The organism is Pseudomonas indica NBRC 103045 (assembly GCF_002091635.1).
Taxonomy (GTDB): Bacteria; Pseudomonadota; Gammaproteobacteria; order Pseudomonadales; family Pseudomonadaceae; genus Pseudomonas_M; species Pseudomonas_M indica.
This window is the reverse complement of sequence record NZ_BDAC01000010.1, coordinates 55,572-111,740: the sequence shown is the minus strand read 5'-3', so window position 1 is coordinate 111,740 and position 56,169 is coordinate 55,572. Positions and strand designations below refer to the sequence as shown.

General features: G+C 65.4%; 57 protein-coding genes (1 of these 57 cut by a window edge). 42 read left to right on the top strand and 15 right to left on the bottom strand.

Translation table 11 applies throughout. The features are described from left to right. A protein-coding gene (mnmC, locus tag PIN01S_RS13685) for a bifunctional tRNA (5-methylaminomethyl-2-thiouridine)(34)-methyltransferase MnmC2/FAD-dependent 5-carboxymethylaminomethyl-2-thiouridine(34) oxidoreductase MnmC1 (protein WP_084336231.1) crosses the window boundary here: on the bottom strand, positions 1-1,661 show its 5' portion. Its footprint begins 301 nt before the window's first position; only the first 1,661 of its 1,962 coding nucleotides appear in the window; its start codon is at positions 1,659-1,661; the stop codon falls past the left edge of the window. A 161-nt stretch (positions 1,662-1,822) separates the two neighbouring features. Between mnmC and pap the strand changes: the two genes are divergently transcribed. Both pap and PIN01S_RS13675 read left to right on the top strand, forming a co-directional pair. Then, positions 1,823-3,310, top strand: a complete 1,488-nt coding sequence (pap, locus tag PIN01S_RS13680) for a polyphosphate:AMP phosphotransferase (RefSeq protein WP_084336230.1) — start codon at positions 1,823-1,825, stop codon at positions 3,308-3,310. Between the two features lie 108 nt (positions 3,311-3,418). Further along, positions 3,419-4,603, top strand: a complete 1,185-nt coding sequence (locus PIN01S_RS13675; RefSeq protein WP_084336229.1) for a thiolase family protein — start codon at positions 3,419-3,421, stop codon at positions 4,601-4,603. A gap of 64 nt (positions 4,604-4,667) precedes the next feature. On the opposite strand, the gene PIN01S_RS13670 is transcribed toward PIN01S_RS13675, so the two are convergent. After that, positions 4,668-4,886: a DUF6316 family protein gene (locus PIN01S_RS13670; protein WP_084336228.1), complete on the bottom strand. Its 219-nt coding sequence runs from the start codon at positions 4,884-4,886 to the stop codon at positions 4,668-4,670. Positions 4,887-5,159: 273 nt separating this feature from the next. Between PIN01S_RS13670 and PIN01S_RS13665 the strand changes: the two genes are divergently transcribed. Next, on the top strand, positions 5,160-6,128 hold the full coding sequence (locus PIN01S_RS13665; protein ID WP_084336227.1) for a DMT family transporter: 969 nt from the start codon (positions 5,160-5,162) through the stop codon (positions 6,126-6,128). Between the two features lie 98 nt (positions 6,129-6,226). Here PIN01S_RS13665 and PIN01S_RS13660 read toward each other — a convergent pair whose 3' ends face one another. The 12 genes from PIN01S_RS13660 to PIN01S_RS13605 all read right to left on the bottom strand — a co-directional run bounded on the left by PIN01S_RS13660 (position 6,227) and on the right by PIN01S_RS13605 (position 16,854). Continuing rightward, positions 6,227-6,757 (bottom strand): hypothetical protein, encoded by a 531-nt coding sequence (locus tag PIN01S_RS13660; protein ID WP_084336226.1) that lies wholly within the window; start codon positions 6,755-6,757, stop codon positions 6,227-6,229. A 78-nt stretch (positions 6,758-6,835) separates the two neighbouring features. Then, a complete protein-coding gene (locus PIN01S_RS13655; protein WP_084336225.1) occupies positions 6,836-7,045 on the bottom strand; it encodes a hypothetical protein in 210 nt (69 codons plus the stop codon). Positions 7,046-7,069: 24 nt separating this feature from the next. Beyond that, the gene (locus PIN01S_RS13650; protein ID WP_084336224.1) at positions 7,070-7,249 is read right to left on the bottom strand and encodes a hypothetical protein; all 180 of its coding nucleotides are present in this window, start codon (positions 7,247-7,249) and stop codon (positions 7,070-7,072) included. Positions 7,250-7,260: 11 nt separating this feature from the next. Beyond that, a complete protein-coding gene (locus PIN01S_RS13645) occupies positions 7,261-9,450 on the bottom strand; it encodes a hypothetical protein (RefSeq protein WP_084336223.1) in 2,190 nt (729 codons plus the stop codon). Between the two features lie 18 nt (positions 9,451-9,468). Continuing rightward, positions 9,469-10,119: a hypothetical protein gene (locus PIN01S_RS13640; protein WP_084336222.1), complete on the bottom strand. Its 651-nt coding sequence runs from the start codon at positions 10,117-10,119 to the stop codon at positions 9,469-9,471. 29 nt (positions 10,120-10,148) lie between these two features. Further along, the gene (locus PIN01S_RS13635; protein WP_084336221.1) at positions 10,149-10,388 is read right to left on the bottom strand and encodes a RebB family R body protein; all 240 of its coding nucleotides are present in this window, start codon (positions 10,386-10,388) and stop codon (positions 10,149-10,151) included. 95 nt (positions 10,389-10,483) lie between these two features. Further along, positions 10,484-11,077 (bottom strand): RNA polymerase sigma factor, encoded by a 594-nt coding sequence (locus PIN01S_RS13630; RefSeq protein WP_084336220.1) that lies wholly within the window; start codon positions 11,075-11,077, stop codon positions 10,484-10,486. A gap of 68 nt (positions 11,078-11,145) precedes the next feature. Continuing rightward, a complete protein-coding gene (locus PIN01S_RS13625; RefSeq protein ID WP_084336219.1) occupies positions 11,146-11,880 on the bottom strand; it encodes a Crp/Fnr family transcriptional regulator in 735 nt (244 codons plus the stop codon). A gap of 216 nt (positions 11,881-12,096) precedes the next feature. Beyond that, complete coding sequence (locus PIN01S_RS13620) at positions 12,097-13,281, bottom strand: RICIN domain-containing protein (RefSeq protein WP_212633071.1); 1,185 nt, start codon at positions 13,279-13,281, stop codon at positions 12,097-12,099. 48 nt (positions 13,282-13,329) lie between these two features. Further along, positions 13,330-14,127, bottom strand: coding sequence for a protease inhibitor BamI-like protein (locus PIN01S_RS13615; RefSeq protein WP_084336218.1), 798 nt, complete (start codon positions 14,125-14,127; stop codon positions 13,330-13,332). A 207-nt stretch (positions 14,128-14,334) separates the two neighbouring features. Further along, positions 14,335-14,634: a hypothetical protein gene (locus PIN01S_RS13610; protein WP_084336217.1), complete on the bottom strand. Its 300-nt coding sequence runs from the start codon at positions 14,632-14,634 to the stop codon at positions 14,335-14,337. Between the two features lie 36 nt (positions 14,635-14,670). Next, a complete protein-coding gene (locus PIN01S_RS13605) occupies positions 14,671-16,854 on the bottom strand; it encodes a zinc metalloprotease (RefSeq protein WP_174604939.1) in 2,184 nt (727 codons plus the stop codon). 530 nt (positions 16,855-17,384) lie between these two features. Between PIN01S_RS13605 and PIN01S_RS13600 the strand changes: the two genes are divergently transcribed. The 27 genes from PIN01S_RS13600 (at position 17,385) to flhB (ending at position 41,679) form a co-directional block, all read left to right on the top strand. After that, positions 17,385-18,575, top strand: a complete 1,191-nt coding sequence (locus PIN01S_RS13600; RefSeq protein ID WP_084336216.1) for a flagellin — start codon at positions 17,385-17,387, stop codon at positions 18,573-18,575. Positions 18,576-18,649: 74 nt separating this feature from the next. Continuing rightward, a complete protein-coding gene (locus PIN01S_RS13595; protein WP_084336215.1) occupies positions 18,650-19,033 on the top strand; it encodes a flagellar protein FlaG in 384 nt (127 codons plus the stop codon). 71 nt (positions 19,034-19,104) lie between these two features. Then, complete coding sequence (gene fliD, locus PIN01S_RS13590; RefSeq protein ID WP_084336214.1) at positions 19,105-20,484, top strand: flagellar filament capping protein FliD; 1,380 nt, start codon at positions 19,105-19,107, stop codon at positions 20,482-20,484. Between the two features lie 2 nt (positions 20,485-20,486). Beyond that, positions 20,487-20,879, top strand: a complete 393-nt coding sequence (gene fliS, locus PIN01S_RS13585; RefSeq protein ID WP_084336213.1) for a flagellar export chaperone FliS — start codon at positions 20,487-20,489, stop codon at positions 20,877-20,879. Between the two features lie 65 nt (positions 20,880-20,944). Then, positions 20,945-21,325 carry a flagellar export chaperone FliS gene (gene fliS, locus PIN01S_RS13580; protein WP_084336212.1) on the top strand — a complete coding sequence of 127 codons (381 nt, stop codon included), beginning with the start codon at positions 20,945-20,947 and terminating at the stop codon, positions 21,323-21,325. A 25-nt stretch (positions 21,326-21,350) separates the two neighbouring features. Continuing rightward, entirely contained in the window at positions 21,351-21,647 is a 297-nt protein-coding gene (fliT, locus tag PIN01S_RS13575; protein WP_084336211.1) for a flagellar protein FliT, read from the top strand. Positions 21,648-21,864: 217 nt separating this feature from the next. Then, positions 21,865-23,340 (top strand): sigma-54 dependent transcriptional regulator, encoded by a 1,476-nt coding sequence (locus PIN01S_RS13570; RefSeq protein ID WP_084336210.1) that lies wholly within the window; start codon positions 21,865-21,867, stop codon positions 23,338-23,340. A gap of 122 nt (positions 23,341-23,462) precedes the next feature. Continuing rightward, entirely contained in the window at positions 23,463-24,677 is a 1,215-nt protein-coding gene (locus PIN01S_RS13565) for a sensor histidine kinase (RefSeq protein WP_084336209.1), read from the top strand. Between the two features lie 8 nt (positions 24,678-24,685). Continuing rightward, positions 24,686-26,104, top strand: a complete 1,419-nt coding sequence (fleR, locus tag PIN01S_RS13560; RefSeq protein ID WP_084336208.1) for a sigma-54-dependent response regulator transcription factor FleR — start codon at positions 24,686-24,688, stop codon at positions 26,102-26,104. A 189-nt stretch (positions 26,105-26,293) separates the two neighbouring features. After that, positions 26,294-26,623, top strand: coding sequence for a flagellar hook-basal body complex protein FliE (fliE, locus tag PIN01S_RS13555; RefSeq protein WP_084336207.1), 330 nt, complete (start codon positions 26,294-26,296; stop codon positions 26,621-26,623). A 14-nt stretch (positions 26,624-26,637) separates the two neighbouring features. Further along, on the top strand, positions 26,638-28,425 hold the full coding sequence (gene fliF, locus PIN01S_RS13550; RefSeq protein ID WP_084336206.1) for a flagellar basal-body MS-ring/collar protein FliF: 1,788 nt from the start codon (positions 26,638-26,640) through the stop codon (positions 28,423-28,425). Further along, positions 28,418-29,434 (top strand): flagellar motor switch protein FliG, encoded by a 1,017-nt coding sequence (gene fliG / locus PIN01S_RS13545; protein ID WP_084336319.1) that lies wholly within the window; start codon positions 28,418-28,420, stop codon positions 29,432-29,434. The genes fliF and fliG overlap by 8 nt, the downstream gene beginning before the upstream one ends. Next, positions 29,435-30,217: a flagellar assembly protein FliH gene (gene fliH, locus PIN01S_RS13540; protein ID WP_084336205.1), complete on the top strand. Its 783-nt coding sequence runs from the start codon at positions 29,435-29,437 to the stop codon at positions 30,215-30,217. Continuing rightward, positions 30,207-31,568 carry a flagellar protein export ATPase FliI gene (gene fliI, locus PIN01S_RS13535; protein WP_084336204.1) on the top strand — a complete coding sequence of 454 codons (1,362 nt, stop codon included), beginning with the start codon at positions 30,207-30,209 and terminating at the stop codon, positions 31,566-31,568. The genes fliH and fliI overlap by 11 nt, the downstream gene beginning before the upstream one ends. 3 nt (positions 31,569-31,571) lie before the next feature. Continuing rightward, complete coding sequence (gene fliJ, locus PIN01S_RS13530) at positions 31,572-32,021, top strand: flagellar export protein FliJ (protein WP_084336203.1); 450 nt, start codon at positions 31,572-31,574, stop codon at positions 32,019-32,021. Positions 32,022-32,213: 192 nt separating this feature from the next. After that, positions 32,214-32,519, top strand: a complete 306-nt coding sequence (locus PIN01S_RS13525; protein ID WP_084336202.1) for an STAS domain-containing protein — start codon at positions 32,214-32,216, stop codon at positions 32,517-32,519. Between the two features lie 13 nt (positions 32,520-32,532). Continuing rightward, complete coding sequence (locus PIN01S_RS13520) at positions 32,533-34,230, top strand: fused response regulator/phosphatase (RefSeq protein WP_084336201.1); 1,698 nt, start codon at positions 32,533-32,535, stop codon at positions 34,228-34,230. A gap of 28 nt (positions 34,231-34,258) precedes the next feature. Then, complete coding sequence (locus PIN01S_RS13515; RefSeq protein ID WP_084336200.1) at positions 34,259-34,615, top strand: Hpt domain-containing protein; 357 nt, start codon at positions 34,259-34,261, stop codon at positions 34,613-34,615. 74 nt (positions 34,616-34,689) lie between these two features. Beyond that, the gene (locus PIN01S_RS13510) at positions 34,690-35,973 is read left to right on the top strand and encodes a flagellar hook-length control protein FliK (protein WP_084336199.1); all 1,284 of its coding nucleotides are present in this window, start codon (positions 34,690-34,692) and stop codon (positions 35,971-35,973) included. Between the two features lie 211 nt (positions 35,974-36,184). After that, a complete protein-coding gene (gene fliL / locus PIN01S_RS13505; RefSeq protein ID WP_084336198.1) occupies positions 36,185-36,712 on the top strand; it encodes a flagellar basal body-associated protein FliL in 528 nt (175 codons plus the stop codon). 8 nt (positions 36,713-36,720) lie between these two features. Then, positions 36,721-37,692, top strand: coding sequence for a flagellar motor switch protein FliM (fliM, locus tag PIN01S_RS13500; protein WP_084336197.1), 972 nt, complete (start codon positions 36,721-36,723; stop codon positions 37,690-37,692). A gap of 42 nt (positions 37,693-37,734) precedes the next feature. Beyond that, positions 37,735-38,205, top strand: a complete 471-nt coding sequence (fliN, locus tag PIN01S_RS13495) for a flagellar motor switch protein FliN (protein ID WP_084336196.1) — start codon at positions 37,735-37,737, stop codon at positions 38,203-38,205. A gap of 2 nt (positions 38,206-38,207) precedes the next feature. Further along, the gene (fliO, locus tag PIN01S_RS13490; protein ID WP_084336195.1) at positions 38,208-38,642 is read left to right on the top strand and encodes a flagellar biosynthetic protein FliO; all 435 of its coding nucleotides are present in this window, start codon (positions 38,208-38,210) and stop codon (positions 38,640-38,642) included. Continuing rightward, entirely contained in the window at positions 38,642-39,418 is a 777-nt protein-coding gene (gene fliP, locus PIN01S_RS13485; RefSeq protein ID WP_084336194.1) for a flagellar type III secretion system pore protein FliP, read from the top strand. Before fliO ends, fliP begins: the two co-directional genes overlap by 1 nt. 16 nt (positions 39,419-39,434) lie before the next feature. Further along, a complete protein-coding gene (gene fliQ, locus PIN01S_RS13480) occupies positions 39,435-39,704 on the top strand; it encodes a flagellar biosynthesis protein FliQ (protein ID WP_084336193.1) in 270 nt (89 codons plus the stop codon). A 58-nt stretch (positions 39,705-39,762) separates the two neighbouring features. Continuing rightward, positions 39,763-40,539, top strand: a complete 777-nt coding sequence (fliR, locus tag PIN01S_RS13475; protein ID WP_084336192.1) for a flagellar biosynthetic protein FliR — start codon at positions 39,763-39,765, stop codon at positions 40,537-40,539. A 3-nt stretch (positions 40,540-40,542) separates the two neighbouring features. Beyond that, on the top strand, positions 40,543-41,679 hold the full coding sequence (flhB, locus tag PIN01S_RS13470; protein WP_084336191.1) for a flagellar biosynthesis protein FlhB: 1,137 nt from the start codon (positions 40,543-40,545) through the stop codon (positions 41,677-41,679). Positions 41,680-41,931: 252 nt separating this feature from the next. On the opposite strand, the gene sodC is transcribed toward flhB, so the two are convergent. After that, positions 41,932-42,453 carry a superoxide dismutase family protein gene (sodC, locus tag PIN01S_RS13465; protein ID WP_084336190.1) on the bottom strand — a complete coding sequence of 174 codons (522 nt, stop codon included), beginning with the start codon at positions 42,451-42,453 and terminating at the stop codon, positions 41,932-41,934. Between the two features lie 231 nt (positions 42,454-42,684). On the opposite strand from sodC, the gene flhA reads away from it, so the two are divergent. From flhA to PIN01S_RS13405, 12 genes are all read left to right on the top strand, one after another. Continuing rightward, entirely contained in the window at positions 42,685-44,811 is a 2,127-nt protein-coding gene (flhA, locus tag PIN01S_RS13460; RefSeq protein ID WP_084336189.1) for a flagellar biosynthesis protein FlhA, read from the top strand. Between the two features lie 11 nt (positions 44,812-44,822). After that, positions 44,823-46,127: a flagellar biosynthesis GTPase FlhF gene (gene flhF / locus PIN01S_RS13455; protein WP_084336188.1), complete on the top strand. Its 1,305-nt coding sequence runs from the start codon at positions 44,823-44,825 to the stop codon at positions 46,125-46,127. A 244-nt stretch (positions 46,128-46,371) separates the two neighbouring features. Further along, the gene (gene fleN / locus PIN01S_RS13450) at positions 46,372-47,211 is read left to right on the top strand and encodes a flagellar synthesis regulator FleN (protein ID WP_170837200.1); all 840 of its coding nucleotides are present in this window, start codon (positions 46,372-46,374) and stop codon (positions 47,209-47,211) included. Continuing rightward, positions 47,208-47,954: an RNA polymerase sigma factor FliA gene (gene fliA, locus PIN01S_RS13445; protein WP_084336186.1), complete on the top strand. Its 747-nt coding sequence runs from the start codon at positions 47,208-47,210 to the stop codon at positions 47,952-47,954. The genes fleN and fliA overlap by 4 nt, the downstream gene beginning before the upstream one ends. Before the next feature lie 79 nt (positions 47,955-48,033). Beyond that, positions 48,034-48,408, top strand: a complete 375-nt coding sequence (locus PIN01S_RS13440) for a chemotaxis response regulator CheY (protein WP_170837201.1) — start codon at positions 48,034-48,036, stop codon at positions 48,406-48,408. A gap of 20 nt (positions 48,409-48,428) precedes the next feature. Then, positions 48,429-49,217: a protein phosphatase CheZ gene (locus PIN01S_RS13435; RefSeq protein ID WP_084336184.1), complete on the top strand. Its 789-nt coding sequence runs from the start codon at positions 48,429-48,431 to the stop codon at positions 49,215-49,217. Positions 49,218-49,280: 63 nt separating this feature from the next. Beyond that, a complete protein-coding gene (locus PIN01S_RS13430; RefSeq protein WP_084336183.1) occupies positions 49,281-51,518 on the top strand; it encodes a chemotaxis protein CheA in 2,238 nt (745 codons plus the stop codon). 45 nt (positions 51,519-51,563) lie between these two features. After that, a complete protein-coding gene (locus PIN01S_RS13425; RefSeq protein WP_084336182.1) occupies positions 51,564-52,658 on the top strand; it encodes a protein-glutamate methylesterase/protein-glutamine glutaminase in 1,095 nt (364 codons plus the stop codon). 16 nt (positions 52,659-52,674) lie between these two features. After that, entirely contained in the window at positions 52,675-53,415 is a 741-nt protein-coding gene (locus PIN01S_RS13420; protein WP_084336181.1) for a flagellar motor protein, read from the top strand. Positions 53,416-53,442: 27 nt separating this feature from the next. Beyond that, entirely contained in the window at positions 53,443-54,330 is an 888-nt protein-coding gene (motD, locus tag PIN01S_RS13415; protein ID WP_084336180.1) for a flagellar motor protein MotD, read from the top strand. Between the two features lie 50 nt (positions 54,331-54,380). After that, positions 54,381-55,169, top strand: coding sequence for a ParA family protein (locus tag PIN01S_RS13410; protein ID WP_084336179.1), 789 nt, complete (start codon positions 54,381-54,383; stop codon positions 55,167-55,169). A gap of 87 nt (positions 55,170-55,256) precedes the next feature. After that, positions 55,257-56,102, top strand: a complete 846-nt coding sequence (locus tag PIN01S_RS13405) for a CheW domain-containing protein (protein ID WP_084336178.1) — start codon at positions 55,257-55,259, stop codon at positions 56,100-56,102. The last annotated feature ends 67 nt before the right edge of the window (positions 56,103-56,169 follow it).

Sequence of the window (56,169 nt, the reverse complement as noted above, 5' to 3'; positions counted from 1 at the left end):
AATGCGGCGCGCCCTTGCAGGTTGGCCGGGTCGAGGCGGTCGGCCTGCAGGCGGTCGCCGAGGTCCGTGGAAATCTCCCGCAGCAAATCCAGGTTGCTGGCGTGCTCGGCCGTCGTCGGGGCGCAGTCCTGACTGTGAAAATCGAAGCTGGCGCCCAGGGTGTGTTCGTCACCACGGGCCGGTGCGACATAGCCCTCGGCACAGACCACGGTACGCAGCGCCCGGCTTTCCGGGGTCGCCGGCAGACGGGTGATCTGCCCGCGGATGCGCTTGAGCGGCAGGTCGGCGGCGTAGGGGAAGCGCTGGATATCGGCGGCGCCGGCCAGCACCGCGACTGGTGCCTCGGCCAACAGCGTATCGCCGGCACGGGCCTGCCAGCGTTCACCGACCCGCTCCAGCGACAGCGCCTCGCGGTGCGTCAGCAGACGAATGTTCGGGTGCTCCAACAGCCTGCGGCACAGCGCCGGCGGATGCGCCCAGCCGGCTTCCGGGAAGAACAGCCCGCCTGCCGGCAGCGCCACGCCGGCCAGATCTTCGGCCTGCTGGCGATCCAGGCGCTGCAACAGGCCATCCGTGAAGGCGTCGGCCAGTTGCGCCTGGCGTTCGGCTTCCTTCTCGTCGAACGCCAGTTGCAGCACGCCGCAGGCATCCCACTCGGCACCGCGCTCCAGCCGTTCCAGCAGGCGGCGGCTATGGCCGAAGCCGCTGACGATCAGACGCGACAGCGGCGTGCCGTGGGCGGACAGCTTGAGATAAAGCACGCCCTGCGGATTGCCGGACGCTTCCTGTGCCGGCCCGGCGTGGCGCTCCAGTACCGTCACCTGCCAACCGCGCGCGGCCAGGCTGGCGGCGGTGGCGCAACCGGCCATGCCGGCGCCGATCACCAGGGCGCTGCGCTCCGTGGGACGCCAGTCGGGGCGGGCGAACCAGGGTTTGGCGGTTGCCTGCGGGGTGCCGACGAAGCGGCCGCGCAGCATCTGCCACTTCTGGCCGAAGCCCTTGACCTTGCTCATCTCGAAGCCGGCCTCGTTCAATCCGCGACGAACGAAACCGGCGCAGGTGAAGGTGGCCAGGGTTGCACCGGGGGCGGACAGCCGGGCCATTTGGGCGAACAGCTCCGGCGTCCACATCTCCGGGTTCTTCGAGGGCGCGAAACCGTCGAGGAACCAGGCGTCGATGTGTGCATCCAGTTCCGGCAGACACTCCAGCACATCGCCCACCAGCAGGGTGAGCACCACCCTCCCGCCAGCGAACACCAGGCGCTGGAAGCCCGGATGAATGGCCACGTATTGCACCAGCAACTGCCCGGCGTAGTCGGCCAGCTCCGGCCACAGCGCCAGGGCGCGCTGCAGGTCGTCGCGGTGCAGCGGGAATTTCTCCACGCTGACGAAATGCAGCCGCGCATCGGCCGGCGCCGTCTGCTCGAACAGTTGCCAGGCGCAGAGGAAGTTCAGCCCGGTGCCGAATCCGGTTTCGCCGATCGTCAGCCGTCCGCCGGCCGGCAGGGCGGCGAAGCGCTGCGGTAAGTCGTTGTGACCGAGGAACACGTAGCGGCTTTCCTCCAGGCCCGAGGCGCGGGAGAAGTAGACATCGCCGAACACGCTGGACAGCGGTTGGCCTTGTTCGTCCCAGTCGAGCTGGGCGTGGGGAGTGTCGGACATCGCAAGGACACCATGGCGCGGAGGCGCGCATTGTAGCGCGCAAGCACGGCAGCGGCGTGCGGCATTCCGGCGCCCACACGGGCCTGTGCCAATCCGCTAGGCTGTGCGGAATCGGGCCGGTGCGCCCATTGAGTTGACGCCATTCAGGAGGGAGAGCCTGCATGTTCGAATCCGCCGAGATCGGTCACGCCATCGACAAGGACACCTACGACGCCGAAGTGCCGGTGTTGCGCGAGGCGTTGCTGGAGGCCCAGTACGAGTTGCAGCAACAGGCGCGTTTCCCGGTGATCGTGCTGATCAACGGCATCGAGGGTGCCGGCAAGGGCGAAACGGTCAAGTTGCTCAACGAGTGGATGGACCCCCGGCTGATCCAGGTGGAAACCTTCGACCAGCAGACCGACGAGGAACTGGCCCGCCCGCCGGCCTGGCGCTACTGGCGGCGGCTGCCGCCGAAGGGGCGGATGGGCATCTTCTTCGGCAACTGGTACAGCCAGATGCTCCAGGGGCGGGTCCACGGCAACTTCAAGGACCCGGTGCTGGACCAGGCCATCGAGGGCGCGGAGCGACTGGAGCGCATGCTCTGCGACGAGGGTGCGCTGATCTTCAAGTTCTGGTTCCACCTGTCCAAGCAGCAGATGAAGGCGCGCCTGAAGACGCTCAAGGACGACCCGCTGCACAGCTGGCGGCTCAGCCCGCTGGACTGGCAGCAGTCGAAGACCTACGACAAGTTCGTGCGCTACGGCGAGCGGGTCCTGCGCCGCACCAGCCGCGACTACGCGCCCTGGTACGTGGTGGAAGGCTTCGACGAGCACTACCGCAGCCTGACTGTCGGCCGCATCCTGCTGGAGGGCATGCAGGCGGCCCTGGCCAACAAGCATCGGCCGGTCCGTCAGCCGCACGCCGCGCCGCTGGTTTCCAGCCTGGACAACCTCGGCCTGCTGGACAGCCTGGACATGAGCCAGAGCCTGGACAAGGACCGCTACAAAGAACAGTTGGCCACCGAGCAGGCGCGCCTGGCCGGGCTGATGCGCGACAAGCGCATGCGCAAGCACGCGCTGGTGGCGGTGTTCGAGGGTAACGACGCGGCCGGCAAGGGTGGTGCCATCCGCCGTGTCGCGGGGGCGCTGGACCCGCGCCAGTACCGCATCGTGCCGATCGCCGCGCCCACCGAGGAGGAGCGCGCGCAACCCTATCTCTGGCGCTTCTGGCGACACATTCCGGGGCGCGGCATGTTCACCCTGTTCGACCGTTCCTGGTACGGCCGCGTGCTGGTGGAGCGGGTCGAGGGCTTCTGCAGCGAGGCGGACTGGCTGCGTGCCTACGGCGAGATCAACGACTTCGAGGAGCAGCTCACCCGCGCCGGCGTGGTGCTGGTGAAGTTCTGGCTGGCCATCGACAAGGACACCCAGTTGCAGCGCTTCAAGGAGCGCGAGCAGACCGCCTTCAAGCGCTTCAAGATCACCGAGGACGACTGGCGCAACCGCGAGAAGTGGGACAGGTACAGCGATGCGGTAGGCGATATGGTCGACCGCACCAGCAGCGAGATCGCACCCTGGACGCTGGTCGAGGCCAACGACAAGCGCTTCGCCCGGGTCAAGGTGCTGCGCACCCTCAACGATGCGCTGGAGGCGGCCTTCGCGCGGGATTGAAACGCTCGCCATGGCGCCGCATACGGCCGATGAATGATCGTCGCCGCGGGCGACGTGGCGGTTCTATGCTCGGCTGATCGTCAACCTGAGAACAACAAGAGGTGTGCCATGCGTGAAGTGGTGATCGTCGACAGCGTGCGGACCGGCCTGGCCAAGTCCTTCCGCGGCAAGTTCAACCAGACCCGGCCGGACGACATGGCGGCCCACTGCGTCAACGCGCTGCTGGCGCGCAACGATCTCGACCCGGCGCTGGTGGACGACTGCATCGTCGGCGCCGGTTCCAACGAAGGCGCCCAGGGCTACAACATCGGCCGCAATGTGGCAGTGCTGTCCGGCCTGGGCATCCAGGTCGCCGGCATGACCCTCAACCGTTACTGCTCCTCCGGCCTGCAGGCTATCGCCATCGCCGCCAACCAGGTGGCGTCCGGTTGCAGCGACATCATCGTCGCCGGCGGGGTGGAGTCCATCAGCCTGACCCTGAAGAGCGTCAATACCGATCACCTGTACAACCCGCTCATCCAGGAGCGCTTCCCCGGTATCTACTTCCCTATGGGCCAGACCGCCGAGATCGTCGCCCGCCGCTATGGCGTGACCCGCGAGCAGCAGGACCTCTATGCCCTGCAAAGCCAGCAGCGCACCGCCCGAGCCCAGGCCGAGGGTCTGTTCGCCGACGAGATCGTGCCGATGAGCGTGAAGTACCTGGTGGAGGACAAGGCCAGCGGCGAGAAGAAAATCCTCGACGGCGTGGTCGACCGCGACGACTGCAACCGTCCCGACACCACCCTGGAAAGCCTCGCCGGTCTGAAGCCGGCCTTCGCCGAGGACGGTTCGGTGACCGCCGGCAACGCCTCGCAGCTCTCCGATGGGGCATCCATGACCCTGGTGATGAGCCTGGACAAGGCCCTGGAACTCGGCTTCAAGCCGAAGGCATTCTTCCGCGGCTTCATCGCCGCCGGCTGCGAGCCGGACGAGATGGGCATCGGCCCGGTGTTCTCGGTGCCCAAGCTGCTCAAGGCCAAGGGCCTGAGCGTCGCCGACATCGATCTCTGGGAACTGAACGAAGCCTTCGCCTCGCAGTGCCTGTATTGCCGCGACCGGCTGGAAATCGACAACGAGAAGTACAACGTCAACGGCGGTTCCATCTCCATCGGCCATCCCTTCGGCATGACCGGCTCACGCCAGGTCGGCCATCTGGTGCGCGAACTGCAGCGGCGCAAACTGCGCTACGGCGTGGTGACCATGTGCGTGGGCGGCGGGATGGGCGCGACCGGGCTGTTCGAAGCGGTACGCTGAGGCGGCAACAGGCAGGCTCCGCCTCGCGCGGAGCCTGCCGTATCAAAGAGAGGGGATGGCGCGATCAACTGCGGCTGGGGACCGCTCGGCCGTAGAGGGCGCTGGATTGCTGCATGCGCTGGATGTAACGGCCGATCTCGTGTTCGGCGTCCACCCGGGTGAAGAAGGGGCCTTCGAGCGTACCTTCGCGGGTGGCGAAGAAATATTGGCCGTTCACCGAACTGATGCGATCACTCCGGTAATGCGTACCAGGCAGTGCATCGACTGCGCGTTTTCCATACATGGTCGAATCTCCCGAGACAGACTGGCTGATTTCAGTCTAATTCGGCATGGCAGGCTTGCCCGATTGGGCGACCAATGGTCGGAAAGCCGTCTCGATCGCCGAGAATCGCTGTTTTTGGCGCCAAACGCCTGACGAGTCCCGCTGTCGATCGGTACAGTTGCCTGACGCAATGGACAGGAACTGTGGCTGTGCCGCTACCGGCACACTCCCTAGAATGGTCGGTCGCGGCCCGCCCGTCATTCCTCCGCATTCGGGGTCGCTTCCGAGGCTGCCATGCACATCTCCTCCGGCCGTTGGCTGTACGGCCTGTCGCTCGCCCTGCTCACCGCCGTACTCTGGGGCATCCTGCCGATCAAGCTGAAGGAAGTCCTGCAGGCCATGGACCCGATCACCGTGACCTGGTACCGCCTGCTGGTGTCCGGTTCCCTGTTGCTGGCCTACCTCGCCGCGACCCGCCGCCTGCCGCGCTTCCGGCTGCTGGGGCGCAAGGGCGCCTGGCTGGTGACGGCGGCCATCGCCGGGCTGACGGCCAACTACGTGCTCTATCTGATCGGCCTGAAGCTGCTCAGCCCCGGCACCACCCAACTGGTGATCCAGGTAGCACCCATCCTGCTGCTGATCAGCAGTCTGTTCATCTTCCGCGAGCGTTTCAGCCTGGGGCAGGGCATTGGCTTGGCGATTCTGCTGGTGGGTTTCGGCCTGTTCTTCAACCAGCGACTGGGCGAGCTGCTGACCTCGCTGACCGCCTACACCGCTGGCGTGCTCACGGTATTGCTGGCGGCCTTCGTCTGGACGTTCTACGGGCTGGCGCAGAAGCAGCTGCTTACCGTGTGGAACTCGCTGCAGGTGATGATGGTGATCTATCTCGGCTGCGCCTTGCTCATCACCCCTTGGGCCCTGCCGCTTCAGGTTCTGGAGCTGAGCCCGCTGCAAGGCTGGCTGCTGCTGGCCTGCTGCCTGAACACCCTGGTGGCTTACGGCGCCTTCGCCGAAGCCCTGGCTCATTGGGAAGCTTCGCGGGTCAGCGCGACCCTGGCCATCACTCCGCTGGTGACCTTCGGCTCCGTCGCCCTGGCCGCCAGCCTCTGGCCGGACCACGTACAGCCGGAACAGATCAACACCCTCGCCTATGGCGGCGCCCTGCTGGTGGTGCTGGGCTCGGCACTCACCGCCATCGGCCCATCCATGCTCGCCGGCTGGAGAGCACGGCGGGTGCGGAACGAGGAGGAGTTGGGCCTGTAGGTCGTATGAGCGGGCTTATGCACTCACGCGGCGCGGACTCATTCGCCCGGCGTAACCGCCCCTAGGCGAATGAATTCGCCTCTACAGGACTCAGCGACCTATGACCGGGGCGGTGTGCCGGACGGCGCGGTCTTGTGGGTTTCGTTGAGGGCGGCGATGGCGTTTTCGAGCTGGGTCTTGAGCGCGCCGAAGTTCTGCTCGAAGCACTTCTGTACTTCGTTCTTCACCAGTTCCTCCAGGCGGCTGGCGATCTGTGCGGTTGCCGCCGGATCGGTACCGGCCTGGGTGGAGCCGGATGTGGCCGGGTGCAGGTCGGCCAGGGAATGGGCCGCCGTCACCGCCTTGAGGATCGCCTGCTCGCCGTTCTCGTGGGCCTGGAGGGCCTGGGTCGATGCGCTTTGCACGTTCTGCAGGATCTGCCGGATCGAGTCCTGGGTCTGCTGCTTGCCGGCCTCGATGGCCTGTTCGACCTGCTGTCGGGCCAGGGCGGCGGGGTTGCTGCCGGCCTTGTCGGCCAGACCGAGTTGGAATTGCTGCAACTGCTGCCGTTCCACGGCGGTCAGCGGGCGTTTCAGCCAGCTTTCCGCCAGTCGGTTGAGGCTTTGGTTCAGTTCGTCCGAAGTGGCCATGGGTACTCCTTCCCGTAAGGCGATGCGTGGCGTTGGGCGTGCCGGGAAGGCACGCCCGTGAGGGGCGCGGCCCCGTCGTCAACTGCTGCCGTCGCCGGACGGCGTGGCGCACAGGGCCGAGGCGGTGTGCAAGGCAGTATGGGCGGTGCTCAGCTGCAACGCCATTTGGCTGAGGCGCGCCAGGATGTCGTTCGGGTGGTCCTGGGAAAGCGACTGCAACCACTGGTTAAGGCAATCGGAGAGCAGGGACTTGACCTGTTCCTTGAGGTTTTCCAGTTCGTCTTGCATGGCGGTTCTCCTGGTGGGGTGGGCTCACTTCAGCAGTTTCAGCAGGCTCAACAACTTGGCCACGTCGCTGTCCTGCACTTCGATCAGGCGCTTGCCCGTGCGGCGCGGCGCGGGGGTGTCGGCGGGCGGTGCCGGCGGTTCGGCTGCCGCGGTTACCGGGCCGTTCGACTCGCTGCGAATCAGGTACTGGACGAAGGAGGGCATGGTGGATCTCCTCAGATTCGCCGCGACTCGATCAGCACGACCGAGTCGGGCGATTCGAAGCCTTCCAGCCGGCTCAGCCGGCGCCACTCGAGGGCGATGGCCGGCTCTCCGGGCGTGCCGATGGTGGCGTCCCAGTACGCCTTGCCCAAGGCGACGAAGAGCCGGTGGGTGTTTTCCAGCGACGCTTCGAGAATCCGGCCCTCACGGCTGGCCAGGCCATAGTTGAGCAAGATGCTCATGCGCATGGCCTCGTCCTGGACGTTGGAGTGCTCCACACCCTGACCGTCGGCGCCGAGCAGGTAGGAGCGCCAGTTCAGCACCTGGGCGAACAGCTTCAGGTAGAGCTGCAGCAGCGGGTATCCCTTGCCCTCGCAGAGCGGCCGATGCAGGTCGCATTGCTGCTGGAAGTAGAAGTGCAGCCGGTCGCCTATCGCTGCCGGCGTGCCGGGCGGCAGGTGCTGGGCGAAGTGCTGCATGCCCTGGTGGAAGGCCGCTTCGCTCGCGGTAAGGCCATAGACGTAGTCGATCTGGGATTGGTCGAGGCGCTCTTCGCCCTGGTAGGCCACGGCGTCGATCAGCTCGCGCAGCACGTCGGTGCCGATGAAGCCATTCAGATGGCGCAGGCCGCGATTGAGGCGGTAGGCCTGGGCGGAATCGAACAGGCCGGCGGCACCGGTGATGAAGTTGCTGCCGAGGTTGGTGTCGAACAGCAAGGCGGGGTACTTGCTGGCGATGTAGTTGCGGTAGTGGTAGGCGTGGCCGATGCGCAGGGTGAACGGCGAGTCCGGTTCCGTCAGCCGCTCGTAGCAGGTCGGGCCTTGCCCGTCCTGGGCGTCGAGCGCGCGGCTCAGGTTCATGATGTTGGTCCGGGCGTAGTAGGCGACCAGGCTCTGGGTGGTGGCGCTGGTAATGTCGAAGCGGCGCAGGCGCAGCCCGGCGACGGTCAGGCTGTTGTCCTGGAACAGCTCGTCGAACAGTCCGGCCAGGGCGCTGTGGTCGTCGGTGGACAGGCCGCGGTTGCGCTTGTCGCGCTGCTTCACCGGGCCTTGCAGCAGGGTGTTGGCGTAGCATTTGTAGGCATAGGCGCAGAGGTTGCGATAGAACACGCCAGGCTCGACGTGGGTGGCGTTGCGCAGGAAGTAGCCGCACAGCGACCGGTTGTTGTCGGAGATGCCGGTGCCTTCGCCGCAATGGATGTGCAGCACCACCTTGCGGGTATCCGGGTTCTTTTCCGCGTAGGTCTTGAATAGCGAAAGCGAGCCCAGGACGAAGGCGAAGAAGTCGCGATAGAAGCCCGTGCGGGTTTCCGCGCCCAGCAGGTCGATGCCGACCAGCGTGGGGCTTTTCGGGGCGTCGCCGACCAGCTCGAAGTGCGTGCGGATGGCCGCCAGATCCTTGTTGAACGGGGTCAGCGCCGTGTAACCGTGAGCGGTGTGGGCGAGCAGCCGGTAGGCGGTCCCGTGGGCCTGGTTGAAGGCGGCGAACAGCGTGTTCAGGTCGTCGATCTCGTCTTCGCCGGTGGCCGTCTGGGTGTAGGCGATGCCCTCTTCGCGCAGGAAGCAGAGGGTGAAGCCGGCGAACAGCTCGGGGTGACGGTCGCGGATGATGCCGCGGGTCCAGTAGGCATCGTCGAACGGCGTGTATTTGTTGGCCGTCCAGATTTTGCGGTTGAAGTAGCGCACCAGTTCGAAGGTTTCCGCGTCGCGGACCGCCTCGGAGCGCAGCAGCTCGGCGACGGCGCGGTAGAGGTCGGGTTGGTCGATGGCCGGGGCGACCCCGAGGTTGCCGAAGCGCTGGAGCAGGATGGCGCAGGCCAGGTAGGTGCTTTCCGCCGCGCATTCGCCGCGCAGGTAGGCTTCCTTGTCGAAGGCCAGGAAGGGGTTGCGGGCGATGGTGCGTTGCAGGGCCAGTTCGAAGAGTTCGTAGTGTGCCGCTTCCCGTGCCTTCTCCCTCGCCTCGTGCGGGGCGTCCGGGTGGATGCCGTTCTTCGCCATTAGCAGGCCGATCAACGACAGCTCCTGACCCTTGGCGACCTGGAAGGTGGTGCTCCGTCCCTTCGGCAGCGGAATGGGCTGTGCGGGCCAGTCGGCGGCGGACCAGTGCATGCGGCTTTCCACCGGTAGGATGCCGGCGAAGTGGCTGTGGAAGTCGAAGGGGTACCCCATGAACAGGGTCGGCTTGTCCAGCGTGAAGTAGGCCATGGGCGTGTTCTCCTGCTATCAGGACGCGTCGCCGCCGGCGGGCGGCGTCGTCTTGCCGTTGCGGTTGGCCAGGGTGTCGGCGTACTTCGCGATGCTCTGGTCGATCTTGTCGATGGCGAAACTGGCCGATTCGGCTTCGAGTGCGCCGGCGGCTGCGGCAACCGCGGCGGCGGCCCCCATCAGCAGGTCGGTGGCGAGCGCGCCGAGGGCGTCCTCGGCGGCCTGGGCGAGCTTGTTCTCGGCGATGTTCTCGGTCATTTGCTTGAGCAGGACGGCCTGGCTCGCCAGGGCAATCTTGCTCACGCCGTCGAAGTAGTTGGCGGCGGACTGCGCCACCAGCGCAGAGGCCTGGCTGATCATCATGTCCGGCGCGGTGGCGATCTGCGACGGCGCATAGCTGGCGGTTTCCGCGTTGCTCAACTGCACCGCCTGGACGATCTGGCTGTTCAGCGCACTGGTGTCGGGCGGTGTGGCCTTGCCGGACTGGTTGAGCAGGCGGTCGGTCATCGCCGACAGGGTCGACGGGCGCTTCGGCAGCGCGACGCCGGGGCCGGGCGTGGCCGGGGGATCGTCCTGTGCGGGCGTGCTCGCCGTTTCATCGGGCGCGGGTGGTGCCGTCCCGTTGCCGGTGCCTTCTGGAGAAGCGGGTTTCTTGCCGAAGCCGAACATGTCCTGTGCTCCTGTCCTGGGCTAGCCGATCACGAGGTCTTTTCGCCGATCGCCATGATCATCGACACGGCCTTGGAGACCACGGCGGTGGAGATCTGGTTGAGGGCCTGCTGGCTGTACACGGCGTTCTGCAGCGATAGCCCGGCCGAGTGGCTGGCGACCTGGTAGAGCGAGGCGATGGCCTGGGCCGGGGCTTCGGCCACCACCTTGACGTTGGTCTGGGTGACGGCGTCGGTGATCTGCGGATTGACCTCTGTGTTGTCTGCCATGGAACTCTCCTTGGGATGAAAACGGCTGGCTTCGTCGTGCCGCCGCTCCCGGATCGGGAGAGGGGCCCTCGCTCACCGCGTGTCCGAATCGCTCGTCAGGAAGGAACGCGGCTGCCGCCGCTTTGTGAACGCCCTTGTGAAAAAAGCTGGTCGCCCAACCGGCTGCGCAGCAATTGCACGCGTTTGCGCACCAGCGGTTGGGTGATGCCCAGTTCGTCGGCGATGTCGGCATAGGGACGATCCTCGATGAAGCGCAGCTCGAACAGACGTTGCTGGGGCAGCGGCAGGCGGGCGACCGCGGCGCCGATCTGGGCGAGCCGCTCCAGTTGTTCGAGGCGCTCGAGGAGGTTGGCGGGCGAGGCGAAGCGGTCGATCTGCTCGCTGTGCAGGTCCACGCCATGGTCGAACAGCCGGTTCTCGCGCTGGTGATGGCGGGCGCTGTCCAGGTAGACGTGTTCCAGGACGAGGAACATGAAGCCCTCGGGGTCGCGAATGCGCTCGGGGGCGCGGCGGAGAAACAGCAGGGCCTTGAGCGCGGTGTTGCTGAGCCACTCCTCGGCCCGCTCGCGATCGCCCCGGGCCAGGCGCTGTGCGCGTTTGCGCAGGTTAGGCTGGACGGCGCGCCAGCTCTGCTCGAAGAGCCGGTCGATGCCGAGGAAGCCACCATTCAGCCGGGTAAGACACTCCATCGTTGCCACCTCCCTGTGTGTGCTCATGCCTGGGAGGCAGTCTGAGTGGGGCATGCCCGGCGACGCTGTTACCTGGGTGACACCGCGCCGGAGGGCAGTTCCGCCATGCGCCGCAACTGGCCGATGTCGTTGATCAGGATGCGGTCGCTGCGGCAACTGATCAGGCCCTGGCGCTTCCAGCTCTGCAACTGGGCGTTGAGCTTCGGCCGGCTGGCATTGAGCATCGCCGCGAGGATGCTCTGGTTGGCCGGCAACGCCGCGCTGGCCGCGTCGGAGGCGGACGCATCCTGCGCCAGGCTGGCCAGCAGGTAGCGCGCCAGGCGGGATTCCAGGCGATGCAGGCAGACCATCTCGACGAAGCTGGAGGCTTCCCGCAGCCGCGAGCAGAGCAGGGCGAGGGCGCGCTCGAGGAAGGTCGGGTTGGCGATCAGCGGGGCGAAGTGGCGCCGGCTCAGGATCAGCACCTGCGTGGGGCCTGAGGCATAGGCCGAGGTCTCGCGCCGGCTCGGCTGGATCAGCGCGGTTTCCCCCACCACCTCGCCGGAGCCGATGTCGTTGATGATCAACTCGCGGCCGTCCGGCCCGTAGAGAACGGTGTAGATCTGCCCAGCGATCACTAGCGCGATGAAGTCGTCGGGGTCGTGCTTGAGGAACAGCACGTCCTTGTCACGCAGGGTCCGTTCGGTCGAATGGAGAGCGACATGCCGGATCAGCTCTGCCGGCAGGCCGTGCAACAGGTGAGATTGTCCTGACAGGGTTTCGCGACGCAGAAGGCTGTCTTCCGCTGACTCGTTCGAATGCATGCGTTCGCCTTGGCCTGATTGATCGGTAACTCCGATGAGGCAGTACGGCGGCTCTCAAGGATCAATCAAGTGGGACGTGTGCAGTGTCGATTTGTGAAGGCTGTTACAGAAGAAACATTGGAGCCAGAGCCGTTACGGCGGCGACAGCGGTAGGCGGGAGGGAAGGTGAACGGCACGGGCGCTGCCTTCGTGAGGTGGCGCCCGTGGGTTCGTGGGTCATTCCAGGCGTGTGAAGGTGAACTGCTGGTTGTTGCCGTTCTGCCAGTTCCACTGGGCGAGGGCCGCGCCATTGTTCAGCGATACCCCGAGCACATCGGCGACCTTGCCGCTGTGGCGTGCGGTCATGCGGTAGTTGCCGTCGCTCTGGGCTTCGATGAGCCACTGCTGCTGGTTACCGCGCGAGCATGCCAATTGCTGCAGGCGCGCGCCGTTCGCAGTGCTGGCGCCGGTGACGTCCATGCACTTGCCGCTGTGCTTGGATTTCACCTCGTAGTAGCCGTCGCCCAGCGCGGTGAGAATCCAGCGCTGGTTGTTGGCCAGGTGGCAAGTCCATTGGATCAGCGCCGCGCCATCTGCCGTCGAGGCGCCGGTCACATCGAGGCACTTGCCGCTGTGCTTGGCCTTGATGCTGTAGGTGCCGTTGGCGAGGGTCGCGGTTGCCGGCGTTGCCTGGGTGACCCTGGTCGGCAGGAAGCCGGCGATTTCGTCGCGCACGTTGTTGATGGCCAGCGCGGCATCCGCCTGTTCGGGCTTTCCAGCCTCCACGCCGCAGGGCAGGCCGTTGCAGGTAATCCGAGGGTTGGAAAACTTGGGTATCGAGGGAGCACCGAAGACGCTCCCGTAAGCCATGATGGTGGCGAACACGCCGTCAACGCCGTATCCCAGGGCGTAATCGTAACGTACCCCACTGGTGTTGCCCTGGCGTCGGGAATGATGCAGGCCCATGGTGTGGCCAAGTTCGTGGGCCATGGCCTGGGCGCCGCAGTCCGCGCCTACCACACTGAACGACCAATCCGGATGGATCGCCAGGTAGCCGACACCGCAGTAGTTGTCGTTGCCCTTGTGCAACTGAGTGACGTAGTCCGCGCCCAGTTCGGCGCGCTTCTGCGCCACGGCGCTGTCCACCCGCAATCTGTGCAGGACATTGTCCATATCCGTATCGGCGTCGTTTCGGTTCATGACCCCGACCAGACGCAGTTGCACGTCGACCTGGCTGTTCGTGTACATGGTGTTGATCTGTTCGACCCAGCTCTGCATGGCGGCCTGGACGTCGCCATTGAAATAGGTGTTGCTGTAGTCGTCGTAGGTCACCAGCAGATCGACCTGGGCGGCCTGGGCCATGGCCAGCGGCAGAAGAGCCAATGCAGTCGTCATGCCTGCCTGGCGTACGAATGAGCGCATCGTTCGCATCGTGGTTACGTTCCCTGAGTGCTTTGTGGCGGGGCGGGCTCAGTGCCCTGCGTGGTTATCGGTGGCCGCGTTGTCCTGGCTGGACGGGACCTCGATGTGTTTGTCTCCCTTCTTGAACAGGGTGGCGTTGGTCGCGATCCAGCCCTGGCTGCCGTGGGCCTGCAGGGCATAGAGGCCCTGGGGAGTGGTGATGCCGCCGACGATCAGCCCGTTGCCCCGGGTGATCGTCACCTGGTTGTCCTGGGAGAGTTCCTCGATATGGCCGGACCAGGTCATGCTCTGGCCGTCCGTCGACCGCACGTGATCGATGACGACGTTGTAGGTCTGGTTGGCCTGGGCGATCGGCACTTCCAGGTGATCGCCGGGAACCAGGGACTCGATCTTGAGCGGATCGATGTTGATGAATTCACGCCCGTCGCTGCGTTGTTCCGCCGTGAGCGGCAACTGGTCGGGTGAGCCCTCCAGGGGTTTCCAGGCGGCTTTTTCCTGCAGCGCCGCCCAGAGCTTCTTCGCGTCCACGGTCTGGCCGTCGCGCCGTGCCAACACTTCCTGCAGGCGGTCGCCGAAGGTGGCGTAGTAGGGGTTGGGATCGGGCTGCATGAGCAGTTGCAGCGTTTTTTCGTCGTCCTGCTTCGATTTACCGATCTGCGCTGCGGCCGTGTCGACCTCGCCCGGTACGGTCTTGCCCGGTTGGATCGAAGCGGTAGGAGAATCGGCTTTCACCGAGGCGGCCTGGTGATCGGTGGCCTGGGTGCCGGAGGTCAGTAGCCAGCCGATGGACGCGACCGTACAGAGTATGGCGGCGCAGGCGAGCGCCGCCTTGTGGTGTAGTGGCATGGAATGCTGTCTCGGTTACCGCGGGAAAATGCCCGGAACGGAACCTAACAAGGCGAAACCAGGAGCGCAGCGTTGCCAGGGCAGGAAATTGTCAAAGCGTGGATGACCTCACCCGAGGCGTGCCACCTGCTTCGAGTTACGTGCCCGAGCTGGGGAAATGCGACCTCGGCGAGCGTTCTCCGCCGAGGTCGTTCGTTAGGACACCGATCAAAGGGCTCGGCGATAGCGGAAGCGACACCCCGAAGGGTCATCCACGGTCAAGGTGTCGTCGTCGAGCGAATAGGCGTAGATGACCACTTCGTCGTTGGCGATGGACAGCGCGAGACGGCCGGGGACCTCCGTCGCCCAAGTCCCTCCGTCCCACCAGGTGAAGCCGCCGGCGGGTTCGGTGCTGCCGAAGTAGAGACCGGTAGGTTCGAAGCGCAGGTGCGCGGCGTACTTCGCCGCGCAGGCCGCGTCGTCGATCTTCTGCCAGCTTCCCACCAGCCGTGGATCGTGCGCTGTCATCGTCCTGTTCCTCTCCGCGTTTCGCCCGGTTACCGCTCAAGCGCGCAGGCGGGGCGTATCGGGTTTGCCGTTGTCGCGCTCGTCGAGCGCATCCAGCGCCCGCCGGTCGGCGACCGGCAGGGCCATTTTCTTCGCCCGCGCCTTGAGTTGCTTGGACAGTTCTTTCAGCGGTGCGCCGCCCGTATCGGCCTGGCTGGCGGCTTTCGCCAGTTTGCCCAGTTCACGGGGACTCATCACGCAGCCGTCTTCCAGCAGCGCGGCGGCGGCCTTCAGATCGGCCTTGCGGTTCCTGAAGCGGCGCGCGACGCGCTTGGCTTCGATGACCGCGTAATGCGGCCGCAGCACCGGCGAGTCGAGGGCACACTGGATCGCCTTGATGCCCTCGGTGAGGTGGTCGCCGCCGATGGCCAGCACCAGATGCGCATCGGGCGTCGCCAGGATCTGGTGCGCCGCTTCCGCATGCCGGGCATCGACCGCGGCGGTCACCATCACGGTGGTGCTGCCGGCCACGCGGGCGACCATGCCTTCCACGTCCCAGTGCACCTCGACCTGGATTTCATGCACGCCCGAGGTGCCGAACAGGGCGCCCTCGGCGCCGCGCAGCAGGGTCATGGAGTCTTCGATCCGCTCGCCCGGCTGCAACAGGTTGAAGGCGTGATCCTCCAGGCAGTGCACTACGGTGCGGAACGAGCGGGAAGTGCCGGCCGGATCGATCACGCTGCCGCTGACGAACTCGCCTTTCAGGCTGAGATTGGCCGGGACGCGGATCGCGCGGTCGCCACGGTTCACCAGGGCGATGTCCACCCGCACCGGTGCTCCCAGTGGCAGTTCGGCGAGCAGCGGTTTCACTTCCAGTGCCAGGCCTTCCACGTCGATTTCCAGGTCGGTGGGGGTGATCAGCGGCGTGTTCATCGAGGCGCCGCCGAACGCTACCGAGCCGGGACGCACGAAGGGGTCGGGGTAGTGGCGCAGTTGCTTGAGGTTGTCCGGATGGAACGACCACTGGATGTTGCTGGGGAATGGCGTGCCGGGAGTGCCGGCGGCGGCGATCACGTCGCTGGTGCACATGAAGCCGAGGTCGGCGAAGTTGTGGTACAGGCCCATGGCGTGGCCGATCTCGTGCACGGCGGTGCGGAAGTAGGGCGCGTCGGCGGTGCCGAAGCGCTGGCCGCTGACCGTGCCCCAGCCGGCATCGATGATCCAGTGCGAGGCGATGCCGATGCCTTCGCGCGGCACGTTGTTGGAGTCGGTGCCGCCGTTGTCGTACATGATCCCACGCGGGGTCGAGTCGATGTTCTTCACCGCCAGCACGTGGTAGCGCCATTCGCTGTCGAGGTTGGTGGCCGCGCGGCGGGCGAGCATGGAGGCGTGCATCTCGGTATTGGACCAGGAGGCGCCGCTGGCCTCGGCGACATCGACGTCGCTGAGGTGCAGGTTCACTTGCCAGCCGACTTCGTCCATCACCGTTTGCCAGGTGTGGCCGACGCCGCTGGCGAGCGGCCGCTCCGAGCCGCTCACGGTGTCGATCTCGACCGTGCAGCGGCGGTAGTAGGTGGACAGCCAGCCCATGGTCAGGCGGCCGACGACCGTGTTGGACGCGTTCCTGACATCGCCTTCGGCGTAGTCGGCAGGGGACGGATAGCCCGCGGGGCCGCTCATGCGCACCATCTGCGCGGTCAGCGTGGTTTCGTTCACCCAAGTGTTCGGCGCGGTGAAGCGCCACAGCTCGAAGCCGAGGGTAAAGGTGTTGCCGAAGTAGAAGTACTCCGGCAAGGCGGTCACCCGCACGTAATAGCGGTAGCGCGAGCGTGCCAGGATCGGAATGCCGTTGGCCGGGTTCGGGCCGCCCAGGAGGATGGGCTTCCACGACAGCTCGGGCACCAGCGTCGGCTTGCCCGGTTGGGCGGGCAGGGGCGCGCTCAGGTTGAGCGGCAGGTAGATCACGGGCCGCTGGTAGAGATCGCCGCTGACGGTACGGCCGCCACTATGGCTTTCCACCCGCAGGGTACCGTCGTAGGACACCAGCGGCGCACCCGTGGGCTTGTAGTTCAGCAACCAGCAGCCGGCGCGCAGGGAATGGATCGGGGGAAACACGATCGATCCCAGCGACGCGGTCGCGATCGACGGGTCCAGCGCCGCGGTGGGCGCATCGGCGCGGGTCGGCGAGGTCAGCAGATCGGGGAGGGGCGGGAACGTCGTGGTTCGGGAATGGCTGGACATCGTTGAACACTCCTATTCAACAAGAGGGCCTACCTGCCCGTAATGCCAACCACCACGACGCGAGCGAACTGCATGAACCGGTACGGCCCCCCTGGGTTGAGGGATCCCTTTCGGTTGATGTCATGCTCAATGCGCATGGCGTGAAAAAGTATGGAAGCGTCCCGGCGAAAGTCAAAACGCCATGGTGGCGAGGCGCCGAACGGTAGGGCAGCGTTCATGCGCCTTTGCAGAGCCCGACGTCCTCACAGTTGCCCTCTTATATAAGGAAGCCCCTCCGATGATCGTCGGTGGGGCTTTTTTTCTTCCTCAAGTCTCTCCGGGTGATGCCGATAAGCCATACGAACCCGCCAAGTCCCGCGTCAAACACGGCCTCTGGCGGTAGTAGGAAAAAAATTGAGGGAAGGGCCCTAAAGGAATTTCCGCAAGGGCCGATACAAAGAACGAATGCGAACTCAACGGTTGCCTGAGCATTGCAGGCCAGAGTCGCAAGCCCAGGCAAACGAAGTAAGGTCCTACGGAGGACAACCATCATGGCTTTGACCGTCAACACTAACGTTGCATCGCTGAACACCCAGCGCAACCTGAACACCTCTTCCAAGGCTCTGGATGTGTCCCTGCAGCGCCTGTCCACCGGTTCGCGCATCAACAGCGCCAAGGACGACGCCGCCGGCCTGCAGATCGCCAACCGCCTGACCAGCCAGGTCAACGGCCTGAACATCGCCGTCAAGAACTCCAACGACGGCATCTCCATGGCCCAGACCGCTGAAGGCGCCCTGCAGCAGTCCACCTCCATCCTGCAGCGTATGCGCGATCTGGCCCTGCAATCGGCCAACGGTTCCAACAGCTCCGAAGAACGCAAGGCACTGAACTCCGAAGTGACCGAGCTGAAGAAGGAACTGGACCGTATCGCCAACACCACCTCCTTCGGTGGCAAGAAACTGCTCGACGGTACCTTCGGCACCACCACCTTCCAGGTCGGTAGCGCCGCGAACGAAACCATCAGCGTCAAGATCGACGAGATGAGCACCGAATCGATGGAGGCTACCTTCTCCTCCGGCAGCATCGCCGCGAGCGACGTTGCTGCGGGTGCGGCCAACGCATCGGGTGCCATCGCCATCTCCGTGACCATGGCCAACGGCACTGCCAAGACCTTCAGCGCCACCTTCGCCAGCGGTGCCACCCAGGCCGAGCAGGTCCAGGCCCTGGCCACCGTGATCAACGACGCCAACATCGGCATCGGTGCCTTCGTCAACGAAAGCGGCGATATCGACCTGGTGACCGCCTTGGGTTCGGGTAGCGCTGCCGGTGAGATCGAGAGCTTCTCCTTCGGCTCCGGTGCTTCCATCGACGACGCGGAAACCGCTGCGACCACCACCGCTGTCAGCCTGGCCGACGTGACCGACGACAACCTGGTTGCCGACGTGGACATCACCGACACCATCGGTTCGCAGAAGGCGGTGATCATCATCGACCAGGCGATCCAGAAGATCGATGCGCAGCGCGCCGACCTCGGTGCGGTCCAGAACCGCTTCGAGAACACCATCGGCAACCTGCAGAACATCGGGGAGAACGTGTCGGCCGCACGCAGCCGGATCCAGGACACCGACTTCGCTGCCGAAACTGCTAATCTGACCAAGAATCAGATTCTGCAGCAGGCCGGTACCTCGATCCTGGCCCAGGCCAACCAGCTGCCGCAAGCAGTGCTCAGCCTGCTGGGCTAATCGGCAAACGGCGCCAACCGATGGGAGGAAGGGGGTAACCCTTCCTCCCATTTCCTCGTTGTGAGGGGTAAAAGATGGACATCAGCTCGATAAACGATTGGTCTGTGCCGCGCAGCACCCAGCCCACCGTCTCCAGCACTGCTCGGGAAGCGGCCTCCAAGCCGGCCGAGCCGACTGTCGCCAGCACCAAGGCCACCGAGGCCGAGCGCGACGGTAGCGTCGCCGCCGGCGTGAGCCGGGGTCAACTGGAAGACGCGGTGAGCAGCATCCAGGAGTTCGTGCAGTCGGTCCGACGCGACATCAATTTCTCCCTCGACGATGGCAGCGGCCGTATCGTCGTCAAGGTCACCGACGCCGCATCCGGCGACGTGATCCGACAGATTCCTTCCGAAGAGGCGCTCAAGCTCGCGGAAAGCCTTTCGGAAATGCGCAGCCTGTTGTTCAAGACCCAGGTCTGAATCGGCACGCTTCTTGATTGGTTTGGCCTATTGCGACGGGTAACCGTCGACTCTTTGACGAGGCACAGGATATGGCTGGCATCACGGGTTTGGGTTCCGGAATCGATATCGATTCCATCGTTTCTGCGCTGACAGCGGCCGAGAAGGCGCCGAAGGAAGCGCAGCTCAAGCGTCTCGAAACTCAGACGACCGCCAAGATCTCCGCCCTGGGGACGCTCAAGAGTGCGGTCAGCGACTTCCAGAGCGCCATCAAGGGGCTGAACGACCTCAGCCTGTTCGATACCCGCAAGGCGACCTCTTCCGATACCGCGCGACTCACCGCGACGGTCGGCAAGACAGCCCTTGCCGGCAAATACAGCATCGAAGTCACCCAACTGGCATCGGCGAGCAAGATCGCATCCGGCGCAGTGAGCGGCGATTCCACTTCCACCTTTGCCGCCGGCGGTACTTTGACCATTGGCCTCGGCAGCTCCAGTTTCGACGTGAACATCGCCGACGGCGCCAGCCTCAAGGATGTTCGCGATGCGATCAACACGCAGCTCAAGGACCAGGGCATCAGCGCCAATATCGTCACCGACCCGGTGGCCAATACCTCCCGGCTGGTGCTGTCGTCGAACAAGACCGGTGCCGGCAACGACCTGACCATGAGCGTTGCCGATGCGGGCAGCGATCTCCAGTCGCTGGTCACCAACATGCCGGCGGCGCTGAGTACCGCAGCCAACGCCAAGTTCAAGATCGACGGCCTGGAAATCGAAAGCGAGAAGAACTCCGTCAGCGGCGTCATCGAGGGCGTGACCCTCGATCTGCTGCAAGCGGAAACCGGCAAGACCGTCACTCTGACCGTCGGTGAGAACACCTCGGCGGTGAAGGACAACCTGAAGAAATTCGTCGACGCTTACAACAAGCTGATGTCCACCACCAAGACGCTGACCAGCGTAGTGTCGGTGGGCGACGGCAAGGAGCCGGTCACCGGCAACCTGGTCGGCGACGCCACGGTGCGCAGCCTGGTCAGTGGCGTGCGCAGCGAGTTGACCAACCCCATGGGGAGCGGCGACCTGCGCGTGCTGGCCGACCTTGGCATCACCACGCAGAAGGATGGCACGCTGAAGATCGACGACACCAAGCTCGGCGAAGTGCTGGACAGCAACTATGACGCGGTCGGCAGCTTCCTCACCGGCGACAACGGTCTGATGGCCCGTCTGAACAACAAGGTCGATGGCTATACCAAGACCGGCGGCGTGCTGGAGCAACGAGTCAGCGGCCTGCAGCAGACGCTGAGTAGCGTCGACGATCAGAAGATCCAGCTCAATGCACGCATCGCCAAGATTCAGGAACGCCTATACACGCAATACAACGCGATGGACTCCCTGGTCGGCCAGTTGAAGCGGACCAGCGACTGGATGTCCGGTGCGTTCTCCAACCTCCCCGGCGTCGTCAAGAAGAGCAGCTGACCATGAGTTCGATCGATACCTACAAGCAGGTCAAGACCAGCCTCGAAGTGTCCCCCTACCAGGCGGTGCAGATGCTCCTGGCTGGCGCCCTGGAGCGCATCTCCCTGGCACGCCTCGCCCAGGCGCAAGGCAATCGCGAGACGCGCGGCGTGGCGGTCGGTTCCACCATCAGCATTCTCGGTGTGCTCCAGGCGAGCCTGGACAAGCAACTCGGCGGCCAGATCGCCGAGAACCTCGACGCGCTGTACGACTACATGACCCGGCGTCTGGCCGGCGTCGCCCTGGAAGATACGCCACGCAGCCTCGACGAGGTCGAAGCCTTGCTGTTGCAGATCAAGGAAGCCTGGGACGCCATCGGCGAGCACGAAGAAGTCAAGGCGACGAATTTGCCTTAAGAGGCATAAAGTTTTTCCACTGTTCACCGATACCTTAGGTATCAACTGAACAGGTGGATCGACCCATGAATGCAATGGCAGCCCTCAGGCAATACCAGACGGTGAATACCCAGGTCCAGGTGTTGGATGCCAGCCCGCATCGTCTCATCCAGATGCTCTTCGAAGGCGGCCTGGCCCGCCTGGCACAGGCCAAGGGGGCTCTGGAGCGTGGGCAGACCTCGCTCAAGGGCGAGCTGATCGGCAAGGCCATCGCCATCATCGGCGGCCTGCGGGAAGGCCTGGACCACCAGAAGGGCGGCGAGATCGCGGCCAATCTGGACAGTCTCTACGAATACATGGTCTCCCGACTGGTCGAGGCCAACGTGAACAACGACGTGGCGCTGGTCGACGAAGTGGCGGGCCTGCTGCGGGAAGTCAAGACGGGCTGGGACGGCATTGCCTCCTGAGCACCGGATCGACGAGGAGAACACCATGAATCCAGCTTTTCAGCGCCTCGAAACAACCGGTTCGGCTCTGCGCGACGCACTGTCGCGGCAGGACTGGACGGCCATCGGCGAGCTCGATCAGCAATGCCGCCTGGCCGTGGAAGAGGCGATGGACGCCGAAACCAGCGACGAGAACCTGTTGCGCAGCCGCATGCAGGAGTTGCTGTCCCTCTATCGCGAGCTGATCGCCGTCTGCAGCCGTGAGCAGCAGCGTCTGGCCGGCGAGCTGATCCAGCTCAACCAGTCGGCCCAGCGTGCCAAGGTCTACCAACTCTTCGGTTGATCGTCTTCCGAGCCCGCCGGGCTCCCCTCCATGCCCTCTCTCATGAATTGCACCCCTGTCAGGGGGTGCAATTCGGCAGAAAAACCATTAATTTCACGCCATAAAATTGACACGCTTCAAATTTTTGACTTAAATTAGTGGCTAAATGATGGCGCTTTCGTGCTTTTGACGCGAGTGTAGTCACCCCTCTGCCTCCTCCGGAAAAAGAACCTGACAGATGTGGCGTGAAACCCGAATCCTGCTGGTCGACGATAACAACGAGCGCCGCCGCGATCTGGCGGTCATCCTGAACTTCCTGGGCGAGGAGCATCTGGCCTGCGGCAGCGCCGACTGGCGGGCCGCTGTCGAATCCCTGGATGCCAGCCGCGACGTGCTGAGCGTCCTGCTCGGTTCCGTCGAGTCGAAGGGAGGAGCGCTGGAGCTGATCAAGCAGTTGGGCAACTGGGACGAATACCTGCCGCTGGTGCTGATCGGCGAATCGGCGCCGCCGGAGTGGCCGGAAGACGTGCGTCGGCGTGTACTCGCCAGTCTGGAAATGCCGCCCAGCTACAACAAGTTGCTCGATTCCCTGCACCGTGCCCAGGTCTACCGCGAGATGTACGACCAGGCCCGCGAGCGCGGCCGCCAACGCGAACCGAACCTGTTCCGCAGCCTGGTCGGCACCAGCCGTGCCATCCAGCACGTGCGGCAGATGATGCAGCAGGTCGCCGATACCGAGGCCAGCGTGCTGATCCTCGGCGAGTCCGGGACCGGCAAGGAAGTGGTGGCGCGCAACCTGCATTACCATTCCAAGCGCCGCGAGGCGCCCTTCGTGCCGGTGAACTGCGGTGCGATTCCGGCCGAGTTGCTGGAAAGCGAACTGTTCGGCCACGAGAAGGGCGCCTTCACCGGTGCCATCACCAGCCGCGCCGGGCGTTTCGAACTGGCCAACGGCGGTACGCTGTTCCTCGACGAGATCGGCGACATGCCGTTGCCGATGCAGGTGAAGCTGCTGCGCGTGCTGCAGGAGCGGACCTTCGAGCGGGTCGGCAGCAACAAGACGCAGACGGTGGACGTGCGCATCATCGCGGCCACCCACAAGAACCTGGAGAAGATGATCGAGCAGGGGACTTTCCGCGAAGACCTCTACTACCGACTCAATGTCTTCCCCATCGAGATGGCGCCGTTGCGCGAGCGGGTGGAGGATATCCCCCTGCTGATGAACGAGCTGATCTCGCGCATGGAGCACGAGAAGCGTGGCTCCATCCGCTTCAACTCGGCGGCCATCATGTCGCTCTGCCGCCACGACTGGCCGGGCAACGTGCGCGAGCTGGCGAACCTGGTGGAGCGCATGGCGATCATGCATCCCTACGGGGTGATCGGCGTGTCCGAGCTGCCGAAGAAATTCCGTCACGTGGATGACGAGGACGAACAATTGGCGGCCAGCCTGCGCGAGGAACTGGAAGAGCGCGCGGCGATCAACGCCGGCCTGCCGGGCATGACGTCGCCGGCGATGCTGCCGCCCGAGGGGCTGGACCTCAAGGACTACCTCGGCAACTTGGAGCAGGGACTGATCCAGCAGGCCCTGGACGATGCCGGCGGCATCGTCGCCCGTGCCGCCGAGCGTCTGCGTATCCGCCGCACCACCCTGGTGGAGAAGATGCGCAAGTACGGCATGAGCCGTCGCGACGACGAGGATCAGCCGGAGGATTGACGCGTACTTCCGACGCGTATGCGTAAGTATTTGAAAATAAAGCGATAATTTTTAGGCACGGGTATTGCTAAGTCTCTCTCGACCTGACCGTCCACTGACGGTCCGACGTGCGAGAGAGACTAATGAACCCAGCCGCCCGCCCGCTAAACCCTGCCGAAACGGAACAGGCCATCGCCCTCGAGGATGCTGGCCGTGCCGGTCTGGAACAGACCCTGGCGCTGTTCAATCAGATGTCCTCCCAGCTCAACGAGTCCTACGGCTTGCTGGAGGCGCGCGTCAATGAATTGAAAGGGCAACTGGCATTGGTCAGTGCCCAGCGCATGCAGGAGCTGGCCGAAAAAGAACGCCTGGCCATGCGTCTGCAAAGCCTGCTCGATCTGCTGCCCGGCGGTGTCATCGTGATCGACGGCCAGGGCGTGGTCCGTGAGGCCAACCCGGTGGCGCGCAACCTGCTCGGTCAACCCTTGGTGGGCCTGCTCTGGCGCCACGTGATCGCCCGCTGTTTCGCGCCGCGCAAGGACGATGGCCATGAGATTTCCCTGAAGGACGGGCGCCGCCTGTCCATCGCCACCCGTTCGCTGCAGGGCGAGCCGGGGCAACTGGTGCTGCTCACCGACCTGACGGAAACCCGTCGCCTGCAGGACCAACTGGCCCGCCACGAGCGCCTGTCCTCCCTGGGACGCATGGTGGCATCCCTGGCTCACCAGATTCGCACCCCGCTGACTGCCGCCCTGTTGTATGCCAGCCATCTCGCCGAACAGGTGTTGCCGACCGAGCAGCAGCAGCGTTTCGCCGGGCGCCTGAAGGAGCGTCTGCACGAGCTGGAGCACCAGGTGCGCGACATGCTGATCTTCGCCCGTGGTGACCTGCCGCTGCCGGATCGCCTGGCGCCTGCCGAGCTGTTCGCGGCGCTGCGTTCCGCCGCGGAGTCCCACGTGCAGGGCATGCAGGTTCGCTGGCAATGCGACGCTCGCGACGGCGAGCTGCTGTGCAACCGCGACACCCTGGTCGGCACCGTGGTCAACCTGATCGAAAACGCCATCCAGGCCGGTGGCAGCGACACCGGTTTGAAGATCCACCTCTATGCCCGGGGCGACGCCCTGCGCCTGTGCGTCAGCGACAACGGCCCCGGCATCGACGCCGCCACCCTGGCGCGCCTGGGCGAACCCTTCTTCACCACCAAGACCACCGGCACCGGCCTCGGCCTGGCGGTGGTCAAGGCCGTGGCCCGTGCCCACCAGGGCGAGCTGCGCCTGCTTTCGCGTGTCGGTCGCGGGACCTGCGCCATTCTTCAGTTGCCGCTGATTCCGGCGGCCCAACCGGTCAATCGGGAGTGATCTTGCCCATGACAGCCAAAGTCCTGCTAGTCGAAGACGACCGTGCCCTGCGCGAAGCGCTGGGCGATACCCTGTCGCTCGGCGGACATGCGTTCCGCGCCGTCGAAAGCGCCGAAGAGGCCTTGGTGGTGTTGGCCCAGGAGCCGTTCGGCCTGGTGGTCAGCGACGTGAACATGCCGGGCATGGATGGCCATCAGTTGCTGGCGCTGATCCGTGCCCGCTACCCTCAGTTGCCGGTGCTGCTGATGACCGCCTTCGGCGCCGTCGAACGCGCGGTGGAAGCGATGCGCCAGGGCGCGGCGGATTACTTGGTCAAGCCGTTCGAGCCGAAGACCCTGCTCGAGCTGGTCGCCCGTCATGCCCTGGGGCGCCTCGGTGCGTCCGAGAGCGAAGGGCCGGTGGCTGTCGAACCGGCCAGCCAGCACCTGCTGCAACTGGCCGCGCGGGTGGCCCGCAGCGACTCCACCGTGCTGATCTCGGGCGAGTCCGGCACCGGTAAGGAAGTGCTGGCGCGCTACATCCATCAGCAGTCGCCGCGTGCCGACAAACCGTTCATCGCGATCAACTGCGCGGCGATCCCGGACAACATGCTGGAGGCCACGCTGTTCGGTCACGAAAAGGGTGCCTTCACCGGTGCCATCGCCGCTCAGCCGGGCAAGTTCGAGCTGGCCGACGGTGGGACCATCCTGCTCGACGAAATCTCCGAAATGCCCCTGGGACTGCAAGCCAAGCTGCTGCGGGTATTGCAGGAACGCGAAGTGGAGCGGGTCGGCGCGCGCAGGCCGATCACCCTGGACATCCGGGTGCTGGCCACCACCAACCGCGACTTGGCCGGCGAAGTGGCGGCTGGGCGTTTCCGCGAAGACCTTTACTATCGCCTGTCGGTATTTCCGCTGGCCTGGCGTGCCTTGCGCGAGCGGCCCGCCGACATTCTGCCGCTGGCCGAGCGTCTGCTGGCCAAGCACGTCAAAAAAATGAATCAGGGCCCGGTGAGCCTGTCCGCCGACGCGCGAGCCTGCCTGGTCAGCCATGCCTGGCCGGGTAACGTGCGCGAACTGGACAACGCCATCCAGCGCGCCCTGATCCTCCAGCAGGGCGGGGTGATCCAACCCGAGGACCTGTGCCTGACCGCCCCGATCGGTCTGGCTCCGCTGCCCTCTGTACCGGTGGCGCCAGTAGCAATGCCGATCGCCGCCGTGGCGATGCCGCCGCTGATGGAGACACCGCTCGCCGAAGCAGCCGGCCCGCTCGGTGAGGACCTGCGCCGCCGCGAGTTCCAGATGATCATCGACACCCTGCGCTCCGAGCGCGGCCGCCGTAAGGAAGCCGCCGAACGCCTCGGCATCAGCCCGCGCACCCTGCGTTACAAGCTCGCCCAGATGCGCGATGCCGGCATGGACGTCGAAGCCTATCTCTTCGCCAGCTAAAGCTGGCAGCTCTCAGCGGCAAGCTGCAAGCCACAAGAAAAAGCGAAGAGCCCACCGGATTTCCCGGGCGGGCTCTTGCTTGTAGCTGACCGCTTGCAGCTTGCCGCTCCAACGTTGGCACCCTAGTTGCAATCACCCTGTGCAAAGGCTGCGTAGCGTCAAAAAACCGCAGCCGACGGAGGGTACGAAATGAGCCAGGGTGTCGAATTCAATCGCCTGATGTTGGAAATGCGCTCCATGCAAATGGAGGCCATGGCCCGTGCGAAACCGGTGACGGCAACGCCGGAGCCGGGTGCGCCGAGCTTTTCGGACATGCTCGGTCAGGCGGTGAACAAGGTGAACGACACCCAGCAGGTCGCCAACCAGATGGCGACCGCCTTCGAGATGGGGCAGAGCGGGGTCGATCTCGCCGATGTGATGATCGCCTCGCAGAAGGCCAGCGTTTCCTTCCAGGCCATGACCCAGGTGCGTAACAAGCTGGTTCAGGCGTATCAAGACATCATGCAGATGCCGGTTTAAGGCGAGGTTGAGCAATGGCTGAAGCAGTCGCGAATAACGTGATCGTCAAGGGCGGAGCCGAAGAGCCGAAGAAGCCGTTGTTCGGCCTGGCTTTTCTGGAGAATCTGTCCGACATGTCGATGCTGCGGCAGATCGGCCTGCTGGTTGGCCTGGCCGCCAGCGTGGCGATCGGTTTCGCCGTGGTGCTCTGGTCGCAGCAACCGGATTACCGTCCGCTGTACGGCAGCCTGAACGGGATGGACGCCAACCAGGTGGTGGAAATCCTCACCGCGTCCGACATCCCCTACAAGATCGAACCCAACTCTGGCGCCCTGCTGGTCAAGTCCGACGACCTCGCCCGTGCCCGCCTGAAGCTGGCCGGTGCCGGTGTGGCGCCCAGCGACAACACCGTCGGCTTCGAGATCCTCGACAAGGAGCAGGGCCTCGGCACCAGCCAGTTCATGGAAGCCACCCGCTACCGTCGCGGCCTGGAAGGCGAACTGGCACGCACCGTTTCCAGCCTGAACAATGTCAAGGCGGCCCGCGTGCACCTGGCCATTCCGAAAAGCTCGGTGTTCGTTCGCGACGAGCGCAAGCCCAGCGCATCGGTACTGGTCGAGCTGTATCCGGGGCGTACTCTGGAGCCGAGCCAGGTGATGGCAATCATCAACCTGGTCGCCACCAGCGTGCCGGAATTGGATAAATCGCAGATCACTGTGGTCGACCAGAAAGGCAACCTGCTGTCCGACCAGCAGGAAATGTCCGAGCTGACCGTGGCCGGCAAGCAGTTCGACTACAGCCGCCGCATGGAAGGCCTGTTCACCCAGCGCGTGCACAACATCCTGCAACCGGTGCTGGGCATGGGCCGCTACAAGGCCGAGGTGTCCGCCGACGTCGATTTCAGCGCGGTGGAATCCACCTCGGAGATGTTCAACCCGGACCAGCCGGCACTGCGCAGCGAGCAGTCGGTCAACGAACAGCGCCAGAGCAGCCTGCCGCCGCAGGGCGTGCCGGGTGCGCTGAGCAACCAGCCGCCGGGCCCGGCCAGCGCGCCGGAGCAGGCCACCCAGGCAGCGGCCCCGGCCGGTCCGGTGGCAGCCGGCCAGCCGCTGCTGGACGCCAATGGTCAACAGGTCATGGACCCGGCCACCGGCCAGCCGATGTTGGCGCCCTATCCGGCAGACAAGCGCGAGCAGGCCACCCGTAACTACGAGCTGGATCGCTCCATCAGCTACACCAAGCAGCAGCAGGGCCGCCTGCGCCGTCTGTCGGTGGCCGTGGTGGTGGACGACCAGGTGAAGATCGACCCGGCCAGCGGCGAAGTGACCCGTGCGCCATGGTCCGCCGATGACCTGGCACGCTTCACCCGCCTGGTACAGGACGCGGTGGGCTACGACGCCACCCGTGGCGACAGCGTCAGCGTGATCAACGCACCGTTCGCGGCGGAAAGCGGCGAGGAGATCATCGAAGTCCCGTTCTACTCGCAGCCCTGGTTCTGGGATATCGTCAAACAGGTGCTCGGAGTCCTGTTCATCCTGGTGCTGGTCTTCGGCGTGCTGCGCCCGGTGCTGAACAACATCACCGGCGGCGGCAAGGGCAAGGACCTCGCCACCCGCGACGGCGACGTCGAACTGGGCGAGATGGGTGGCCTGGAAGGCGAGTTGTCGGAAGACCGGGTCAGCCTGGGTGGGCCGCAGAGCATCCTGCTGCCCAGTCCCACGGAGGGGTATGATGCTCAACTGAACGCCATCAAGAGTCTGGTGGCCGAAGACCCGGGTCGCGTGGCCCAGGTCGTGAAAGAGTGGATCAATGCCGATGAGTGAGAATCGCCTCCCCGCCAAGCTGACCAAAGTCGACAAGGCCGCCATCCTCCTGCTGTCCCTCGGTGAGACCGACGCCGCGCAAGTGCTGCGTCACCTCGGCCCGAAGGAGGTGCAGAAGGTCGGTGTGGCCATGGCGCAGATGCGCAACATCCAGCGTGCGCAGATCGAACAGGTGATGGGCGAGTTCGTCGAGATCGTCGGCGACCAGACCAGCCTGGGCATGGGTTCCGACAGCTACATCCGCAAGATGCTGACCCAGGCGCTCGGCGAAGACAAAGCCGGCAACCTGATCGACCGCATCCTGCTCGGTGGTAGCACCAGCGGCCTGGACAGCCTGAAATGGATGGAGCCGCGCGCCGTGGCCGACGTGATCCGCTACGAGCACCCGCAAATCCAGGCCATCGTGGTCGCCTATTTGGACCCGGACCAGGCCGGCGAAGTGCTCAGCCACTTCGACCACAAGGTGCGCCTGGACATCATCCTGCGCGTGTCTTCGCTGAACACCGTTCAGCCGGCCGCGCTGAAGGAACTCAACCAGATTCTCGAGAAGCAATTCTCCGGCAGTGCCAACACCACCCGCGCCAACCTGGGCGGCGTGAAGCGCGCGGCAGACATCATGAACTTCCTCGACAGTTCCGTCGAAGGTCAGCTCATGGATTCGATCCGCGAGGTGGACGAAGACCTGTCGAGCCGGATCGAAGACCTGATGTTCGTCTTCGACAACCTGGCGGACGTCGACGACCGCGGCATCCAGGCGCTGCTGCGCGAAGTGTCCTCGGACGTGCTGGTGCTGGCCCTGAAAGGCGCCGACGAGGCGATCAAGGAGAAGGTGTTCAAGAACATGTCCAAGCGTGCCGCCGAGCTGCTGCGCGACGACCTCGAAGCCAAGGGGCCGGTCCGTGTCAGCGACGTGGAAACGGCGCAGAAGGAAATTCTCACCATCGCCCGCCGCATGGCCGAAGCCGGGGAAATCGTGCTCGGCGGCAAGGGCGGCGAAGAGATGATCTAAATGGCGAAAGAAGCCCCCAGCGAACTGATCCGCGCCAAGGACGTCAACGCTTTCGACCGCTGGTCGTTGCCGAGCTTCGATCCGCAGGGCGAGACGGTGGTCGAAGAGGAACCCGCCGCCCTGCTGGAATCGCCCATCGAAGAAGCAGCGGAAGAGCGGGCGGCGGAAGACGTGCCGCTGGAGGCCGTCAAACCGCTGACGCTGGACGAGCTGGAAGCGATTCGCCAGGACGCCTACAACGAAGGCTTCGCCACCGGCGAGAAGGACGGTTTCCGCTCGGGCCAGTTGAAGGCCAAGCAGGAAAGCGACGCGGCGTTGGCGACGCGGCTGGCTGCCCTGGAAAAACTGATGGAGCAGTTGTTCGAGCCCATCGCCGACCAGGACACGCAGGTGGAAAAGGCACTGGTCACCCTGGTCAATCACATCACCCGCCAAGTCATCCAGCGTGAATTGGCCACCGATTCGAGCCAGATCCGCCAGGTCCTGCGCGAAGCGCTCAAGCTGCTGCCGATGGGCGCCAGCAACGTGCGCATCCACATCAACCCGCAGGACTTCGAGATGGTCAAGGCGTTGCGCGAGCGCCACGAAGAGACCTGGCGCATCCTCGAGGACGACTCGCTGCTGCCGGGCGGCTGCCGGGTCGAGAGCGAGCACAGCCTGATCGACGCCAGCGTCGAGACCCGCATGGCCCAGGCGCTCAAGCAGCTCTTCGAGCAGCAGCGGGAAAACGCCACCAATCCACCGGAAGCCGATCTGCACCTGGACCTGCCCCATGCGCCTTGATCGCATCAGCTTCGCCAGGCGCCTGGCGAGCTACAGCGACGCCATCCAGCTCCCTAGCCAGCCGGTGGTCGAAGGCCGCCTGCTGCGCATGGTCGGCCTGACCCTGGAAGCGGAAGGCCTGCGCGCCAGCATCGGCAGCCGCTGCCTGGTGATCAACGACGGCAACTATCACCCGGTGCAGGTCGAGGCCGAGGTGATGGGCTTTTCCAGCGGCAAGATTTACCTGATGCCGGTTGGCAGTCTGGCCGGTATCGCCCCCGGTGCGCGGGTGGTTCCGTTGCCGGACACCGGTCGCCTGCCGATGGGCATGAGTATGCTCGGCCGGGTGCTGGACGGCGCCGGCCGGGCCCTGGACGGCAAGGGTGGGATGAAGGCGGAAGACTGGGTGCCGATGGACGGCCCGACGATCAACCCGCTCAAGCGCCATCCCATCAGCGAGCCGCTGGATGTCGGCATCCGCTGCATCAACGGCCTGCTCACCGTGGGGCGCGGCCAGCGTCTCGGCCTGTTCGCCGGTACCGGCGTGGGCAAGAGCGTGCTGCTGGGCATGATGACCCGCTTCACCGAGGCGGACATCATCGTGGTCGGCCTGATCGGCGAGCGTGGTCGCGAGGTGAAGGAGTTCATTGAAGACATCCTCGGCGAGGAAGGGCTCAAGCGCTCGGTGGTGGTGGCTTCGCCGGCCGACGATGCGCCGCTGATGCGCCTGCGCGCGGCCATGTACTGCACGCGCATCGCCGAATATTTCCGCGACAAGGGTAAGAACGTCCTGCTGCTGATGGATTCCCTCACCCGTTTCGCCCAGGCCCAGCGCGAGATCGCCCTGGCCATCGGCGAGCCGCCGGCGACCAAGGGCTACCCGCCGTCGGTGTTCGCCAAGCTGCCGAAACTGGTGGAGCGGGCCGGCAACGCGGAAGAGGGCGGCGGCTCCATCACCGCGTTCTACACCGTGCTCTCCGAAGGCGACGACCAGCAGGACCCGATCGCCGACTCCGCGCGCGGTGTGCTCGATGGCCACTTCGTGCTGTCGCGCCGGCTGGCGGAGGAGGGGCACTACCCGGCCATCGACATCGAGGCGTCCATCAGCCGGGTCATGCCCCAGGTGGTCAGCCCCGAGCACCTGCGCGAGGCCCAGCGCTTCAAGCAGCTCTGGTCGCGCTACCAGCAGAGCCGCGACCTGATCAGCGTCGGCGCCTACGTGCCGGGCGGCGATCCGGAAACCGACCTGGCCATCGCCCGCCAGCCGCAGATGGTCCAGTTCCTTCGCCAGGGGCTGCGCGAAAGCGAAAGCCTGCCGCAGAGCGCCAGCCAGTTGGCGGCGATCTTCAACCCGGGCGCGGCGGGGCGCTAAGCCGTGACGAAGAGCCGCGCCGCGCGCCTGGCGCCGGTGGTCGAGATGGCCGAAAAGGCCGAGCGCGAGGCCGCCCGTCAGCTCGGACACTGCCAGGGCCTGCTGAGCCAGGCGGAGGTCAAACTGGGCGAGCTGGAGCGCTACCGTGGCGACTACCAGCAGCAATGGATCACCGAGGGCCGCCAGGGTGTCTCCGGGCAGTGGCTGATGAACTACCAGCGCTTTCTCTCCCAACTGGAAACCGCCATCGGCCAGCAAAGCCGCAGCGTGGACTGGCACCGGACCAACCTGGAAAAGGCCCGCGAACAATGGCAACAGCGCTACGCCCGCCTGGAGGGCCTGCGCAAGCTGGTGCAGCGCTACCTGGACGAGGCGCGGCGGGCCGAAGACAAGCGCGAGCAGCGGCTGCTCGACGAACTGGCCCAGCGCCTGGCGAACGGCGAGCGGCACTGATCGCTGGCGATGTCGGGTGAAACTCCCGTAGGGGCGAATTCATTCGCCCGGCGACGCTGAATCGGGCGAATAAATTTGCCCCTACGTTCGAGCTTCCGGCAATCCCGCGTGGGGCCGATCGATTTGCCCAATGCCTGAGGCGGTGCTACATCTTCCAGCACGCGCAAACGCTTTCGGATCAAGGAGTGCCAGATGGCCATTACCTCGCAGCCCTCGGCTGACGGGCAAGAGCTGACCATTCAAGTTCAGGGACGCTTCGACTTCGGTGCGCATCAGGAATTTCGCAATGCCTACGAGCGGGTGAACGTCACGCCCAGGCGCTATGTGGTGGACCTCAAGGACGCCACCTACCTGGACAGCTCGGCGCTCGGCATGCTGCTCCTGTTGCGCGATCACGCCGGTGGGGACGACGCGCAGATTCGTCTGGTCAACTGCAGCCCCGACGTCCGCAAGATCCTCGCCATTTCCAACTTCGAACAACTGTTCCAGATCGCCTGAGCCGAGGCCGGTCATGCCCCAGCGTCTGTCCATCCTGATCGCAGAGGACAGCGCTGCCGATCGCATGCTGCTGTCCACCATCGTCAGCCGCCAGGGCCACCGGGTGCTGACGGCGGCCAACGGCATGGAAGCGGTGGCCTTGTTCCAGCAGGAGCATCCGCGCATGGTCCTGATGGACGCGCTGATGCCGGTCATGGACGGCTTCGAGGCGGCGCGGCGGATCAAGCAGCTCGCCGGCGACGAGCTGGTGCCGATCATTTTCCTCACTTCCCTCAGCGAAAACGACGCCCTGGTGCGCTGCCTGGAGGCGGGCGGCGACGACTTCCTTTCCAAGCCCTACAACGGGGTGATCCTCGACGCCAAGATCAAGGCCATGGATCGCCTGCGCCGCTTGCAGGACACCGTGCTCAAGCAGCGCGACCTGATCGCCCGGCACAACGAGCACCTGATGACCGAGCAGCGGGTGGCCAAGGCGGTGTTCGACAAGGTGGCGCACTCCGGCTGCCTCAGCGCGCCGAACATCCGCTATCTGCAGTCGCCGTTCGCCCTGTTCAACGGCGACCTGCTGCTGGCCGCGTTCAAGCCGTCCGGCGGCATGCACATCCTGCTCGGCGATTTCACCGGCCACGGGTTGCCGGCGGCGATCGGCGCCATGCCGCTGGCCGAGGTGTTCTATGGGATGACCGCCAAGGGCTACTCGCTGGTGGACATCTTGCGCGAGATGAACGCCAAGCTGAAACGCATCCTGCCGGTCGGCGTGTTCTGCTGCGCCACGCTGCTCAACCTCAGCTTCCAGCGCCGGGTGGTGGAGGTCTGGAACGGTGGCTTGCCCGACGGCTATATCCGCCGTGCCGGCAGCCAGGAGCGTATCGCCCTGGTCTCCCGCCACCTGCCGCTGGGTGTGCTGGACCCGGAAGCCTTCGACGACAAGTACGAAATCTATCCGCTGGAGGTGGGAGACCGGATTTTCCTGCTGTCGGACGGCGTACTGGAAGCGCGTAACCGCGCCGACGAGTTGTTCGGCGAGGCGCGGCTGCAGGCCGTGTTCGATGCTAACCGTGAGCCGGGCCGGTTGTTCGACGAGATCCAGCAGGCGCTGGCCGCCTTCCGTGGCGAGGCGCAGGACGACGTCAGCATGGTCGAGGTCAGCCTGGTCGAGGACAACGCGCTGGTCCGTCCGCCACTGGCCTTCGCCAACAGCGCCCAAGGCAGTCCGCTGGACTGGTCGGCCAGCTTCGAATTCCGTGCCGAGACCCTCAAGCACTTCAACCCCTTGCCGTTCCTGCTGCAACTGCTGCTGGAGGTGCGTGGGCTGCGCCTGCAGGCCGGGGCGCTCTACACCGTCCTGGCCGAGTTGTACTCCAATGCCCTCGAGCATGGCGTGCTTGGCCTGGATTCGTCGCTCAAGCGCGATGCCGAGGGCTTCGCGCTGTACTACCGCGAGCGCACGAAGCGCCTGGCCGGGTTGCAGGACGGCTACGTGCGTTTCCATCTGGATTTGATCCAGGAGATCGGCGGCGGTCGCCTGATCGTGCGGGTCGAGGACAGCGGCGAGGGGTTCGATGTCTCCCGCGTACTCAACCAGCAGCAGGTCGCCGGTTGTCTGTCGGGGCGCGGCCTGGCGCTGGTCCGTCGGCTCGCCGAGCGGTGTACCTGGCTTTCCGATGGGCGGGGTGTGAGCGTGGAGTTTTCCTGGGCGGCTCAGGCATAATCGCGCCCTCGGGTTCAGGGAGTGACAGGTGTCCGATCTACATATCGACAGCGCGGTTCTGGCTGCCTTGCAAGGCGTCATGGAAGACGAGTACCCCGTGTTGCTCGAAACTTTCCTGACCGATTCCGAAGAACGCCTGCGCCTCATCCAGCAAGCCCAGCAGGCCGCCGACGCGCAAGGCGTACGTCTCGCCGCACACAGCTTCAAGGGCAGTTGCAGCAACATGGGCGCGCCGCTCCTGGCCGCCTTGTGCAAGGACCTGGAAGAAACCGCGCGGCGCGAGCAACTCGACGAGACGCCGGCCCTGATCGAACAGATCGAACGCGAGTTCGCCATCGTCCGCATCCTCTTCCGTGCCGAGCGCCAGCGCTACCTGACGCGCTGATTCCTTCTCCCTTCGAAGTTGGCCCAGGCCTTGCTATTCCCTTGGCACGACCAACCCCGAACGGAGACTGTTCCATGTCCGTCGCCCCCGATCTGCTGCTCAAGGCCGCGCCCGAGGTGAAGCCCAAGGCGGCGCCCGCGAAAGCGCCGGAGCCCCGCAAGAACGAGGCTTCCAGCTTCGCCCAGGTGTACGCCAAGGAGCGCCAGGCCAAGTCCGCCGAACGCAGCGAAAAACCGGAAAAGCCGGAAAGACCGGCCGCGGCCAAGCCTGCCGACGCCGGCGAAACGGAGAAAACCGACGATGCTGCTGCCGCCGAGTCGACAGCGGTTGCCGATAGCGGCAATTCCTTGCCGACCGATCCGGCGCAGGAAGACCCGACCCTCGACCCCATGCTGTTGATGGCCATGACCGGCCAGGTGCCGCCCGAAGAGGGCGAGCTGACCGTCGGCCTGGATAGCGAAGGCGAGGAGGGCGACGAGACCGGCGAAGAGCTGGCGCTGATGCTGCCTTCACTAAACAGCGCCGCTCCGGCCAGCATGACTGCGGCCAGCCACGATCCGCAGCTCGATGCGCTGAATAGCGCGAAGGGCGTGAACCTGGCCCTGGACATGCACGGCAAGGGACAGGCCGCCAAGCCGGACAGCACGCCGACGCTTGCCCTCGATTCCGCGAGCAAGGGCGAGCCGAACCTTGCCGATGCCATGGCCGCCTTCGCCGAACAGCAGGCGCAGGGTGGCGAGGGCGAAGGCGAGGGGGATGCCGCGCTGCTATTGCCCGAACCGACGCTCGAGCGGGCGGAAAGCCCGGCCGAGGCGCGTGCCGACAGCTTCGCCAGCAAGCTCAGTGCCCTGAGCCAGGCGATCTCCCAGCAGACCGGCCAGGCGCAACGCGTGCCGCTGGTACCGGGGCAACCGGTGGCCATGCAGCAGGGCGGCTGGAGCGAGGCCGTAGTGGACCGGGTGATGTGGCTGTCCAGCCAGAACCTCAAGTCGGCCGAGATCCAGCTCGACCCGGCCGAACTCGGACGCATGGAAGTACGCATCGAGATGAATCGGGACCAGACCCAGGTGACCTTCGCCAGCCCCAACGCCGGCGTTCGTGAGGCGCTGGAAAGCCAGGTGCACCGTTTGCGCGAGCTGTTCTCCCAACAGGGCATGAACCAGCTCGACGTGAACGTCTCCGACCAGTCGCTGGCGCGTGGCTGGCAGGGGCAGGGCGACGGTGGCCAGGGCCGTGGCGGCAGCCGCAGCCATGGCAACGCGCTGGGCGATCTCGATGACGAGCGTCCGCTGGCGGTCGGCGAGATGCGCAGCAATATCGCCAGCCAGGGACGGGGCCTGGTGGACTATTACGCCTGACCCGCCGCTCGCGCGACGCGATCCGCTAGACTGAAGCATGACTTCGCCCGACCGGCACCAGGCGGTCGGGCGAAGTCGTTATGGGTGACATCAGCTTGCCACCCTGGTATATCCGCTGCGCGCCGGTTGCCGCTTCGTCCGGCGCTGGCATAACACTTGCTCCATACCCCTCGAAAGCGGATCGGATTCGAAAACGTGACGGATTTTTGGCATGGCTAAGAAAGAAGCCCCGCAAACCCCGCCGCCCGCCGGCGACGCGCCGGCCGGCAAAGGCAAGCTCAAGCTCATCATCATCGTGGTCGTGGCCTTGCTGCTGGCCGTGGGAGCGTCCGTGGGCGGCACCTGGTTCTTTCTCAGCCGCGGCGACAAGCCGAAGGAAGAAGCGCACGCCGCCGCCGAAAGCGCCGCGCCGGTCAAGCAGCCGGCGATCTACGAGCAACTGGCCCCGGCTTTCGTGGTCAATTTCAACCATAAGGGCCGCCAGCGCTACATGCAGGTGAGCGTGGCCCTGATGGCGCGCGACCAGGCGGCGCTCGACGCGCTCAAGGTGCACATGCCGGTGCTGCGCAACCGCCTGGTGATGCTGTTTTCCAGCCAGGACTTCGAGGCGATGATGACGCCGGTCGGCAAGGAAATGCTTCGCCAGCAGGCCACGGCGAGCGTCCAGGAGCTGGCGGAGAAAGAGACGGGTAAACTGACCGTCGAGCAAGTGCTGTTCACCAACTTCGTTCTCCAGTAGGAACCGCGATGGCCGTACAAGACCTGCTGTCCCAGGATGAAATCGACGCCCTGTTGCACGGTGTCGACGATGGCCTGGTCGAGACCGAGAGCGCTGCCGAACCGGGCAGCGTCAAGAGCTATGACCTGACCAGCCAGGATCGGATCGTCCGTGGACGCATGCCGACCCTGGAAATGATCAACGAGCGTTTCGCCCGCTACACCCGCATCAGCATGTTCAACCTGCTGCGCCGCTCGGCCGACGTGGCGGTGGGCGGCGTGCAAGTGATGAAGTTCGGCGAGTACGTGCATTCCCTCTACGTGCCGACCAGCCTGAACCTGGTGAAGATGAAGCCACTGCGCGGCACCGCGTTGTTCATCCTCGACGCCAAGCTGGTGTTCAAGCTGGTGGACAATTTCTTCGGCGGCGACGGCCGCCACGCCAAGATCGAGGGGCGCGAATTCACCCCCACCGAGCTGCGGGTGGTGCGCATGGTGCTCGACCAGGCCTTCGTCGACCTCAAGGAAGCCTGGCACGCGGTGCTCGACGTCAACTTCGAGTACATCAACTCCGAGGTGAACCCGGCGCTGGCGAACATCGTCAGCCCCAGCGAGGTGGTGGTGGTCTCCACCTTCCACATCGAGCTGGACGGCGGCGGCGGCGACCTGCACATCACCATGCCCTATTCGATGATCGAGCCGATCCGCGAGATGCTCGATGCCGGCTTCCAGTCCGATGTCGACGACCAGGACGAGCGCTGGATCAAGGCCCTGCGCGAAGACATCCTCGACGTCAGCGTACCGCTGGGCGCCACGGTGGTTCGCCGCCAGCTGCGCCTGCGCGACATCCTGCACATGCAGCCGGGCGACGTGATCCCGGTGGAAATGCCGGAAAACATGATCATGCGCGCCAATGGCGTACCGGCTTTCAAGGTCAAACTGGGCGCGCACAAGGGTAACCTGTCGTTGCAGATTCTCGATCCGATCGAGCGGCAGCGCTGACCCCGCCCTCAATCCACTTTTCCGAGCCAGCCGAGGACAACGATGGCAGACGACAACGAACACACTTCCCCGGAAGAACAGGCGCTCGCCGACGAGTGGGCGGCAGCGCTGGCCGAGGCCGGCGACGCCAGCCAGGACGACATCGATGCCATGCTGTCGCAGGGCGGCGTCAGCGCGCCCGTGCCTTCGCCGCGCGCGCCGATGGAGGAATTCGGCAGTGCGCCCAAGGCGAATGGCCCGGTGAGTCTCGAAGGGCCGAACCTGGACGTGATCCTGGACATCCCGGTCTCGATCTCCATGGAGGTCGGCAACACCGACATCACCATCCGCAACCTGCTGCAACTGAACCAGGGCTCGGTGATCGAGTTGGATCGCCTGGCCGGCGAGCCGCTGGACGTGCTGGTCAACGGCACCCTCATCGCCCATGGCGAGGTGGTGGTGGTCAACGAAAAGTTCGGCATCCGGCTGACCGACGTCATCAGCCCCAGCGAACGCATCAAGAAGCTGCGCTGACCATGTCCAGACTCCTTTCCCTGTTCCTCGTATTGCCGCTGGGCGCACTGGCCGCCGAGCCGGCGGCGCAGGCCGCAGCCCCGGTCGCCGCTGGCGGTGGCGTCGGCGGACAACTGGCGCAACTGCTGCTCGGCCTGTTGCTGGTGGTCGGCCTGATCTTCCTGCTCGGCTGGCTGCTGCGCCGGGTGCAGCGGATCGGCCCGCGCGGCGGCCAGGTCATCAAGCTGCTGGCCAGTCAGCCGCTTGGCGCGCGCGAGCGTCTGCTGCTGGTCCAAGTGGGCAGCGAGCAGATTCTCCTGGGCCTGACACCCGGACGCATCAGCACCCTGCATGTCTTGAGCGAGCCGGTGCACCTGCCGGACGCGGAACCGGCCACGCCGGAATTCGCCCAGCGCCTGATGGAACTGCTGGGCAAGGATCAGAAGGACAAGACCTGATGCTGCGCATCCTCCTGGCCGTGTTCTTCGTGATAGCGGCCCCGCTGGCCTTCGGCCAGGAAGGCGGGCCGCTGTTCGGCCAGGGCGACAACCCGCTCTCGGTGCCGGCCATCACCCTGTCGACCAACCCGGAAGGGCAGCAGGAATACTCGGTCAGCCTGCAAATCCTGCTGATCATGACGGCGCTGAGCTTCATCCCGGCGTTCGTCATGCTGATGACCAGCTTCACCCGCATCATCATCGTCTTTTCCATCCTGCGTCAGGCCCTGGGGCTGCAGCAGACGCCGTCCAACCAGATCCTGATCGGCCTGGCCCTGTTCCTCACCCTGTTCGTCATGGCGCCGGTGTTCGAGCGGATCAACCGCGAGGCCCTGCAGCCGTACCTGAACCAGCAATTGCCGGCGCAGCAGGCGATCGCCCGGGCCGAGGTGCCGCTGAAGCAGTTCATGCTGGCGCAGACCCGTTCCTCCGACCTGGAGCTGTTCGTGCGCCTGTCCAAGCGTACCGACATCGCCAGTGCCGACCAGGCGCCGCTGACCATCCTGGTCCCGGCGTTCGTCACCTCGGAGCTGAAAACCGCGTTCCAGATCGGCTTCATGATCTTCATCCCGTTCCTGATCATCGACCTGGTGGTGTCCAGCGTGCTGATGGCGATGGGTATGATGATGCTGTCGCCGCTGATCATTTCCCTGCCGTTCAAGATCATGCTGTTTGTCCTGGTGGACGGCTGGGCGCTGATCATCGGTACCCTGGCCGGCAGCTTCGGCACCCTTTAGGGCGGGAGATAGGCGTATGACCCCGGAAGTGGCGATAGACCTGTTTCGCGAGGCGCTCTGGCTGACCGCCCTGATCGTCGGCGTGCTGGTGGTGCCGAGCCTGCTGGTGGGCCTGCTGGTGGCGATGTTCCAGGCGGCGACGCAGATCAACGAGCAGACCCTGAGCTTCCTGCCGCGCCTGCTGGTGATCATGCTTACTCTGATCTGGGCTGGTCCCTGGCTGACCCGCCAGTTGATCGAGTACACCCAGACCCTGATCCAGAACATTCCCCAGTTGATCGGCTGACCGGCATGCGCGCGCTCCTGCCAACCGATACCCACCTGCCCATCCCGTCGGGGCGGTCATGTTCGAACTGAGCGCGGAGCAGATCGGCGGCTGGGTCAGCGCGTTCCTGCTGCCGCTGTTCCGCATCGGCGCGCTGCTGATGACCATGCCGGTGGTGGGGACGCAGCTGGTGCCCATGCGCATCCGCCTGTATCTGACCCTGGCCATCTGCGTGGTGCTGGTCCCGAATCTGCCGCCCATGCCCGAGGTGGACGCGCTCAGCCTGCGCGCGCTGCTGCTGATCGGTCATGAAATCCTGGTCGGCGCCATGTTCGGCTTCGTCCTGCAACTGTTCTTCCACGCTTTCATTGTCGCCGGGCAAATCCTGGCGATGCAGATGGGCCTGGGCTTCGCCTCCATGGTCGACCCCACCAACGGCATCTCGGTACCGGTGATCGGCCAGTTCTTCACCATGCTGGTGACCCTGCTGTTCCTCGCCATGAACGGTCATCTGGTGGTGTTCGAGGTGTTGGCGGAAAGCTTCGCGACGCTGCCACCGGGGGGCGGATTGCTCACCGATCATCACTGGCTGATCGCCGGCAAGCTCGGCTGGGTGATCGGCGCCGGGCTGCTGCTGGTGCTGCCGGGCATCACCGCGCTATTGGTGGTCAACCTGGCGTTCGGGGTGATGACCCGCGCGGCGCCTCAGCTGAACATCTTCTCCATCGGTTTTCCCATGACCTTGGTGCTCGGCATGGTCATCGTCTGGATTGGCATGGCCGATATCCTGGCGCAGTACCAGACCCTGGCCAGCGAAGCCCTGCAACTGCTGCGCGACGTGGCGCAGGCGAGGTGAGCCATGGCTGAGAGCGACAGCGGCCAGGACCGCAGCGAAGAACCCACAGCGAAACGCCTGCGCGAGTCCCGGGAAAAGGGCCAGATCGCCCGTTCGCGGGAACTCAACACGCTGGCCGTCCTGCTCGGGGGAACGGGCGGTCTGCTCGCCACGGGCGGCAGCCTGGCCGATACCCTGATGCGGGTGATGAGCGCCAATTTCTCGTTGTCCCGCGACATTCTCATGGACGAGCGCAGCATGGCGCTCTGGTTCCTCGCCTCGGGGGAGGCCGCGCTACAGGCGCTGCTGCCGTTGTTCATGACGCTGTTGATCGCGGCGATCGCCGGGCCCATCGCGCTAGGCGGCTGGCTGTTCTCCACCCAGGCCCTGGCACCGAAGTTCAGCCGGATGAATCCCTGGGAAGGTATCAAACGCATGTTCTCCGTCCGGGCCCTGGTCGAACTGCTCAAGGCCCTGGCCAAGTTCGCGGTGGTTCTGATCGTGGCGCTGCTGGTGCTGTCGGCGGACCGCGACGATCTCCTGGCGATTGCCCACGAACCGCTGGAGCCGGCGATCCTGCACAGCGTCCAGGTGGTGGGTTGGAGCGCGCTGTGGATGGCTTGCGGCTTGATCCTGATCGCCGCGGTGGATGTGCCGTTCCAGCTCTGGGACAACAAGCAGAAGCTGATGATGACCAAGCAGGAGGTCCGTGACGAGTACAAGGACGCCGAGGGCAAGCCCGAGGTCAAGGCGAAGATCCGCCAGTTGCAGCGCCAGGCCGCCGAACGCCGCATGATGCAGGCGGTGCCGGAGGCGGACGTGGTGATCACCAACCCCACGCACTTCGCCGTCGCGTTGAAATACGACCCGGCCAAGGGCAACGCGCCGATGCTGCTGGCCAAGGGCGGCGACTTCCTCGCCCTGAAAATTCGCGAGATCGCCCAGGAGCATAAGGTGACGGTACTGGAATCGCCGGCCCTGGCGCGGGCGGTGTACTACTCCACCGAGCTGGACCAGGAAATCCCCGCGGGGCTGTACCTGGCCGTCGCCCAGGTGCTGGCCTACGTCTACCAGATCAAGCAATACCGCGCCGGCAAGGGCAAACGCCCCGGCCCGCTGCCGGACCTGCCGATTCCGCCGGATTTGCGGCGGGATGAGTGAGGTGGGGGCTTGTGCGGCGTGCCTGCCGACGCTCCGCCCCCTCACCCTAGCCCTCTCCCCAGCGGGGAGAGGGGACTGAAGAGCGACTTCCGAACCTTCGGAGCCCGTACAGACTGCCCCCTCGCCCCTTTGGGGAGAGGGCTGGGGTGAGGGGACGGAGGTCTGGGCTACATAGCAACCATCGGCCAGAATAAAACCGTAGCGGTCTCATTCTGTCTTGCAGCTTGCAGCTTGCAGCTTGCAGCTTGTCGCTTACTTAATGACTCCGCAGGCCACACGAGCTCCCCCGCCCCCCAGGGGCATCGGATGGTCGGCGTGGTTGTCGCCGCCGGCGTGCAGCATCAGGGCATGGCCCTTGATTTCGTCGAGGTTCTTCAGGCGCGGGGCGAGGACCGGCTGTTCGGCCTTGCCGTCGTTGGTGACGTAGAGAGCCGGCAGGTCGCCCAGGTGGCCGTCGCCCCAGGGTTCGCCGTGCTTGCCGGTGTTGTTCGGGTCCCAGTGGCCGCCGGCGGCTTCCGCGGCGGATGGCTTGCCTTCCTTCGGCGCGGCGTCGCAACTGGGGTTGGTGTGGATGTGGAAGCCATGGATGCCAGGCTGCAGGCCTTGCAGGGACGGGCGGAACACCAGGCCGTAGGGGGTCTGTTCGACGCTGACCGTGCCGAGCTTGTCGCCGACGCCATCGGCGCTCACCTGATTGACGGTGATGGATAGGGTCTCGGCATGCAGGCTCATGGCGGAGCAGGCGGCGAGCGCTGCGATCATCCATTTTTTCATGGGGTTGAACTCCTTCGTCTGGGAAAGGGCGGGTCATGCGCGCCCGGTAAGTAAAGACTGCCGTTCGCGCGCCGGGTTCTCGGTCTCGACAGGGAACTGTGCTCCATGCCCTCGGTCAGCCATGAAATGGCCCTCGAATCAAAACTTTAGGAAATGTGGAAAGCTTCTTGCACAAGGGGAGGCGTGACGCATTCGGTGTCAAAAGTTTGAACGGGCAGGTGGGAGAAACGGGTGGATCGCACGCAACTGCTGACCAACATGCGCAGCAACCTCACAGGGCTGGGGCGCGGCAACCTGGGGGTGCCGGTCCTGCTGCTGGTTATCCTCGGCATGATGACCCTGCCGGTGCCGCCGTTCCTGCTGGACGTGCTGTTCACCTTCAACATCGCCCTGTCCATCGTGGTCCTGCTGGTCTGCGTGTACGCCATGCGCCCGCTGGACTTCGCCGTGTTCCCCACCATCCTGCTGGTCGCCACCCTGCTGCGCCTGGCGCTGAACGTCGCCTCCACCCGCGTCGTACTGCTCCACGGCCATGACGGCGGCGATGCCGCGGGCAAGGTGATCCAGGCCTTCGGCGAAGTGGTGATCGGCGGTAACTACGTGGTCGGCGTGGTGGTATTCGCCATCCTGATGATCATCAACTTCGTGGTGGTCACCAAGGGCGCCGGGCGTATTTCCGAGGTGAGCGCGCGCTTTACCCTGGACGCCATGCCGGGCAAGCAGATGGCCATCGACGCTGACCTCAACGCCGGCCTGATCGATCAGGTCGAGGCCAAGAAGCGCCGGTCCGAAGTGGCCCAGGAAGCCGATTTCTATGGCTCCATGGACGGTGCCAGCAAATTCGTTCGCGGCGACGCCGTCGCCGGCCTGCTGATCCTTTTCATCAACCTGCTCGGCGGTGTCGCCATTGGCATGGCCCAGCATTCCATGGGCTTCGCCGATGCCGGCCAGGTCTACGCCCTGCTGACCATCGGTGACGGCCTGGTGGCGCAGATTCCCTCGCTGCTGCTGTCCACCGCCGCCGCCATCATGGTGACCCGTGTCTCCACCTCGGAAGACATGGGCCAGCAGGTCAACCGGCAGATGTTCGCCTCACCCAAGGCGCTGGCGGTGTCCGCCGCGATCCTGATTGCCATGGGCCTGGTGCCCGGCATGCCGCACGTGTCCTTCATCGGACTCGGCCTGATGGCTGCCGGCGGCGCCTACTGGATCTGGCATCGCCAGAAGCAGGTGAAGGAGGAAGCGGCCAAGGAGGTCCAGCGCCAACAGGACCTGCTGCCGGCCCAGAAGGCCCAGGAGGTCAAGGAGCTGGGCTGGGATGACGTGACCCCGGTGGACATGGTCGGCCTGGAGGTCGGCTACCGCCTGATTCCCTTGGTGGACCGCAACCAGGGCGGCCAATTGCTGGCACGGATCAAGGGCGTCCGTAAGAAGCTCTCCCAGGAGATGGGCTTCCTGATGCCATCGGTGCACATCCGCGACAACCTCGACCTGCTGCCCAATGCCTACCGCCTGACCCTGATGGGCGTCAGCGTGGCCGAGGCGGAGGTCTACCCGGACCGCGAGCTGGCGATCAACCCCGGCCAGGTATTCGGCACCCTCAGCGGCGTGGCCGCCAAGGACCCGGCGTTCGGCCTGGACGCCGTGTGGATCGACCCGAGCCAGCGCGACCAGGCGCAATCGCTCGGCTACACCGTGGTCGATGCCAGCACCGTGGTCGCCACCCACCTCAACCAGATCCTGCACAAGCACGCCCACGAGCTGCTCGGCCACGAGGAAGTCCAGCAACTGATGCAACTGCTGGCCAAGAGTTCGCCGAAGCTGGCCGAGGAACTGGTGCCGGGGATGGTCTCGCTGTCCACGTTGCTCAAGGTGCTGCAGACGCTGCTGCAGGAACAGGTGCCGGTGCGCGACATGCGCAGCATCGCCGAAGCCCTCGCGAACGTGGCGCCGAAGAGTCAAGATCCCGCCGCCATGGTGGCGGCGGTACGGGTCGCGTTGTCCCGCTCGATCGTGCAAAGCATTGTGGGACTAGAGCCGCAGCTGCCTGTGATCACCCTCGAACCCAGGTTGGAACAGATATTGCTCAACAGTCTGCAGAAGGCCGGTCAGGGCTCCGAGGACGGCATCCTCCTCGAACCCGGCATGGCCGAGAAGCTGCAGCGTTCTCTGGTGGAAGCCGCGCAGCGCCAGGAAATGCTCGGCAAGCCAGCGATCCTGCTGGTGGCCGGTCCGATCCGGGCGATGCTCTCGCGGTTCGCTCGAATGGCAGTACCCAACATGCATGTGTTGGCCTACCAGGAAATCCCGGATAACAAGCAGGTCACTATCGTCGCCACCGTGGGTCAGAACGGTTGAGGTCCCAAACCATGCAAGTCAAACGCTTTTTCGCCGCCGATATGCGTCAAGCCATGAAGCTGGTTCGCGATGAACTCGGTGCGGACGCGGCCATCATCGGCAATCGCCGGGTTGCCGGCGGCGTCGAGCTGACCGCTGCGCTGGACTACCAACTGCCGCCCGAGCCGGCCCGCCAGCCGAATCCGGCGCTGGAGGCCGAGCTGCGCAAGACCCAGGCGAAGATCGCTTCGGCCCATGCCGAACTGACCACCCGCGCGCAGAGCGACGCCGGCAAGGACCGTCAATTGCTCGGCGCCCAGCCGGAGGCGAAGGCCGACCCGCTGGCCGCCGCGTTGCGCCAGAAACCCGTCGCGCCGGCGGCCGCCCCGGCCGATAACCGCGCCCTGGAAGCCATGCGCTCCGAGCTGAACGGCCTGCGCGAACTGATCGAAGTGCAGCTCGGCTCCATCGCCTGGGGCCAGTTGCAGAACCGCCGGCCGCAACAGGCCAGCCTCTGGCGCCGCCTGCAGCGCATGGGCCTGCCGGCCGAACTGGCGCGTGTCCTGCTGGAGAAGGTGTCTTCGGTACAGGAACCGCGCCAGGCCTGGCGCATGCTGCTGGCCCACCTGTCGCATGCGATCAAGACTCCTCAGGCCGAGCCGCTGGAAGAGGGCGGCGTGATCGCCCTGGTCGGCCCGGCCGGCATGGGCAAGACCACCACCCTGGCCAAGATGGCGGCGCGCTACGTGCTTAAGTACGGCGCGCAGAACATCGCCCTGGTCAGCATGGACAGCTACCGCATCGGCGCCCAGGAGCAGTTGAAGACCCTCGGCCGCATCCTCAACGTATCGGTGACCATGGTCGATCCCGGTCAGTCGCTGACCCAGGCCTTGGCGCCGCTGGCACGCAAGCGCGTGGTGCTGATCGATACCGCCGGTCTGCCGGCCAGCGACCCGGCCCTGCGCATGCAACTGGAAAGCCTGGCCGGGCGCGGTGTCAAAGCCCGTAACTACTTGGTGCTGGCGGCAACCAGCCAGAGCCAGGTGCTGAAGTCGGCCTACCATAGCTATAAGCGCTGCGGTTTGGCGGGCTGCATTCTGACCAAGCTGGACGAGGCGGGCAGCCTCGGCGAAGTTTTGGGGCTGGCTATAGGCCATCATCTCCCGGTAGCCTATCTGGCGGACGGGCCGCGTATCCCGGATGATCTGCATGTGCCGCGCAGTCATCAGCTGGTTAGCCGCGCCGTCAGCCTGCAAGCGCCGGAAGACCCGAGCGAAGAAGCCATGGCCGACATGTTCGCCGGCCTCTATCACAATCCGGCGCGCCGCGCCGGGTAGGAATCGTCCAGGATCGCCGCCGGAACCGCGGCGGTCCGGCACAAGGATCGGCCATGAACCGCTCAGGACGAGCCGAGCGGAGCCCTTCGTGGCCCCGGAAGCAAGGGCCTGTCGCGACACGGGCCGCGTCGGAAAACCGTCAGGAGACGGGTGACAGCGTCACGCAGCGACGCGTGCAACAGCAGCCAGCGCAACGCCACGGGCGGCGCGCAGTGGATCGTAGACAGGCTCCAAGACAAGGTGTGTGAAGAACATGGGTAGTATGCATCCCGTACAGGTGATCGCGGTGACCGGCGGCAAGGGCGGCGTCGGCAAGACCAATGTGTCGGTGAATCTGTCCCTGGCCCTGGCCGACCTCGGTCGCCGGGTGATGCTGCTGGACGCCGACCTCGGTCTGGCCAACGTCGACGTGCTGCTCGGCCTCACCGCCAAGCGCACCCTGGCCGACGTCATCAATGGCGAATGCGAATTACGCGACGTGCTGATCCAAGGGCCCGGCGGCATCCGCATCGTGCCTGCGTCGTCCGGCACCCAGGCCATGGTCCAGCTCTCGCCCATGCAGCATGCCGGCCTGATCCAGGCGTTCAGCGACATCAGCGACAACCTCGACGTGCTGGTCATCGACACCGCCGCCGGCATCGGCGACGGCGTGGTGAGCTTCGTGCGCGCGGCACAGGAGGTGATCGTGGTGGTCTGCGACGAGCCGACCTCCATCACCGACGCCTACGCACTGATCAAACTGCTCAACCGCGATTACGGCATGAACCGTTTCCGGGTGCTCGCCAACATGGCCCACAGCCCCCAGGAAGGCCGCAATCTCTTTGCTAAGCTCACCAAGGTGACTGACCGGTTCCTCGATGTAGCCCTGCAGTATGTGGGGGCGGTGCCTTACGACGAGTGCGTTCGCAAGGCCGTGCAGAAACAGCGAGCGGTCTATGAGGCATTCCCCCGCTCGAAGTGCGCACTGGCGTTCAAGGCGATAGCCCAGAAGGTCGACACCTGGCCGCTGCCGGCCAACCCGCGCGGCCATCTGGAGTTCTTCGTCGAACGCCTGGTGCAGCCAGCTGCAGACTCAACCGTATGACACCAGCCAGTGGACTTCGTATGTACAACAAGGCACAGGCGAAGGACTCGCAACATCAGTTGATCGAACGCTATGCGCCTCTGGTCAAGCGGATCGCCTACCACCTCCTGGCCCGCCTGCCGGCCAGCGTGCAGGTGGAGGACCTGATGCAGGCCGGGATGATCGGCCTGCTCGAGGCGTCGAAGAAATACGACTCCGGCAAAGGCGCGAGCTTCGAGACCTACGCCGGCATCCGCATCCGCGGCGCGATGCTCGACGAGGTGCGCAAGGGCGACTGGGCGCCGCGCTCGGTGCACCGCAACACCCGCATGGTCAGCGACGCGATCCGGAAAATCGAAGCGAGAACCGGGCGCGACGCTAAAGATCACGAGGTTGCGGCCGAACTCCAATTGAGTCTCGAAGATTACTACGGCATCCTGAGCGACACTTTGGGCAGCCGACTGTTCAGCTTCGACGATCTGTTGGAGGAAGGGGAGCACGGCGAGCTGCGCGAAGACAGCGACAGTACCCATCCCGAGCCCTCACGCGATCTGGAAGACGAACGTTTCCAGGCGGCGCTGGCCGACGCCATCGCCCACCTGCCGGAGCGTGAGCGTCTGGTATTGGCGTTGTATTACGACGAAGAATTGAATCTCAAGGAAATCGGCGAGGTGCTGGGGGTCAGCGAATCGCGGGTCAGCCAGCTGCACAGCCAGTGCGCCGCACGCCTGCGCGCGCGACTGGGCGAATGGCGGGCGCGCTGAGCGGCGCCGATTTCACGATTGCACGCGGGGCCGGGTGCCGGGCCCGTTCAGGACTGTGGAGGTCGACTTGGACAAGAACATGAAAATCCTCATCGTGGATGACTTCTCGACGATGAGACGGATCATCAAGAACCTCCTGCGCGATCTGGGGTTCACCAACACCGCCGAGGCGGACGACGGCACCACCGCACTGCCGATGCTGCAGAGCGGCAACTTCGACTTCCTGGTCACCGACTGGAACATGCCCGGCATGACCGGCATCGACCTGCTGCGCGCAGTGCGCGCCGACGAGCGCCTGAAGCACCTGCCGGTGCTGATGGTCACCGCCGAAGCCAAGCGCGACCAGATCATCGAAGCCGCGCAAGCCGGCGTAAACGGGTATGTGGTCAAGCCGTTCACGGCCCAGGTGCTGAAAGAGAAGATCGAGAAGATCTTCGAGCGTGTTAACGGCTGATCGTCAGCCGCGAGGGCCCTATGGATCACAAAGACTCCACACCGGGTGACTTCGAGTCGACCCTGAAAACCCATGCCCGCGAGCTGGTCGACAGCCTGGAGCAGGGGCAGTTCGGCAAGGCCGTGCAACTGATCCAGGAACTGAGCCAGGTGCGCGACCACGGGCTCTACCAGGAAGTCGGCAAGCTCACCCGCGAGCTGCACAACGCCATCGTCAATTTCCAGATCGACCCGCGCGTACCGCACGCCAAGGAAGTCTCGCAGATCGCCGATGCCACCGAGCGCCTCTCCTACGTGGTGCAGATGACCGAGCGCGCGGCCAACCGCACCATGGACCTGGTCGAAGAGTGCGCGCCGCTGGTCAACGACCTCAACGACGAAGCCAGGAGCCTCAGTGCCGATTGGGGGCGCTTCATGCGTCGGGAAATCGGCGCCGAGGGCTTCCGCGAGCTGGCCAAGCGCATCGAACTGTTCCTCGCCCGTAGCGAGCGCGACAGCGACAAGCTGTCCAGCCATCTCAACGACATCCTGCTGGCGCAGGACTACCAGGACCTCACCGGCCAGGTCATCAAGCGCGTCACCCAACTGGTCACCGAGGTGGAAAGCAACCTCGTCAAACTGGTGCTGATGGCCAGCCAGGTCGACCGTTTCGCCGGCATCCAGCACGATCACGAAGCGCTGCGCGCCGAGCAGGAAAAACAAAAAGAACCTTCCAGGGGTGAAGGTCCGCAGATTCATGCCGATAAGCGTGATGACGTCGTATCCGGTCAGGACGATGTCGACGATCTGCTATCCAGCTTGGGATTCTAAGGGCGCATCGCAGCGCCCACGCGGGTCGTCATCCACTGTGAACACGCCCTAGGGGAACACAACATGAGCTTCGACGCCGATGAAGAAATCCTCCAGGACTTCCTGGTAGAGGCCGGCGAGATTCTCGAGCAATTGTCCGAGCAGTTGGTTGAGCTGGAAAGCCGCCCCGACGACATGGCGCTGCTCAATGCCATTTTCCGTGGCTTCCATACGGTCAAGGGCGGCGCGGGCTTCCTCCAGCTGAACGAGCTGGTGGAGTGCTGCCACATTGCCGAGAACGTATTCGACATCCTGCGCAAGGGTGAGCGCCGCGTCGATGCGGAGCTGATGGACGTCGTCCTGCAGGCGCTGGATGCGGTCAACGAGATGTTCAGCCAGGTGCGCGACCGCACCGAGCCGACTCCTGCCTCGCCCGAGCTGCTGGCGGCCCTGGCCCGCCTGGCCGAGCCGGCTGGCGACGACGAACCGGCCGCCGAAGCGCCCGTCGCGGCAGCAGAGCCCGAACCGGAGCCCGAGGCACCCTCCGCCGACATCACCGACAGCGAGTTCGAACAGTTGCTCGACGCCTTGGGTGAGCCGCAGGCCGAAGCCGCGCCCGCTGCTGCGGCGAGCGACGAAATCACCGACGACGAATTCGAGGCGCTGCTCGACCAGTTGCATGGCAAGGGCCAGTTCACCGCCGAACCGCCCAAGGCGGAAGCCCCGGCGCCTGCCGCACCGGCGGCGGGTGGTGACGAGATCACCGACGACGAGTTCGAAGCCCTGCTCGACCAGCTTCACGGCAAAGGCAAGTTCGTTCCGCCGGCCGTCGACGCCGAGCCGGAAAAGCCGGCTGCCGCATCGGCCTCCAGCGCCGCACCGGCCGCAGGCGGCGACGAGATCACCGACGACGAATTCGAAGCGCTGCTCGACCAGTTGCACGGCAAGGGCAAGTTCGTCCCGCCGGCTGTCGAGGCCGAGCCGGAGAAACCGGCCGCCGCGCCCAAGCCCGCTGCCCAGCCGGCCGCTGCGCCGAAACCGACGGCAGCCAGCAAGCCCGCACCGGCCAAGCCTGCCGCCAAGCCCGCCGAGGCGGCCAAACCGGCGGCCGCCGCGCCGGCGCCTGCCGCTGGCGAGAAGGCCGCGGCCAGCGAAGCGGAAACCACGGTGCGGGTCGATACCGCGCGCCTGGACGAGATCATGAACATGGTCGGCGAGCTGGTGCTGGTGCGTAACCGCCTGGTGCGCCTGGGCCTGAACAGCGGCGACGAGGCCATGGCCAAGGCCGTGTCCAACCTCGACGTGGTCACTGCCGACCTGCAGACCGCGGTGATGAAAACCCGCATGCAACCGATCAAGAAGGTATTCGGCCGCTTCCCGCGCCTGGTCCGCGACCTGGCGCGCAACCTGAAGAAAGAAATCAACCTGGAGTTGGTGGGCGAAGAGACCGACCTCGACAAGAACCTCGTCGAGGCTCTGGCCGACCCGCTGGTGCACCTGGTGCGTAACGCCGTCGACCATGGCATCGAGTCGCCGGAAGAGCGCGAGGCCGCCGGCAAGCCGCGTACCGGCCGGGTGGTGCTCTCCGCCGAGCAGGAGGGTGATCACATCCTGCTGATGATCAGCGACGACGGCAAAGGGATGGACGCCAATATCCTGCGCGCCAAGGCCGTGGAAAAAGGCCTGCTGGACAAGGACGCGGCCGATCGCCTGACCGAGCTGGAGTGCTACAACCTGATCTTCGCCCCCGGTTTCTCGACCAAGACCGAGATTTCCGACGTTTCCGGCCGCGGTGTCGGCATGGACGTGGTGAAGACCAAGATTTCCCAGCTCAACGGCACGGTGAACGTGTTCTCGCAGAAGGGGCAGGGCTCGCGGATCGTCATCAAGGTGCCGCTGACCCTGGCGATCATGCCGACCCTGATGGTGATGCTGGGCAACCAGGCGTTCGCCTTCCCGCTGGTCAACGTCAACGAAATCTTTCACCTCGACCTGTCGCGCACCAACGTGGTGGACGGCCAGGAAGTGGTGATCGTGCGCGACAAGGCGCTGCCGCTGTTCTACCTCAAGCGCTGGCTGGTGCGCGACGCCGCCCATGAGGAACAGCGCGAAGGGCACGTGGTGATCCTCTCGGTGGGGACCCAGCGCATCGGCTTTGTCGTCGATCAACTGGTCGGCCAGGAAGAGGTGGTAATCAAGCCGCTGGGCAAGATGCTCCAGGGCACCCCTGGCATGTCCGGCGCCACCATTACCGGCGACGGCCGCATTGCCCTGATTCTCGACGTGCCGAGCATGCTCAAGCGCTACGCTCGCCGCATCTGATTGACCTGGCGGTCTGGTCCTGTCCAGCGCCTGTGAGGAGTGTTTATGCCAGTCAAGGTTCTGGTGGTGGACGATTCCGGCTTCTTCCGTCGCCGCGTCTCGGAAATCCTTTCCGCCGACCCGAATATCCAGGTGGTCGGCACGGCCACCAACGGCCGCGAGGCGATCGACCAGGCTCTGGCGCTGAAGCCGGACGTCATCACCATGGACTACGAGATGCCGATGATGGACGGCATCACCGCGGTGCGGCACATCATGCAGCGCTGCCCGACGCCGGTCCTGATGTTCTCCTCGCTGACCCACGAAGGCGCCCGTGTCACCCTGGACGCCCTGGACGCCGGCGCGGTGGACTACCTGCCGAAGAACTTCGAGGACATCTCGCGCAACCCGGAGAAGGTCAAGCAACTGCTCTGCGAGAAGGTCCACACCATCGCGCGCAGCAACCGCCGCTACAGCAGCTTCAGCCCGAGCCCGGCTGCCCCGGCCGCCAGCCCGACCAGCAGCGCTTCGGCGCGCCCGGCACCCGCCGCGCCGGTCCCGGCAGCACCGACGGGAGGCTCGCCCGCCCCAAAGCGTAAGGCCTACAAGCTGGTGGCCATCGGCACCTCCACCGGCGGGCCGGTTGCCCTGCAGCGCGTGCTGACCCAGCTTCCGGGCAACTTCCCGGCGCCCATCGTGCTGATCCAGCACATGCCGGCGGCCTTCACCAAGGCTTTCGCCGAGCGCCTGGACAAGCTCTGCCGGATCAGTGTCAAGGAAGCCGAGGACGGCGACATGCTGCGTCCCGGCCTGGCCCTGCTGGCGCCCGGTGGCAAGCAGATGATGGTCGACCCGCGCGGCGTGGTGAAAATCCTCCCCGGCGACGAGCGCCTCAACTACAAGCCCTGCGTCGACATCACCTTCGGTTCGGCGGCCAAGTCGTTCAACGACAAGGTGCTCGCCGTGGTGCTCACCGGCATGGGCGCCGACGGCCGCGAAGGCGCGCGCATGCTCAAGCAGAGCGGCAGCCAGGTATGGGCCCAGGACGAGGCGAGCTGCGTGATCTACGGCATGCCCATGGCCGTGGCCAAGGCCAACCTGGCCGACGCCATCTACGGCCTGGACGACATCGGCCGGCACCTGACCGAGGCCTGCCTGTGATGAGGGATAGCCGCTGATGGATATCCTCAGCCTCATCGGGGTCGTCCTCGCCTTCGTCGCCATCATCGGCGGCAACTATCTGGAAGGCGGGCACGCCGCGGCCCTGCTCAACGGGCCGGCGGCGCTGATCGTGGTGGGCGGTACCCTGGGCGCGGCATTCCTGCAGACGCCCGTGAGCGTGTTCAAGCGGGCGCTGACGGTGCTGCGCTGGATCGTCTTCCCGCCGCGGATCGACCTGGCCGGCGGCATCGACCGGGTGGTCGGCTGGAGCATGACGGCGCGCAAGGAAGGGCTGCTCGGCCTGGAGCCGATCGCCGACGCTGAACCCGACCCCTACGCGCGCAAGGGCCTGCAACTGCTGGTGGACGGCGCTGAGCCCGAAGCCATCCGCAGCATCCTCGAAGTCGATCTCTACACCCAGGAAGGCCGTGACATCCAGGCCGCCAAAGTGTTCGAGAGCATGGGCGGCTACGCCCCGACCATCGGCATCATCGGCGCGGTCATGGGCCTGATCCACGTGATGGGCAACCTGGCCGACCCCAGCCAGCTCGGCAACGGCATCGCCGTGGCCTTCGTCGCCACCATCTACGGCGTGGGCTTCGCCAACCTGCTGCTGCTGCCGGCCGGCAACAAGCTCAAGGCCGTGGCCCAGCGCCAGTCGCGCTACCGCGAAATGCTCCTGGAAGGCATCCTGTCGATCGCCGAAGGCGAGAACCCTCGCTCCATCGAACTGAAGCTGCAGGGCTTCATGGACTGAGGCTCACCGCGAGCCTGGGAGTGAAGCATGCCGCGCCGGCGCAACCACGAGGAACACGAGAACCACGAACGCTGGCTGGTCTCCTATGCCGACTTCATCACCCTGCTGTTCGCCTTCTTCGTGGTGATGTATTCGATTTCCTCGATCAACGAGGGCAAGTACAAGATTCTTTCGGAGACCCTGGTCGGCGTGTTCAACCAGCCGGACCGCTCGATCAAGCCGATACCGGTGGGCGAAGAGCGGCCGCGTACCACCGAGCCGGCGCGCTCCGAGGTGGAAGAGAACGACCATAGCGACATCGCCATCGACGACCCCGGCGCCGATCCGTTGCAGGACATCGCCCAGAGCATGCGCGAGGCATTCGGCGACCTGATCCAGTCGGACCAGTTGACGGTGCGCGGCAACGAGCTGTGGGTCGAGATCGAGATGAACTCGGCGCTGCTGTTCCCCAGCGGCGATGCGATCCCGCACGATGCGGCCTTCGCCATCATCGAGAAGGTCGCCAAGATTCTGGCGCCCTACCAGAACCCGGTGCACGTGGAAGGCTTCACGGATAACCAGCCGATCCGCACGCGCGAATATCCGACCAACTGGGAGCTGTCGGCGGCGCGGGCGGCGAGTATCGTGCGGATGATGGCGAACGAAGGGGTCAATCCCGGGCGAATGGCGGCCGTCGGCTATGGCGAATTCCAGCCGGTGGCGGACAACGCCACGCCGGAGGGGAGGGCGCGCAACCGGCGCGTGGTCCTGGTGATTTCGCGCAACCTGGATGTGCGCCGCAGCGTGAGCGGCGTGGGCAGCGCCAACGCCCGGCCGGACGATGCGCTGCGGCGGGCTGGCACGCAATCTGCACCGGCGCCAGCAGCGCAGGTACCCAGAGGCGGTGCCGTCAATTCCCCGTCGTCGGCCCCCTGAGGGGCGGGCGCACAGTTTCGGCGACAATGTCGGCCGGAAGGACGAGAAGCATGAGAGTCTGGGCAGTAGCCAATCAAAAAGGTGGCGTCGGCAAAACCACCACTTCCATCGCACTGGCGGGCCTGCTGGCCGACGCCGGCAAGCGCGTGGTGGTCGTCGACCTCGATCCGCACGGGTCCATGACCAGCTATTTCGGGCATGATCCCGACACCCTGGAACACAGTGTCTTCGACCTGTTCCAGCACCTGGGCAACGTGCCTCAGGGCCTGCCGCGGGAACTGCTGCTGCCCACCAGCCACGAGCGCATCGCCCTGCTGCCGTCGAGCACCGCGCTGGCGACCCTGGAGCGCCAGTCGCCCGGCCAGGCGGGCCTGGGCTTGGTGATCTCGAAGAGCCTGGCGCAGCTCTGGCAGGATTTCGACCACGCCATCATCGACAGCCCGCCGCTGCTCGGCGTGCTGATGGTCAACGCCCTGGCCGCCAGCCAGCAACTGGTGATCCCGGTGCAGACCGAGTTCCTCGCGGTGAAGGGCCTGGAGCGGATGGTCAGCACCCTGGCGATGATCAACCGCTCGCGCAAGCAGGCGCTGCCCTACACCATCGTGCCGACCCTGTTCGACCGCCGCACCCAGGCGTCCCTGGGGACCTTGCGGGTGCTGCGCGACACTTACCCCGAGCACCTCTGGCCGGCGTACATTCCGATCGATACGCGCCTGCGCGATGCCAGCCGGGCCGGGGTCACGCCGTCGCAGCACGACGACAAGAGCCGGGGCGTGCTTGCCTACCGCGCCTTGCTCAAGCACCTGCTCGGTCAGCAGACGTCGGCACAGGTGGCCTGAGATGCTGGCCTATGCTGACAAGTGTCACTCAAGTCTGAGCCCTGTCCGGCCGATAGGCTGTTCAGGTCATATTCGCGGATTCGCCCCATGAGCCGTTCTGTCGCTACCGTTACCCGTCCCCAGCAGGCCTTGCAGTCCTATCTGGATGCCTTGCTGCAGGAGGCTTCCGTCGAACTGGCGGAAAGCGTCGGCCTCGACGAGTTCGAGGCGGCCGTGCTCGAAGAGCAGGTGCGTGACGCCCGGCTGGTGCCTGCCGCCGCGCCTGTCGCGCCCATCGTCCAGGCCGAGCCGGTGGCCCGTCCGGTGCTGGCCGAAGTGCGTCCGGCGGTGCTGCCCACCGTGCGCATGCCGGAGCCCGTTGTGGAGGCGCCGGCACCCACGCCGGCCGTGGTCGAGCCGCTGGCCGATGTCCACGTGCCGCCGAAGAGCGAACCGGCACCGTTGCGCCTCGATGAGCGTCCGGCCTGGGCCGACGAGCCGTTCGAGTGCCTGCTGTTCGATGTCGCCGGGCTGACCCTGGCGGTGCCGCTGGTCTGCCTGGGGTCGATTTATCCGCTGGCGGGCCAGGAGCTGACGCCGCTGTTCGGACAGCCGGACTGGTTCCTCGGCATACTGCCGTGCCAGGCGGGCAACCTGAAGGTGCTGGATACCGCCCGCTGGGTGATGCCCGACCGCTACCGCGACGATTTCCGCGAAGGACTGCAATATGTGATTTCCGTGCAGGGCTACGAGTGGGGATTGGCCGTGCACCAGGTGAGCCGTTCGATCCGCCTCGACCCGAGCGAGATCAAGTGGCGCACCCAGCGCAGCCAGCGGCCCTGGCTCGCCGGCACGGTGATCGAACACATGTGCGCGCTGCTCGATGTCTCCGCGCTGGCGGAGCTGATCGCCAGCGGTGCGGTCAAGCGCATGAACGGCGGCAAGCCGCATTGACTTTCCAGGGGCGCCGCATGCGCGGTGCCCGAACACCGGACATGCCGCGGCGAGCGGCTCAAACGAG

Coding starts and splice junctions, on each gene's coding strand:
- pap (WP_084336230.1), top strand. CDS start 1,823: ATGTTCGAATCCGCCGAGATCGGTCACGCCATCGACAAGGACACCTAC.
- PIN01S_RS13675 (WP_084336229.1), top strand. CDS start 3,419: ATGCGTGAAGTGGTGATCGTCGACAGCGTGCGGACCGGCCTGGCCAAG.
- PIN01S_RS13670 (WP_084336228.1), bottom strand. CDS start 4,886: ATGTATGGAAAACGCGCAGTCGATGCACTGCCTGGTACGCATTACCGG.
- PIN01S_RS13665 (WP_084336227.1), top strand. CDS start 5,160: ATGCACATCTCCTCCGGCCGTTGGCTGTACGGCCTGTCGCTCGCCCTG.
- PIN01S_RS13660 (WP_084336226.1), bottom strand. CDS start 6,757: ATGGCCACTTCGGACGAACTGAACCAAAGCCTCAACCGACTGGCGGAA.
- PIN01S_RS13655 (WP_084336225.1), bottom strand. CDS start 7,045: ATGCAAGACGAACTGGAAAACCTCAAGGAACAGGTCAAGTCCCTGCTC.
- PIN01S_RS13650 (WP_084336224.1), bottom strand. CDS start 7,249: ATGCCCTCCTTCGTCCAGTACCTGATTCGCAGCGAGTCGAACGGCCCG.
- PIN01S_RS13645 (WP_084336223.1), bottom strand. CDS start 9,450: ATGGCCTACTTCACGCTGGACAAGCCGACCCTGTTCATGGGGTACCCC.
- PIN01S_RS13640 (WP_084336222.1), bottom strand. CDS start 10,119: ATGTTCGGCTTCGGCAAGAAACCCGCTTCTCCAGAAGGCACCGGCAAC.
- PIN01S_RS13635 (WP_084336221.1), bottom strand. CDS start 10,388: ATGGCAGACAACACAGAGGTCAATCCGCAGATCACCGACGCCGTCACC.
- PIN01S_RS13630 (WP_084336220.1), bottom strand. CDS start 11,077: ATGGAGTGTCTTACCCGGCTGAATGGTGGCTTCCTCGGCATCGACCGG.
- PIN01S_RS13625 (WP_084336219.1), bottom strand. CDS start 11,880: ATGCATTCGAACGAGTCAGCGGAAGACAGCCTTCTGCGTCGCGAAACC.
- PIN01S_RS13620 (WP_212633071.1), bottom strand. CDS start 13,281: ATGCGCTCATTCGTACGCCAGGCAGGCATGACGACTGCATTGGCTCTT.
- PIN01S_RS13615 (WP_084336218.1), bottom strand. CDS start 14,127: ATGCCACTACACCACAAGGCGGCGCTCGCCTGCGCCGCCATACTCTGT.
- PIN01S_RS13610 (WP_084336217.1), bottom strand. CDS start 14,634: ATGACAGCGCACGATCCACGGCTGGTGGGAAGCTGGCAGAAGATCGAC.
- PIN01S_RS13605 (WP_174604939.1), bottom strand. CDS start 16,854: ATGTCCAGCCATTCCCGAACCACGACGTTCCCGCCCCTCCCCGATCTG.
- PIN01S_RS13600 (WP_084336216.1), top strand. CDS start 17,385: ATGGCTTTGACCGTCAACACTAACGTTGCATCGCTGAACACCCAGCGC.
- PIN01S_RS13595 (WP_084336215.1), top strand. CDS start 18,650: ATGGACATCAGCTCGATAAACGATTGGTCTGTGCCGCGCAGCACCCAG.
- fliD (WP_084336214.1), top strand. CDS start 19,105: ATGGCTGGCATCACGGGTTTGGGTTCCGGAATCGATATCGATTCCATC.
- fliS (WP_084336213.1), top strand. CDS start 20,487: ATGAGTTCGATCGATACCTACAAGCAGGTCAAGACCAGCCTCGAAGTG.
- fliS (WP_084336212.1), top strand. CDS start 20,945: ATGAATGCAATGGCAGCCCTCAGGCAATACCAGACGGTGAATACCCAG.
- fliT (WP_084336211.1), top strand. CDS start 21,351: ATGAATCCAGCTTTTCAGCGCCTCGAAACAACCGGTTCGGCTCTGCGC.
- PIN01S_RS13570 (WP_084336210.1), top strand. CDS start 21,865: ATGTGGCGTGAAACCCGAATCCTGCTGGTCGACGATAACAACGAGCGC.
- PIN01S_RS13565 (WP_084336209.1), top strand. CDS start 23,463: ATGAACCCAGCCGCCCGCCCGCTAAACCCTGCCGAAACGGAACAGGCC.
- fleR (WP_084336208.1), top strand. CDS start 24,686: ATGACAGCCAAAGTCCTGCTAGTCGAAGACGACCGTGCCCTGCGCGAA.
- fliE (WP_084336207.1), top strand. CDS start 26,294: ATGAGCCAGGGTGTCGAATTCAATCGCCTGATGTTGGAAATGCGCTCC.
- fliF (WP_084336206.1), top strand. CDS start 26,638: ATGGCTGAAGCAGTCGCGAATAACGTGATCGTCAAGGGCGGAGCCGAA.
- fliG (WP_084336319.1), top strand. CDS start 28,418: ATGAGTGAGAATCGCCTCCCCGCCAAGCTGACCAAAGTCGACAAGGCC.
- fliH (WP_084336205.1), top strand. CDS start 29,435: ATGGCGAAAGAAGCCCCCAGCGAACTGATCCGCGCCAAGGACGTCAAC.
- fliI (WP_084336204.1), top strand. CDS start 30,207: ATGCGCCTTGATCGCATCAGCTTCGCCAGGCGCCTGGCGAGCTACAGC.
- PIN01S_RS13525 (WP_084336202.1), top strand. CDS start 32,214: ATGGCCATTACCTCGCAGCCCTCGGCTGACGGGCAAGAGCTGACCATT.
- PIN01S_RS13520 (WP_084336201.1), top strand. CDS start 32,533: ATGCCCCAGCGTCTGTCCATCCTGATCGCAGAGGACAGCGCTGCCGAT.
- PIN01S_RS13510 (WP_084336199.1), top strand. CDS start 34,690: ATGTCCGTCGCCCCCGATCTGCTGCTCAAGGCCGCGCCCGAGGTGAAG.
- fliL (WP_084336198.1), top strand. CDS start 36,185: ATGGCTAAGAAAGAAGCCCCGCAAACCCCGCCGCCCGCCGGCGACGCG.
- fliM (WP_084336197.1), top strand. CDS start 36,721: ATGGCCGTACAAGACCTGCTGTCCCAGGATGAAATCGACGCCCTGTTG.
- fliN (WP_084336196.1), top strand. CDS start 37,735: ATGGCAGACGACAACGAACACACTTCCCCGGAAGAACAGGCGCTCGCC.
- fliO (WP_084336195.1), top strand. CDS start 38,208: ATGTCCAGACTCCTTTCCCTGTTCCTCGTATTGCCGCTGGGCGCACTG.
- fliP (WP_084336194.1), top strand. CDS start 38,642: ATGCTGCGCATCCTCCTGGCCGTGTTCTTCGTGATAGCGGCCCCGCTG.
- fliQ (WP_084336193.1), top strand. CDS start 39,435: ATGACCCCGGAAGTGGCGATAGACCTGTTTCGCGAGGCGCTCTGGCTG.
- fliR (WP_084336192.1), top strand. CDS start 39,763: ATGTTCGAACTGAGCGCGGAGCAGATCGGCGGCTGGGTCAGCGCGTTC.
- flhB (WP_084336191.1), top strand. CDS start 40,543: ATGGCTGAGAGCGACAGCGGCCAGGACCGCAGCGAAGAACCCACAGCG.
- sodC (WP_084336190.1), bottom strand. CDS start 42,453: ATGAAAAAATGGATGATCGCAGCGCTCGCCGCCTGCTCCGCCATGAGC.
- flhF (WP_084336188.1), top strand. CDS start 44,823: ATGCAAGTCAAACGCTTTTTCGCCGCCGATATGCGTCAAGCCATGAAG.
- fliA (WP_084336186.1), top strand. CDS start 47,208: ATGACACCAGCCAGTGGACTTCGTATGTACAACAAGGCACAGGCGAAG.
- PIN01S_RS13440 (WP_170837201.1), top strand. CDS start 48,034: ATGAAAATCCTCATCGTGGATGACTTCTCGACGATGAGACGGATCATC.
- PIN01S_RS13435 (WP_084336184.1), top strand. CDS start 48,429: ATGGATCACAAAGACTCCACACCGGGTGACTTCGAGTCGACCCTGAAA.
- PIN01S_RS13430 (WP_084336183.1), top strand. CDS start 49,281: ATGAGCTTCGACGCCGATGAAGAAATCCTCCAGGACTTCCTGGTAGAG.
- PIN01S_RS13425 (WP_084336182.1), top strand. CDS start 51,564: ATGCCAGTCAAGGTTCTGGTGGTGGACGATTCCGGCTTCTTCCGTCGC.
- PIN01S_RS13420 (WP_084336181.1), top strand. CDS start 52,675: ATGGATATCCTCAGCCTCATCGGGGTCGTCCTCGCCTTCGTCGCCATC.
- motD (WP_084336180.1), top strand. CDS start 53,443: ATGCCGCGCCGGCGCAACCACGAGGAACACGAGAACCACGAACGCTGG.
- PIN01S_RS13410 (WP_084336179.1), top strand. CDS start 54,381: ATGAGAGTCTGGGCAGTAGCCAATCAAAAAGGTGGCGTCGGCAAAACC.
- PIN01S_RS13405 (WP_084336178.1), top strand. CDS start 55,257: ATGAGCCGTTCTGTCGCTACCGTTACCCGTCCCCAGCAGGCCTTGCAG.